Origin of the sequence: Romboutsia weinsteinii (assembly GCF_002250835.2) — a bacterium.
In the GTDB taxonomy this organism is placed as follows: Bacteria; Bacillota; Clostridia; order Peptostreptococcales; family Peptostreptococcaceae; genus Romboutsia_A; species Romboutsia_A weinsteinii.
In genome coordinates this window covers 1-40,600 of the sequence record NZ_NOJY02000028.1, presented here as the reverse complement: position 1 = coordinate 40,600, position 40,600 = coordinate 1, and the positions used below count along the sequence as shown (strand labels likewise).

At 29.7% G+C, this 40,600-nt stretch carries 37 protein-coding genes and 2 tRNA genes; 35 read left to right on the top strand and 4 right to left on the bottom strand.

All coding sequences use genetic code 11. The features are described from left to right. From CHL78_RS13790 to CHL78_RS13770, 5 genes are all read left to right on the top strand, one after another. A partial coding sequence (locus CHL78_RS13790; RefSeq protein ID WP_147295825.1) for an FtsX-like permease family protein occupies nt 1-692 on the top strand: 692 nt, incomplete at its 5' end. 10 nt (nt 693-702) lie between these two features. Continuing rightward, on the top strand, nt 703-1,380 hold the full coding sequence (locus CHL78_RS13785) for an ATP-binding cassette domain-containing protein (protein ID WP_094368836.1): 678 nt from the start codon (nt 703-705) through the stop codon (nt 1,378-1,380). A gap of 161 nt (nt 1,381-1,541) precedes the next feature. Continuing rightward, complete coding sequence (locus tag CHL78_RS13780; RefSeq protein WP_094368835.1) at nt 1,542-2,057, top strand: superoxide dismutase family protein; 516 nt, start codon at nt 1,542-1,544, stop codon at nt 2,055-2,057. 147 nt (nt 2,058-2,204) lie between these two features. After that, nucleotides 2,205-2,293: transfer RNA gene (locus tag CHL78_RS13775), tRNA-Ser, on the top strand. A gap of 3 nt (nt 2,294-2,296) precedes the next feature. After that, nucleotides 2,297-2,372, top strand: a tRNA-Phe gene (locus CHL78_RS13770). A 108-nt stretch (nt 2,373-2,480) separates the two neighbouring features. On the opposite strand, the gene CHL78_RS13765 is transcribed toward CHL78_RS13770, so the two are convergent. Then, entirely contained in the window at nt 2,481-2,807 is a 327-nt protein-coding gene (locus CHL78_RS13765) for a hypothetical protein (protein ID WP_094368834.1), read from the bottom strand. Nucleotides 2,808-3,120: 313 nt separating this feature from the next. Between CHL78_RS13765 and CHL78_RS13760 the strand changes: the two genes are divergently transcribed. The 4 genes from CHL78_RS13760 to CHL78_RS13745 all read left to right on the top strand — a co-directional run bounded on the left by CHL78_RS13760 (nt 3,121) and on the right by CHL78_RS13745 (nt 6,821). After that, on the top strand, nt 3,121-3,810 hold the full coding sequence (locus tag CHL78_RS13760) for a response regulator transcription factor (protein ID WP_094368833.1): 690 nt from the start codon (nt 3,121-3,123) through the stop codon (nt 3,808-3,810). Nucleotides 3,811-3,902: 92 nt separating this feature from the next. Beyond that, complete coding sequence (locus tag CHL78_RS13755; RefSeq protein ID WP_094368832.1) at nt 3,903-4,826, top strand: ABC transporter ATP-binding protein; 924 nt, start codon at nt 3,903-3,905, stop codon at nt 4,824-4,826. Further along, nucleotides 4,819-5,703 carry an ABC transporter permease subunit gene (locus CHL78_RS13750; protein ID WP_094368831.1) on the top strand — a complete coding sequence of 295 codons (885 nt, stop codon included), beginning with the start codon at nt 4,819-4,821 and terminating at the stop codon, nt 5,701-5,703. Before CHL78_RS13755 ends, CHL78_RS13750 begins: the two co-directional genes overlap by 8 nt. 284 nt (nt 5,704-5,987) lie before the next feature. Next, on the top strand, nt 5,988-6,821 hold the full coding sequence (locus tag CHL78_RS13745; RefSeq protein WP_094368830.1) for a sensor histidine kinase: 834 nt from the start codon (nt 5,988-5,990) through the stop codon (nt 6,819-6,821). 112 nt (nt 6,822-6,933) lie between these two features. Here CHL78_RS13745 and CHL78_RS13740 read toward each other — a convergent pair whose 3' ends face one another. Continuing rightward, nucleotides 6,934-7,584 carry a glycosyltransferase gene (locus tag CHL78_RS13740; protein WP_094368829.1) on the bottom strand — a complete coding sequence of 217 codons (651 nt, stop codon included), beginning with the start codon at nt 7,582-7,584 and terminating at the stop codon, nt 6,934-6,936. A 256-nt stretch (nt 7,585-7,840) separates the two neighbouring features. Here CHL78_RS13740 and CHL78_RS13735 point away from each other — a divergent pair, with 256 nt between their 5' ends. The 3 genes from CHL78_RS13735 to CHL78_RS13725 are packed head-to-tail and all read left to right on the top strand — an operon-like array spanning nt 7,841 to nt 11,581. Continuing rightward, nucleotides 7,841-9,928, top strand: a complete 2,088-nt coding sequence (locus CHL78_RS13735; protein ID WP_094368828.1) for a molybdopterin oxidoreductase family protein — start codon at nt 7,841-7,843, stop codon at nt 9,926-9,928. A gap of 13 nt (nt 9,929-9,941) precedes the next feature. Then, nucleotides 9,942-10,355, top strand: a complete 414-nt coding sequence (locus tag CHL78_RS13730; protein WP_094368827.1) for a 4Fe-4S dicluster domain-containing protein — start codon at nt 9,942-9,944, stop codon at nt 10,353-10,355. After that, entirely contained in the window at nt 10,355-11,581 is a 1,227-nt protein-coding gene (locus CHL78_RS13725) for an NAD(P)/FAD-dependent oxidoreductase (protein ID WP_094368826.1), read from the top strand. The genes CHL78_RS13730 and CHL78_RS13725 overlap by 1 nt, the downstream gene beginning before the upstream one ends. Before the next feature lie 27 nt (nt 11,582-11,608). Here CHL78_RS13725 and CHL78_RS13720 read toward each other — a convergent pair whose 3' ends face one another. Beyond that, nucleotides 11,609-12,586 (bottom strand): TDT family transporter, encoded by a 978-nt coding sequence (locus tag CHL78_RS13720; protein ID WP_094368825.1) that lies wholly within the window; start codon nt 12,584-12,586, stop codon nt 11,609-11,611. A 173-nt stretch (nt 12,587-12,759) separates the two neighbouring features. Between CHL78_RS13720 and mobB the strand changes: the two genes are divergently transcribed. The 12 genes from mobB to fucO all read left to right on the top strand — a co-directional run bounded on the left by mobB (nt 12,760) and on the right by fucO (nt 26,186). Then, nucleotides 12,760-13,260, top strand: a complete 501-nt coding sequence (mobB, locus tag CHL78_RS13715; RefSeq protein ID WP_094368824.1) for a molybdopterin-guanine dinucleotide biosynthesis protein B — start codon at nt 12,760-12,762, stop codon at nt 13,258-13,260. A 2-nt stretch (nt 13,261-13,262) separates the two neighbouring features. Beyond that, nucleotides 13,263-14,468: a molybdopterin molybdotransferase MoeA gene (locus CHL78_RS13710; RefSeq protein WP_094368823.1), complete on the top strand. Its 1,206-nt coding sequence runs from the start codon at nt 13,263-13,265 to the stop codon at nt 14,466-14,468. 11 nt (nt 14,469-14,479) lie between these two features. Further along, nucleotides 14,480-15,034, top strand: coding sequence for a molybdenum cofactor guanylyltransferase (mobA, locus tag CHL78_RS13705; protein ID WP_094368822.1), 555 nt, complete (start codon nt 14,480-14,482; stop codon nt 15,032-15,034). Nucleotides 15,035-15,222: 188 nt separating this feature from the next. After that, nucleotides 15,223-15,918, top strand: coding sequence for a response regulator transcription factor (locus CHL78_RS13700; RefSeq protein ID WP_094368821.1), 696 nt, complete (start codon nt 15,223-15,225; stop codon nt 15,916-15,918). A gap of 49 nt (nt 15,919-15,967) precedes the next feature. Then, nucleotides 15,968-16,933: a sensor histidine kinase gene (locus CHL78_RS13695; RefSeq protein ID WP_158540703.1), complete on the top strand. Its 966-nt coding sequence runs from the start codon at nt 15,968-15,970 to the stop codon at nt 16,931-16,933. Nucleotides 16,934-17,040: 107 nt separating this feature from the next. Then, complete coding sequence (locus CHL78_RS13690) at nt 17,041-17,727, top strand: ABC transporter ATP-binding protein (protein ID WP_094368819.1); 687 nt, start codon at nt 17,041-17,043, stop codon at nt 17,725-17,727. Beyond that, a complete protein-coding gene (locus tag CHL78_RS13685) occupies nt 17,714-20,323 on the top strand; it encodes an ABC transporter permease (RefSeq protein ID WP_158540702.1) in 2,610 nt (869 codons plus the stop codon). Before CHL78_RS13690 ends, CHL78_RS13685 begins: the two co-directional genes overlap by 14 nt. Before the next feature lie 222 nt (nt 20,324-20,545). After that, complete coding sequence (locus CHL78_RS13680; protein WP_094368817.1) at nt 20,546-20,911, top strand: GntR family transcriptional regulator; 366 nt, start codon at nt 20,546-20,548, stop codon at nt 20,909-20,911. A gap of 4 nt (nt 20,912-20,915) precedes the next feature. Then, nucleotides 20,916-21,800 carry an ATP-binding cassette domain-containing protein gene (locus CHL78_RS13675; RefSeq protein WP_094368816.1) on the top strand — a complete coding sequence of 295 codons (885 nt, stop codon included), beginning with the start codon at nt 20,916-20,918 and terminating at the stop codon, nt 21,798-21,800. Continuing rightward, nucleotides 21,793-22,596, top strand: coding sequence for a hypothetical protein (locus CHL78_RS13670; RefSeq protein ID WP_094368815.1), 804 nt, complete (start codon nt 21,793-21,795; stop codon nt 22,594-22,596). The genes CHL78_RS13675 and CHL78_RS13670 overlap by 8 nt, the downstream gene beginning before the upstream one ends. A 237-nt stretch (nt 22,597-22,833) precedes the next feature. Beyond that, nucleotides 22,834-24,750, top strand: coding sequence for a sensor histidine kinase (locus CHL78_RS13665; RefSeq protein WP_094368814.1), 1,917 nt, complete (start codon nt 22,834-22,836; stop codon nt 24,748-24,750). A 263-nt stretch (nt 24,751-25,013) separates the two neighbouring features. Continuing rightward, nucleotides 25,014-26,186, top strand: a complete 1,173-nt coding sequence (fucO, locus tag CHL78_RS13660) for a lactaldehyde reductase (RefSeq protein WP_094368813.1) — start codon at nt 25,014-25,016, stop codon at nt 26,184-26,186. A 124-nt stretch (nt 26,187-26,310) separates the two neighbouring features. Here fucO and CHL78_RS13655 read toward each other — a convergent pair whose 3' ends face one another. Further along, nucleotides 26,311-27,180 carry an AraC family transcriptional regulator gene (locus CHL78_RS13655; RefSeq protein WP_094368812.1) on the bottom strand — a complete coding sequence of 290 codons (870 nt, stop codon included), beginning with the start codon at nt 27,178-27,180 and terminating at the stop codon, nt 26,311-26,313. A 173-nt stretch (nt 27,181-27,353) separates the two neighbouring features. Between CHL78_RS13655 and CHL78_RS13650 the strand changes: the two genes are divergently transcribed. From CHL78_RS13650 to CHL78_RS13600, 11 genes are all read left to right on the top strand, one after another. Next, nucleotides 27,354-29,147, top strand: a complete 1,794-nt coding sequence (locus tag CHL78_RS13650) for an L-fucose isomerase (RefSeq protein WP_094368811.1) — start codon at nt 27,354-27,356, stop codon at nt 29,145-29,147. Nucleotides 29,148-29,161: 14 nt separating this feature from the next. Next, the gene (locus tag CHL78_RS13645; RefSeq protein ID WP_094368810.1) at nt 29,162-30,664 is read left to right on the top strand and encodes a rhamnulokinase; all 1,503 of its coding nucleotides are present in this window, start codon (nt 29,162-29,164) and stop codon (nt 30,662-30,664) included. After that, nucleotides 30,658-31,098, top strand: coding sequence for an RbsD/FucU family protein (locus tag CHL78_RS13640; protein WP_094368809.1), 441 nt, complete (start codon nt 30,658-30,660; stop codon nt 31,096-31,098). The genes CHL78_RS13645 and CHL78_RS13640 overlap by 7 nt, the downstream gene beginning before the upstream one ends. Nucleotides 31,099-31,128: 30 nt before the next feature. Beyond that, complete coding sequence (locus CHL78_RS13635) at nt 31,129-31,827, top strand: class II aldolase/adducin family protein (RefSeq protein WP_094368808.1); 699 nt, start codon at nt 31,129-31,131, stop codon at nt 31,825-31,827. Nucleotides 31,828-31,866: 39 nt separating this feature from the next. After that, the gene (gene fucP / locus CHL78_RS13630; RefSeq protein WP_094368807.1) at nt 31,867-33,210 is read left to right on the top strand and encodes an L-fucose:H+ symporter permease; all 1,344 of its coding nucleotides are present in this window, start codon (nt 31,867-31,869) and stop codon (nt 33,208-33,210) included. Between the two features lie 350 nt (nt 33,211-33,560). After that, the gene (locus CHL78_RS13625; RefSeq protein ID WP_094368806.1) at nt 33,561-34,391 is read left to right on the top strand and encodes an ABC transporter permease; all 831 of its coding nucleotides are present in this window, start codon (nt 33,561-33,563) and stop codon (nt 34,389-34,391) included. A gap of 1 nt (nt 34,392) precedes the next feature. Further along, nucleotides 34,393-35,175 (top strand): ABC transporter permease, encoded by a 783-nt coding sequence (locus CHL78_RS13620; protein ID WP_094368805.1) that lies wholly within the window; start codon nt 34,393-34,395, stop codon nt 35,173-35,175. Nucleotides 35,176-35,209: 34 nt separating this feature from the next. After that, nucleotides 35,210-36,241 (top strand): ABC transporter ATP-binding protein, encoded by a 1,032-nt coding sequence (locus tag CHL78_RS13615; protein ID WP_094368804.1) that lies wholly within the window; start codon nt 35,210-35,212, stop codon nt 36,239-36,241. Nucleotides 36,242-36,347: 106 nt separating this feature from the next. After that, the gene (locus CHL78_RS13610; RefSeq protein WP_094368803.1) at nt 36,348-37,394 is read left to right on the top strand and encodes an ABC transporter substrate-binding protein; all 1,047 of its coding nucleotides are present in this window, start codon (nt 36,348-36,350) and stop codon (nt 37,392-37,394) included. Nucleotides 37,395-37,412: 18 nt separating this feature from the next. After that, a complete protein-coding gene (locus CHL78_RS13605) occupies nt 37,413-39,134 on the top strand; it encodes an adenine deaminase C-terminal domain-containing protein (protein ID WP_094368802.1) in 1,722 nt (573 codons plus the stop codon). A gap of 66 nt (nt 39,135-39,200) precedes the next feature. Continuing rightward, complete coding sequence (locus CHL78_RS13600) at nt 39,201-40,529, top strand: amidohydrolase (protein ID WP_094368801.1); 1,329 nt, start codon at nt 39,201-39,203, stop codon at nt 40,527-40,529. Nucleotides 40,530-40,600 lie beyond the last annotated feature (71 nt).

The window sequence follows — 40,600 nt, the reverse complement described above, 5'->3', positions numbered from 1 at the left end:
CCTTAGCAGAATTTGAGAATATATCTAGATTTGACGAACCTACAATATATACAAATGCTCAATTTATATTAAGAAACTCGAAAAGTAGAGAGAAGTTTGAGAGTGAGTTAAGGAGCAAAGGGCTTAAAGATATATATAAAGTAACTATAAATGAAAGCGAATATAATAAAGTAGTATCTCCTGTGGAACAGATAACAACAATATCATTTGTTTCAATGTATGTAATTTTGATAACTGGAACAATATTATTAACTATGATTTCTATTTTATCACTTAAAGATATAAAATATGAGATAGGAGTACTTCGTGCTATTGGAATATCAAAGTTTAAAGTAGCACAAGGATATTTATATGAAGGGATTATAATTACAATAATATGTTTGATTCTAGGGATGGGAATAGCATCAGTATCGGCACAGCCTATATATAATGAAATTTTTAAAAATCAAATACAGATTACACAAAAAATAGACGAACAACCTATAGTTGAAGATATGCCACCGGGTAATTTTAGAAATGTTGATAATGATAATTCACAAAAAGAAATAAAAAGCATAAAGCTTATATTAACACAAGAGTCTATATTAAAAACTATTGTAATTTCAATTTTTTTGAGTTTGATTATAAGTATGGTTGCTATATACAATGCTATAATATATAAACCAATACAGATAATTTTTGATAGAAATTAGGTGAAATAAGATGACAGTACTTAGATTGATAGATGTAAAATATAAGTATGAGGGTAGCAATAGATATACATTAAAAGACATTAATATTGAATTTGAACTAGGAAAGGTATATTCTATTTTAGGTAGGTCAGGTTCTGGTAAAAGTACATTACTATCAATATTATCTGGATTGGATAATTGTACTACAGGTAGTATATTTTACAAGGATGAAGCATTGAGTAATATTAATAAAGATCTGTATAGAACTAATAACCTAGGTATTGTATTTAAGGAAAATAATCTTATAAACAATGCAAGTTCATTAGATAATATTATTTTAGCAATGGGGGAATTTTCTAGAGAAAATAAACATAAAAAAGAAATAATCTATGACTTGTTAAGAAGCTTTGATATTGATGAAGTAAAAATAAAAACCAAAGTAGATAAACTATCTGATTATGAGAAAAAGAAAATATCAATTGCAAGATCTTTAATAAATAATCCGGAAATAATAATAGTTGATGAACCCATAGAAGGTCTAGATGAAGAAGAAGTAAAATATATAATGGAAAAGTTATCTGATTTAGCAAGAAGTAACAATAAGTGTGTAATTATATTTTCTAGTTCTGACAAAATTACTTCGTATAGTGATGAAATATGGGGCATGGTTAATGGGAAAGTGATATTTGTAAAGGAAGCAAATGATTAGTTTGAATAAGTTATTTCATATAATATAGAGTTAATTAGTAAAAGGACTAGAGGAAAGCTAGTCCTTTTTTATGTATAAATATTTATATTTAACATTATATACAATAAAGTCATAATATATCTTATGGAATAAATATATAAATTATTAAAGGGAGGATAAAAATGGATAATTCTTGTCCTAAGTATGATATTCAAAAAATATTTTCAATGTATGACCCATCTAGAGCAACAGGATATGCAAAGCTAAAAGGTGGACCACTTGCACCTTGTATCAGAGGGGATATATTTTTATATCAATTAGAAGATGGTGTTTATATAAAAGCATATATTACAGGCATACCAAATATTAATAATCAATCTAGTTCTTTTCATGGATTTCATATCCATGAAGTTGGAGATTGTTCGGTGGGGGATAATAATAACCCATTTACAGCAGCAAAATCTCATTATAATCCTACTAATGCTGAACATCCTATGCATGCAGGAGATTTACCACCAATATTATCATCAAATGGAATAGGTATATTATCTGTATATACAAATAGATTTACTGTAGATGATGTTATAGGCAAATCTTTTATACTTCATCAAGGATATGATGATTTTACATCGCAGCCAGCGGGAAATGCAGGTGCTAGGCTTGCTTGTGGAGTAATTATTTCTTATTTAAATAGATAGTATAATTAGTAAAGATGGACTCTTATATATTGAGTTCATTTTTATTGGGATTTTTAGGCCTAATTAATAAAAAATTTATAAAATATGGTAAAAAACTGTTGAAATATAAAAGAAAAATGTGGTATATTAAATGAGTAGAAAAATTAAGGAGAGGTGTCCGAGTGGTTTAAGGAGCTGGTCTTGAAAACCAGTGATGCTTAACGGCACCGTGGGTTCGAATCCCACCCTCTCCGCCATAAGCCCAGATAGCTCAGTCGGTAGAGCAGGGGACTGAAAATCCCCGTGTCGGTGGTTCGATTCCGCCTCTGGGCACCAGTTAAACTCTTAGATTATCTAAGAGTTTTTTTATTTCAAAAATAAGATAGTCAAGGTTAGTATATAACTCCTTAGCTATCTTATTTTTTATAATTTATGAGAATATTATTAACAAACTACTCTTGTAGAAGTAAGGAAAGAGAATACAGAAGTACGATCTACACACTCACCCCATATTCTTTCATATATACTATTTATATCATTACCAATAAAGCGAGCAGCTTCATATACACCACAGATATTATTATAAGTTGCTACAACGTGAAATAAATTACAGTTACAGTTATCTTGATAAAGCTGTAGACCTAGGTAATATCCTGGATAATTTCTTAGTAAATATTCATTAAGTTCTCTTGAAAAATCTATATATGAACATTCAAAGCCTTGAACAACAACAATTTTATTTACATTATAAAATACATTATCAGCACACATATTATACACCTCTTTGATGAAGTTATTTTGTTACATATTATAATATGTAATACTTAAAATATTGTTGAATAATATAGTTGAAATTTATTATAATTTATTATAATTTGTAAAAATAGGTTAGAAATGATTAGAAGTATAAGTATTTATTCCTTATGTATGGTAATAAATGCTATGATATTCTTATAGAAGAACGTCAAAGTACACATTTTTTATTGAAGTAAATAAATAGATTTTAGATTTTAAAAATAAAAAAATATATGCTTAAGTATATTTAATATATGTTGGAATGAATACAGATAGGGGGCGTAAATATATGCAAGAATCATTTAATATATTAGTGGTGGAGGATGACTTAGATATAAATGGATTGCTGTGCAATATACTAAAAAGAAATGGATACAACGTAAGAGCAGCATATTCAGGTACAGAAGCAAAGATGTGTATGGAATATTATGACTATGATTTAGTACTACTAGATCTTATGTTGCCAGGGATTGATGGAGAAAGTATTATAGATAGAGTTAGACAAGATAAGTTTATGCCTATAATTGTTATTTCAGCTAAGACAGATTCAGAAGAAAAGATAAATGCATTAAAGTTAGGAGCAGATGACTATATAACAAAACCATTTAATATAAATGAGGTACTAGCAAGGGTAGAGGTACAACTTAGAAGATATACTAAGTTTTCATTAAATCATGAAAATGATAAGTTATGCCATAAGAATATTAGACTAAATAAAGATAGTAGGCAAGTATTCATAAATAATGAGGAAGCATTTCTAACACTAAGGGAGTTTTCGATATTAGAGTTACTAATGAGTAATAAGAATAGGGTTTTTACAAGAGAAAATTTATTTGAATCTATTTGGGAGAATGAATTTATAGGTGATTATAATACGGTTAATGTTCATGTTAGTAATTTACGATCGAAGTTAGCTAAGCTAGATAAAGAAGAATATATTCAAACAGTATGGGGGATAGGATTTAAATTGAAAGGCTAAATTTAAACTTAACACTTTCTTAATATTTTCTTTAAAGTATCTTACAATCTATTAACTACAATAGAATTATAAGATATGGGGAGGTAAATCAAATGCAAGATGTAGTACTTAAAACACATAAATTAACTAAAGTTTATGGGAAACAGATTATTAATAATGACATAAGTATAACTATAAGAAAAGGTGAAATATATGGTCTTATAGGTAAGAATGGAGCTGGTAAAACTACGCTAATTCGTATGATTACAGGACTAGCTCATAAGAGTAGTGGAGAAATAGAGTTATTTGGAAAATCTGGACATATTGAATTAGATAGAGCAAGAACTATGATTGGGAGCTTAATAGAGATGCCTGCATTTTATGGAGATATGACAGCAAGGGAAAATTTAGAGGTATCAAGATTAGTTAGAAATATAGCTGGAGAAAAATATATAGATGAGGTTCTAGAACTAGTGGGTCTTCATAATACAGGGAAGAAAAAGGTTAAAAACTTTTCGTTAGGAATGAAACAACGTTTAGGAATTGCAAATGCATTATTAGGCAATCCAAGGATTCTTATTTTAGATGAGCCTATAAATGGACTAGACCCAATGGGGATAGTAGAGATAAGGGATTTATTAATAAAGGTCAATAAAGAAAAAGATGTGACTATATTAATATCAAGTCACATCTTAGGAGAGCTTTCTGAGATAGCAACAAGCTATGGTTTTATAAATAATGGTGAATTAATAAAAGAAATAAGCGCTAAAGAACTAGAGGAAAGCTGTAAACAATATATTGAATTAGAGGCAGATGATATAACTAAAGTAGTTACTATACTTGAAAGAGAAATTAAAGATGTAAGTTACGAAGTATTACCTAATAATAAAATGAAAATATTTAATAATCTAGAAAAGGTAGGATATATAAATTATATTATTTCTACAAATGGAGTAATTGTAGAAAAAATAGGATTGAATACCAATAGCTTAGAAGGATATTTTATGGATATTATAGGGGGTACACAACATGCTTAGAATGATTAAGGCAGAAGTATATAAATTAATAAAGAGTAAAGCATTTATAATATTGTGTGGAGTTGCAGTTGGGTTAGTTATACTCATAGCTTCATTTTCATCTTTTATGACTGAGGACAGATATTTTGACACGTTAGGAGATATACCTCAGGAAGAGAAGTATAAATTAGCAGAGGAGATGAAGACATCATCACAAGATGGTCCGATCGTTGTACCAGGTCAATTAGGATTTAATACAAATGGTACAAAAGATCCTCTTAATGTTACGCCTGTAGAAGTATTCCATATATCTTTTGGAGTTGGTGTGGTAGAGATATTAATATCAGTATTAGTAGCATCTATGTTCGCAAAAGAATATTCTGCAGGCACTTTAAAAAATACTTTAGCTTATGGCAAAAAAAGAGAGCAGTTTTATATATCAAAGCTAATAGCAATACTTATAGGAGTAGCTATAATAGTGTCTATATTGGTCATAACTCCAACTATTATTACAATTTTTTCTAAAGATTGGATTGGCCAATTTAAGTTCACTCACTTAATAGAAATTATTAGAACTTTTGCAGGGGCGATGATACTGTATACAGCAATAGCATCAATACTAATGTTAATTGTAACTATGGTAAAAAGTAATGGAGCAACAATAGCTATAAGTGTTTTACTATTTATATTTGTGCCAACGTTTTTAGCGTTTAATTATGGTAGATATGATTGGTTTGATAAGTTGTATGAACTAACAATATTCTATAATACTTCATTAGCTACGGCTATAAAGGCTAGCTCTACAGATGTTCTAAGGGCTTCAGTTGTAGGAATATGTACATTATTAGTTGCTTTGTTAGCGGGAATATCAATTTTTAAAAAGCAAGATATAAAATAGATAATATTATATTTATAGTTTAAACTGCTTTGTGATTAAGGCTAGAGTCTTTAAAATGAGACTATAGCCTTAGTTTATTTATAGATACATAGTATTAACATTAGTATTTGAACTTCAAATTTATTAATTTTAACTATAATATATAGATAAAATTAAATATTAGGTGTTTAATATAAGAGAACAAGTAATTACATAAGAACAAAGATAGACAGGGGGGATGAAGTATTATAGTAAATATAGTTCTTCTAATAATAATAACTTTATTAATTTTTACAATAATATCTATGAAAAAAAAGTTAAGAAATATTGGGGAGGATATTAAGGAAAGCCGTAAAGAATATGTAAATATTCGAACAGATACTATAGACAAAGACATAGAATTTGTTGTATCGCAAATAAATTCTATATATGATGAAAACCAGCAGATAAAGATAAAAAGTAAAACTCAAGAAGAAGAACTAAAAAGAAGTATTTCAAATATATCTCATGATTTAAGGACACCACTTACATCGATTGTGGGGTATTTGCAGTTAATAAAGGATGAATCTATATCTAATGAAGAAAAATTGGAGTATATTGAAATAATACAAAGAAGAACAAAGAACTTAGAAGATTTAATATCAAATTTTTATGACTTATCTAGATTAGAAGCAAATGACTATAAGTTTAGTTTAGAAAAGGTTAATTTGAAAAGTATATTATCTGAGAATATAGTATTATTTTATGATGAATTTATTAAACAAGATATTGATCCTAATATAGATATGGAAGATGATATAGATGATATATTTACGGATAAAAGCGCCATTATGAGAGTATTTTCTAATTTAATCAACAATATGTTAAAGCATGGTCAAGGTAATGTTAAGATATCATTGAGAAATGATGTAAATATTATAGTATCAGAATTTATTAACTATGCACCCAGCTTAAAAGAAGATGATGTAGATAAAATTTTTGAAAGATTTTATATAGGAGATAAATCTAGAAGTAGCAACAGTACAGGTATCGGACTTAGTATAACAAAATCTTTAGTTAATAAGTTAGGTCATGAAATAGAATCAAGTTTAATCAATGGTAATCTGATAATAACTATAAGATGGAGAAAAGGTATATAATAGAATAAGGATATTAAATAACATACCAAATAAGTGATATTATTATTAGAAATTGAAAATACCCGAATATAAGTGATTTTATATAAAATAGCTTGTATTCGGGTATAGTTATTTATTTGAATTTTTGTGGGAATTGCTTAATTATACCATCAACAAGAATATCAGCGAACATAATCATATGATCTTCACCTTTATCATATGCATCAATATCTGCCTTCCAATCCTTATTTAACCTAGCAGTTACTTGCTCTGTAATGAAATCTAAATGTTTATATAGCATATCTTTTAAGACTTGATTAGAATAATTAGGGTTAGCAGAGCTTAAAAATGCAGCTATTTGATCCGCGTTATCATGCCACAACTTATTATATTTTTCGAGGTCACTTTTATTTCCATTTTTAGCAGCATCAACAACTTGTGCAGCAATCTGTATGTGTTCTCTTAAAAGAGTAGCTAGCTTATTTCCAGCTTCTTCACCATAATAAGGTTTAATGGAATTTCCTATATCATCTTGGTTTTTTAGAAGTCTTTCTGCTACAGAACCCTTATCTTCAAGCGAAGCTAAAGCACTAGTAATATAACTTCTAGTCCATGAAACATGATCTATCCAAAGTCTTCTTTCTGCCATTCTCAAATCACATATAGCTTTGTTACAAGATACACCCTTAAAGTATGTACTTTCTAGAGCTTGGGATTTAAATGGAATCATAACCAAAGCTAATAAAAATAATGATAATAATGAATTTTTTATTATTTTATTCATTGATATATACTCCCTTCATCATCAAAATTCGAATATAGTTTGTTCAAAGTTATACATATGTATACTGTTAATAGATAGGAACACAATATATTAAACATTAATTATAAATATTGTCATAAAATATAAATAACTTTGTTAAAAATGTGACTAAAATCACAGTGTAAAAAGCAATTACATTATAAAATATAATAAAGACAATAATGATGAAATCCCAATATATAGCATTACTAATTTACGAAGTGGAGATGTAAAACATATGAAAAAAACACAATCAACTTGTAACTTATGTGCACTAGCATGTAATCTAGATTTTTATGTAGAAAACAATGAAATAGCTAAGGTTATGCCGACTAAAGCCTATCCAGTCAACAAAGGATTTTGTTGTATAAAGGGATTAAACTTAGATAAACAGCAAACTAAAATCAAAGCAAGAAAAAGACCTCTCTTAAGAGATGAAAGTGGAAAAATGGAAGAGATATCTTGGGAAGAAGGTTGCAAAAAATTTGCTAAAAAAATGACAGATATACAAGCGCAATATGGTAAAGAAGCAGTAGCTTTTATAAGTACAGGACAAATGCCAACAGAAGATATGGCGTTATTAGGACATGTAGGAAGAAACTATATGGGAATTAATGGTGATGGAAATACAAGGCTCTGTATGGCAACATCAGTTGTTGCACATAAGCAAAGTTTTGGGTTTGATGCACCTCCATATACATTAAATGATGCTGAGCTTTCAGATACAATAATATTTATTGGATCAAATCCAGTAATAGCTCACCCAGTATTTTGGGGACGTGTTAGAGAGAATAAAAATGCAAAAATAATAACAATAGATCCAAGAAGATCTGAAACAGCTGCAAACTCGCATATATGGATAGATATAAAGCCTAAGGCAGACTTAGTTTTAATATATACATTATCTAATATTTTAATAGAAAAAGGTTGGATAGATAGAAATTATATAGAAAATAATACTGAAGGATTTGAAGAGTTTAAAGATCATGTCAAGAAGTTTACTATAGAAGATGTATATAAAAATACAGGCATATCTAAAGAAAGAGTTTTAGAATTGGCTCAAATCATACACGAAGGAAAAAGAGTGTCATTTTGGTGGACAATGGGAGTTAATCAAGGATACCAAGCAGTTAGAACTGCTCAATCTATAATAAACCTTGCTTTAATAACTGGAAATATAGGTAGACCAGGAACGGGAGCAAACTCACTTACAGGTCAATGTAATGCTATGGGATCAAGAGCATTTAGTAATACTGCAGGACTTTATGGTGGTGGAGAATATGACAATCCAGTTCGAAGAAAGGCAGTAGCTGAAGCTCTAGAGATTGATGAAAATCTGCTTCCAACTAAACCAACAATACCATATAACGCAATAATAGAAAGAATAATATCAGGAGAAATAAAAGGTCTATGGGTAATATGTACAAATCCAAGACACTCGTGGGCTAACAACCAAGAGTTTGAAGAGGCAGTTAAAAATCTCGATTTCTTTGTAGTTCAAGATATATATGAAGATACAGACAGTGCAAAACTTTGTGACTTATTTTTACCATCAGTACCAGCTATAAAAAAAGAAGGTACTATGATAAATACAGAGCGTAGAATATCAAAAGTAAATCCTGTACTTAAAAAAGATGAATATGAAAGAACTGATTATGAAATATTTTTCGATATAGGTAAGAAGCTTGGTATGGGAAATCTGTTAGATAAATGGAAGACACCAAAAGATGCATTTGAACTATTAAAAAAATGTTCTAAAGGAATGCCTTGTGATATAACTGGAGTAACTTACGAAATGTTAGAGTCTGAAGATGGAGAAGATTCAAAGGGAGTGCAATGGCCATTCAGAGAAGGTGAAGTTTTAGAAGAAGATGAAAGAAGGCTTTATGAAGACAATAAATACTATACTCCTAGTAAAAAAGCAAAAATACACTTTGAAGATATAGCTGAAAATCCAGTACAAGCAACTAAAGAATTACCATATATACTTAATACAGGAAGAGGGACTGTAGGTCAATGGCACACACAAGTTAGATCTAGAGAAATTGATATTGTAAACAGAATAAATCAAAAAGAATCTTATGTGTTTATGAATCCACAGTTAGCTGAAGAATTAAGTATAGTAGAGAATGAAAGAATTAAAATTAAATCACAAAATGGACTATGTAGTAAGTTTACTGTTATTTTGTCTGATGATGTTAAGAAAGATCAGTTATATGCACCGATTCATTATATAGAAACTAATAAATTAACACCTTCTATATATGACCCATACTCAAAAGAGCCATCATATAAGACAGTACCAGTAAATATCATTAAGAACTAGAAAGGGGGATATTATGAAGAGGATTAATATTGATAGAAGAAAGTGTGTTGGATGTTTAACTTGCACAACTGCATGTATAGTATCTCATAATAGTGAAGATACAAGAAGTAGAATAACAATTGATAGTGATTCAAAATATGCTCCTATCTTTTGCAGACACTGTGATAGACCAGAATGTGTTTATACTTGTATGACTGGCGCTATGAGTAAAGATAAAAATACCGGGTTAGTAAATTATGATAAAGATAAATGTGCTAGCTGTTATATGTGCATAATGGCATGTCCTTATGGAGTACTAAAGGCAGATAGCAAAATTCATAAGGAAATAATGAAATGTGATGGATGTAAAGATCATCCATCGGCTACACCTCAATGCGTAGAAAGATGCCCAATGAAGGCGATCACACTAGAGGAGGTAAAAAAATAATGAAATATATAGTTATAGGAGCGTCTGCTTCAGGGATAAGTGGAGCAAAAACATTAAGAGAATTAGACAAGGATGCAGAGATAACACTAGTATCTAAAGATGAATATGTTTACTCTAGATGTATATTACACCATTATATTTCAGGGCATAGGGATATAGAGAAACTTAATTTTGCTGACAAAGATTTTTTTGAAGATAATAATATAAATTGGATAAAAGGTGTATGTGTTAATTCATTAAATGATAGAGAAAAATATATAGAATTATCAAATGGAGAAACTCTATTCTATGATAAGTTACTAATATGTAGTGGCGCATCTGCATTTATACCTCCAGTTGAAGGATTAAGAGAAGCTAATAATGTAGTTGGTCTTAGAAATTTAGAAGATGCTATTTTAATAAAAGAGCAAGTCAAAAATATTAAAAATGCAGTAGTACTTGGAGCAGGTCTTGTAGGTATAGATGCATTAAGTGGATTATTAGATTATGATATAAATGTATCTTTAGTAGAGATGGGAGATAAAATCTTACCTCTTCAACTAGATGATTATACATCGAAGGTTTATCAAGATAAATTTGAGGAACTTGGGGTAGATTTAAAGTTGGGCGTAAAAGCAGAGAAACTGATTTTAGACGAAAATAATAATCCTAAGGCTTTACTAATAAATACTGGTGAAGAAATACCATGCGAGTTAGTAGTGGTAGCAACTGGAGTAAGATCTAACACTGGATTTTTAGAAAATACTAACATTGAATTTGATAAATTTGGATTAATTATAGATACAAAGGGTAGAACAAATATTGAAGACGTATATGGAGCAGGAGATGTAACTGGCAGAAATCCTATATGGCCTACAGCTGTTAAGGAGGGGATAATTGCAGCTAATAATATGATAGGTTATGATATGGAGATGACTGATTTCTTTGGAAGTAAAAATACTATGAACTTTGTTAAGATAGCTACTATGTCTCTTGGATTGACAGAGCCGAAAGATGATACTTATAATGTAGAGATAGATATCGACGGAAATAATTACAAAAAACTTATACATAGAGATGGAAAAATCTATGGAAGTATAATACAAGGGGACTTATCTTATGCAGGGGTATTAACTCAACTTATAAGAGAAAATATTGATATATCAAAGGTAAAGAAGAATATATTTGATATAGACTATTCAGATTTCTTTAATATAGAGCAAAACTTTGAATTTAGCTATAAATAGAAAAAGTAAGGGCATTGGCCCTTACTTTTAATTAATATTTAAATTAGTTTCTAGCTTTTCAGTTTTGAATATATTGATAAACATCTTAGTGAAATTGTAAACCACAAATAATATACCTGCACAAGCTATTACAACTTCAATTGCCCCAAACTCTCTAAGTATAAGAGCAAAGTTTGCTTGTCCTATACTATCCATAAAAGCAGCCATTTTAAATGTTGCTAGAGTAGATATAGCAAGTGGGAATGTTATACCAGCAAAAGTAGGTATAAATTTCATCTTAAATATCTTAGGGAATCTTGAATACATGTATATTGTCATTACAAATACTATTGAATATAAGAATAAAGTGAAATATATATTAGGATGCGCAAATAATGTTAAGTAAGCAACAATGCAAAGGCTAGGAGGTGCAGCCATTATAGCCAGCGTTGGATAAGGTGCATCAGCCACAGGTTTCGTACATAATCTATATATCATAAATGGTAGTATTATGAAATATGCACTACACGCAAAGTAGAAGATGAATTTCACTAGTGTTGGCTCGTTCATAGCTGGGCTAGTTATTACAGAAACTATAATACCAACATATGCAACCCAAAATGGTGGTAAGAACTTTCCATATTCAAATTCTTTAATTAAGTTATTATAAGTAAATATTATTACAATTAAAGCGTTTAAAAACAGAGCAAATGACCATAGTGTTTTACCTAATGTGTAGTTGTACTGAACATAGTAAGTAGCCATTAGCATCATACTCATACAGAATGTTGGATATATACTTGCGAGTGCAGTATCATTGAGTTCTGCTGTTACTTGCTTTGGATATAGTACTAGTTTTGAAAAACCTGCAATAATTAATATTACACCAAAGTTTACAGAAATATGTCTTAGAGAATTAAAACCTAAGACTGAAAATACATTAGCTAAAGTTAGCACACTTAGTAGTGTAGCCATGACACCAATTGGTAGATTCTTTACCTTTTCTTTTAAAATAGAAATAATCATTAAATGCAAAACCTCCTAAGAAAAATTATATGTTATTTTTTTATCATATATTATATAGTAATTATAAATTAAAAATCAATAAATTTATGTGACGAAAGTCTCATATTATTGTATACATGATAAATTTTAAACAAAGATATTAGTTCAAATTATATAAATAAGGATGTATGAATATGGCAAAAGTAATTAATATAGTAGGAAGCGGATCAAATGTTGGAAAAACATTTTTAATACAAGGATTAATAAAGGAGCTACGAGGTAGAGGACTAAGTGTAGCAACTATTAAGCATGATATTCATGGATTTGACATAGATCAAAAGGGAAAGGATACATACAAACATAGACAAGCTGGAGCTGAAACTGTTATAATATCCTCAAAAAATAGACTTGCAATGATTAAAGAGCTTAAAGAAGAGACAGATCTACAAGATATTATATCTATGATTAAGGATAAAGATATTATTTTAGTAGAGGGATATAAAAAAAGTGATCTGAGAAAGATAGAGGTATTTAGAAGTAGTATAAGCGATAAAATAATATCTAAAGAAGAACACTTAATTGCTATAGCAAGTGATATAGGCATGAATATAGAAAATATACCAGTAATAGATAAAGAGGATTATGGATCATTAGCTGATTTAATAGAAAGAGAAAAAGATTACAACAAGGAGTAGCTATGAAGAGTCATATAAGTTTACAAGAGGCAATAGAAATACTAAATAATAATACACACTCTTTAGAAGTAGAAGAGATAGATTTAATTAAAGGAATAAATAGAACTATAGCTACTAATATATATTCTACAATTAATAATCCTCCATTTAATAAGTCTGCTATGGATGGATATGCAATAATAGCAAAAGATACAATGGATGCTAATATTAAATTTAAAGTAATAGATAAAATTTATGCAGGGCAAGGATCAAGAAAGATAGTTACAAACAGTACTGCAATTAAAATTATGACAGGATCACCTATTCCAAATGGAGCCAACGCTGTGATAAAGCAAGAAGATGTAGTTATAGATGGTGAATATATAAAAATAAATAAGATAATAAAATCAAATGAAAATGTATGTGCTGAGGGTGAAGATATAAAAATAGGAGATACTCTAGTAAAGAAAAATAAAAAACTTAACTATGCAGATATAGGTATTATAGCAAGTTCTGGAATTAACAAGATTAAGGTTTATAAAAACCCTAGTCTAGCATTTATAAGTACTGGTGACGAGGTTCTAGATATAGATGATAATCTTACATATGGAAAAATATATAATAGCAATAAGTACAGCATTCTTGGAAGGATACAAGAGTTAGGGTACGAAGTTAATCATGTGGAACATGCAAATGATAATAGTAAAAGCATAGGAGAACTCATAAAGAGTTTAGCCAAAGATACAGACTTAATAATTACTACAGGAGGAGCTTCTGTAGGAGAAAAAGATTTAATAAAAGAGGCAATCGATAGTGCTGGTGGAGAAAAATTATTTTGGAAGGTAATGATTAAGCCAGGGTCAGCAGTATTATGCAGTAAAATTAATAATACAATAGTAATTAGCCTTTCTGGAAACCCAGCGGCAGCACTTACTACATTTGAACTGTTAGTAAGAACTACACTTGAAAAAATTAGCGGTCAGGAAAATATTGAAATAAAAAGAGAAAAGGCTATACTTTTAGGTACGCTGAACAAAGAAAATCCACAAACTAGATTCTTAAGAGGTAAAACAGTTTACGAAGATGGAAAACAATATGCAGAAATTACGCAGATAAAAAGTGGAAATGGTATGCTAAGCTCTACTATTGATTCGAATTGTTTGATAGAAGTGGAGAAAGGGAGCAAAGGAGTAGAAGAGGGATCACTAATAAATATAATTAAATTTTAAGGAGAAAACTATTGATTAATAAAACATTAGCAATTTTGGCTGGTGGTCAAAGTAGCAGAATGAATTATAATAATAAAGCATTTTTAGACTACAGAGGAAAGTCTTTTATAGAGTATTTAATAAGTTTAGGTAAGGATTATAAAGAAGTTATAATTGTTGCTAACGACCAAGAGATTTATAAAAAGTTTAATGTAAGAGTTGTAAAAGACATGTATGTAGGAAATGGTCCTCTTTCAGGTATACATTCGGCACTAAAGAATGCCACAACAGACAAGGTACTATGTATTGCTTGTGATATGCCACTTATGAATGAAGAAATTATAAAAACTCTAGGAGAGTATAAAGGAGAGTATCAAGTTTTAGTACCTAAGGTAGACAACAGATTGCAACCATTATGTTCAATATACTCAAAGAGTATTATTGGAAATATTGAAGATAGTCTAAATAGGAATGAAAACAAGCTTCAAAGGTTAATAACTTCGTTGGAATATAAGATAATAGAAGGATTTTGTGATGAGAGCTTTAAAAATGTAAATACACCTGAGGAATATAGGTCTTTAGATTAGATGAAAAATTCATATTAAAAGTAGGCTAGATTAATATCTAGTCTATTTTTAATGTGAATCTAAAAATTTACTACTACTTAGTAGATTTGTTTATGAGTTGTCGAAAAAAAATTAACAAATAAAAATTAATAAATGGATAAAATTGCTATAATATATTTAGAAAAATATATAATTAGGGGAGAATACCAGTGAAAAAAATTTTAATAGTAGAGGATGATATTACGTTAAATAAGGGGATAATGTTGACCTTGCGCCAGAATGATATAACTATAAAACAAGCATTTAGTATAGCCGAGGCAAGTAATATACTTGAGTATGAGGAAATAGATCTTATATTATTAGATATAAATTTACCAGATGGAAATGGATTTGATTTTTGTAAAATAGTTAAAGAAAAATTTGATATACCTGTAATTTTTTTAACGGCATGTGATATGGAAATAGATATAGTAACTGGATTAGAACTAGGAGCAGATGATTATATAACAAAGCCATTTAGTTTAATGGTATTAAGAGCTAGGGTAATGGTAGCTCTTAGAAGGTTAGAAAATAAGCCTAAAAGTAGTAAGATATCAATTGGAGATATGACATTTAATTTTGAAAGCATGGATTTTATAAAATCCAATACAAGAATATGTTTAAGTAGGACAGAACAAAAACTATTAAAAATGTTAGTAGATCATAAGGGACAGGTACTGACTAGAGATCAGCTGATAGATAGAATATGGAGTGACGGTGGCGAATATGTAGATGAAAATGCCCTTACAGTGAATATAAAAAGATTGAGAGATAAGATAGAAGATGATAAATCTAAGCCATCATATATAAAAACAGTATATGGTATAGGATATATATTTAATGTTGGTGATAAAAATGAAAGATAGTAATATTTTTAGTAAAGTATATATGATTTTCTTTTCTATATTTATTCTTTTGAGTACAATATTTATTTTATTTATATTAGATAGTAATAATATTAGACCTGGTTTTATTAAAAAAATAAGTATTTTATATACAGCACTTATTTTTATATTAGGTATTTTATTTGTATTTAAATTAAAGATACTATTATCAAATGTATTATATAAACTAAATGAAATGATAGATAAATCAATAAATGATGAAATAGTAGTGACCTCATATGATGAGACTATATTATCATCACTAGAACATAAATTACACAAATACACAAAGATTTCTAAGAGTAATAAAGAAGCCATAGAAGAAGAACGAAATAAGATACATGAGTTAGTAGCCGATATATCTCATCAAACTAAAACACCAATAGCAAATATAGTATTATATAGCCAATTAATTCTTGAAAATGATGATATAGATGAGTATAGCAAAGATATACTGACAGATATAAATACTCAATCTGAAAGATTGGATTTCTTAATACAATCACTTATAAAAATGTCTAGACTAGAGAATGGGATAATATCTCCGAGTAAGGGAAAGTACAAAATGTTTAATACTGTGTCACAAGCAATACAAGAGGTTTACATAAATGCTGAAAATAAAAATATTAATATAAATATTGAAGGTCAAGAGTATATAGAAGCAATTTTTGATAGCAAATGGACGAAGGAAGCAATAGTTAATATACTTGAAAATGCTATTAAATATACTTCTCAATATGGAGATATAAATATTAATATATCGTCCTATGAATTGTTTAAAAGAATAGATATAAGTGACAATGGAATAGGGATAGAAGAAAGTGAACTTAATAATATATTCAAAAGATTTTACAGATGTAAAAATGCAAATGAATATGAAGGTGTAGGTATAGGACTATACCTTACAAGAGAGATTATATCAGCACAAGGAGGCTTTATTAAGGTATCTTCTAAAATAGGAGAGGGGACGACTTTTTCAATATTTTTACCTTCTTAATAAGAATGTGTCACAAGTGTTAGATTTGAGACACTACTTTGATAGATTTGTTTTATATACTTAAAGTATAAATTGAAGAGTTGAAGTTAACTTAGGAGGTAAGAAATATGAAAATACTTGATGTTAATAATTTAGAAAAGTATTATGGAGAAAAAGAAAGTCTAGTAAAAGCTTTGGATGGCATTAACCTTTCTGTTGGTACTGGGGAATTTGTATGTATAGTAGGAACTTCGGGGAGTGGAAAGAGTACACTACTTCATATGTTAGGTGGACTTGATAGACCAACAAAAGGAAGTATAAAAATAGATAATAAAGATATATTTAGTATGAGCGATGAGGAGCTAACAATTTTTAGAAGAAGAAATATAGGATTTGTGTTTCAAAGTTACAATTTAGTTCCGATACTAAATGTTTATGAAAATATAGTGTTACCAATAGAATTAGATGGAAACAAAATTGATGAAGACTATGTAGATAATATAATAAAGATATTAGGATTAGAAGATAAAATAGATAGACTGCCAAATAATCTTTCAGGTGGACAACAGCAAAGAGTTGCTATTGCAAGGAGCTTAGCCACTAAACCTTCGATAATATTAGCAGATGAGCCTACTGGTAATCTAGATTCTAAGACAGAGCAAGAAGTATTAGGATTATTTAAGATTACAAGTAAGAAGTTTAATCAAACAATAGTTATGATAACTCACAATGAACAAATAGCTCAGATGGCTGATAGGATAATAAGAATTGAAGATGGAAAGATATTTGGAGGTAATGAAAATGCTTCAAAATAGAAACCAACACATAGTAAAGAAATTGAGTAAAAAGATACTACATGCAAATAAAATGAGAAATATATTTGCAATACTAGCAATAGCTCTAACTACATTATTAATAACTGCAACTATAACGACGGGGGTTACCTTTTATAAAACAAATAAATCATATAGTGTTATTAGCACATATGGAGTAAATGCTGATGGATACATAAATATTGACGATAAAATTCTGGATAAATTAAAAGTGAACAAAAATATAGATAAAATAGGAATAGAGCAAATAGTTAGTTCTGATATAATAAAAAATCAAAAATTACTAGGAGAAAGTGTATTTCTTGAAGTGGGTTATGATAAAGAAGTATTTGATATGATGTCTATTCTACCAATAGAGGGGACATATCCAAAAGAAGCAAATGAAGCATTTGTACCAACATGGGTGCTAGATGTGCTTGGTATTGAGAAAAAAGTAGGTCAAGATATAACTTTAGATGTGGTTATTAATGACGAAGTTAAAAGCATAGATTTTAAGTTATGTGGTTATTATGAATCTTTAGTATCGAGAGGCTCTGGACGTACAAGAATATTTACATCTAATAAATTTATAGAAAAATATAAGAAAGATATAACTAATCAAAAAAATACTAAGACAGCTTACGTAACATTTAAAAATATAAATGAACAATCCTCCTATGAAGAAGTTAAAACAGAAATAAAAGAAGTTGCAGCTCAAGTAGGTGCTACTAAATATAAGGCCCATCCAAAATATGATTCAGAGAATTTAAATATACCAGGTGATGGAATAGAACAAATAGTAGGATTTGGACTTGGAATATTATTAATGATTTTTACTGGATACTTGATAATATATAATATATTTTATATCTCTGTGAATAAGGATATAAGATTCTATGGGCTGTTAAAAACTATAGGGACAACATCAAAGCAACTCAAGAAAATTATATTGAAACAAGCTCTAACACTTTCTATCATTGGGATACCAATTGGTTTGGCTTTAGGTTATTTAGTTGCAAAAATAATAGTGCCATTAGCACTTAAGCCTACAATATTTGCTAATATTGTGGTGATCTCTGCTGAGCCATATATATTTGTTTTATCAGTATTATTTTCGATTTTTACAGTGTTCATAAGTTGTAATAAACCAGGAAAATCAGCTGGAAAAGTATCTCCTATAGAAGCTGTCAGATATGTATCATCAGATGCAAAAACATCTAAGAAGAAAAGTAAAAAAGGAGTTAATGGAGCTAAGATTTACAAAATAGCTTGGGGGAATATACTTAAGAATAAAAAGAAGGTGATACTTTCAACATTATCAATTTCTCTAAGTGCATTGATAGTAATATTTACAATAAATGCTACTTTTGGAATGGATCCAAAGGCTCATGCTGATACTCAACTTAGTTCAGATATAAGTATTAATAATAATATATCTCATTTTGCTGGAGAGGAAAAATATCAACCTATAGAGTATGAATTAGTAGAGAAGGTTAAAGAATTAGATGCAGTAAAAGAAGCAAAGCCATTATATAGAGCTATTACTCCATTTAAAGATGGAAATATATATGGGTTTGGAGTAGATATATTATTAGAGGGTAAGCTTAAAGAAGAAATTGAGAACATTCAAGGTGAAAAAAGATATATGGGTTATTCTACATATAGTACAGGGTCAGAAGATTCTGTAAATAGTGAATTACCATATATAAATGCAGAAGTAAATGCTATAAATACAGACAATCTAGAAGGTGAAGTAAGTAGACTTGATATTGCTGATGGAAAAATAGATGAAGAAGAATTCAAAAAAGGAAACTACATAATATATTATAATCGCTCAGGGGAAAATAGTTTACTAAAATCAGGAGATAATCTTCCTTTAACATTTATAATCAGAGATGAAAATGGGAATGAAAAAAATGTAACTAGGGAATATAAAATTATGGCTATAGTATCTGATCCAAGTAATGGAGAAATGGGTAGTGATTTAGGAATGCTTAATATAGAAGAGAATGATTTTAGAGAAATATTTACAAACTACGAAGATAGTATAAGTAGTATACAAGTAAATTTAAATGAAGGTGTTGATTTAAATTTAGCAGATAAGGCTATTGAGGAATTAATAAATGATTCAGGAAACTATACATTAGGATACACATCCAAGAATTTTTATATAGAAGGTATAAAAGAGATGAAAACTATTGTTATGACAATTGGTATGATTATATCATCTATTTTAGGATTAATAGGTATCCTAAATATTGTTAATACTGTATTTAGTAGTATGATATCAAGAAAAGTTGAACTTGCAATGTTAGAATCAATAGGTATGACTAAGAAGCAACTTAAAAAAATGATATTATTTGAAGGAGTGTACTATATATTATTATCAGCATTGCTTATTATACCATTAGGACTTGTAGTATCTCTTATCGCCCCAATGGTGCTTCCTATATATGGTGGATTTAACTTAAATTTATATCTAATAACAGTTGGAATTTCACTATTAACAATAACCATATTAATGCTCATAGTGCCTATTGTTGGATATAATTTTGTCAGTAAAGAAAGTATAGTTGAGAGAATTAAAGTAGTTGAATAAAAATATAGAGTTCCCCCTCATACAAGACAATTTGTTAAGTATGGGGGGATTTTAATTTGAAAAACTATTAGACAGATATGTGTAGATATCAATCATTGTGATTATATAATAACTGAATCAAATAAAAAATTAATAAAAAACGTTGCAAAAAATAAATGTATGTATATAATATAGATATACGGTTAATTAGTTGAGTAACTAACTAATTAAGGAGGTGAGAAGTTGAAGCTAATACTAAATGACAATGAGCCAATATTTATACAGATTTCAAAAGCGATTGAAGATGAAATATTAGTTGATGGAATAGTAGAAGAAAATCAAATACCATCAACAACAGAACTGTCTAAGCTTTACAAAATAAATCCAGCTACAGTTTTAAAAGGAATAAATATTCTAGTAGATAAAAATGTTTTATATAAAAAGAGAGGTATTGGTATGTTTGTTTGTAATGGAGCAAAGGAAATAATACAAAAATCAAGGAAAGAAAGTTTTGAAAAGGTGTATATAAAAGATTTAATTCAAGAGGCTAGTAAGCTAAATATACAAAAAGACGAATTACTTAATATGATAAAAAATTTTAAGGGGTGAGATTATGGAGTTAGCAATAGAAATTAAAAATGTGAGCCATAGTTTTGGTGAAGAAGTAATATGTGATAATATATCAATAGGATTTGAGACAAATAAAATATATGGATTACTTGGTAAGAATGGAACGGGTAAAACTACATTGATTAATATAATAGCCAATCAGTTATTATGTGATATGGGAGAAGTGAAGATATTTGGTAAAACACCAACTGAAGATATTAAAGTGCTTGATGGTTTATGTATAGTAAGAGAAAAAGAATTTTATGAGCAAGAATACAAAGTGAAGGATATGTTTAAATCATACTCATATTTTTATGAAAATTACGATCATAAGTTACAAGAAAAATTATGCAAGATATTTGAGATAAATCCAAAGCTAGTATATAAGAAGTTATCTAGAGGAATGAAGACACTGGTGTCAAACATTATAGGGATTTGCTCAAATGCACCTATAACAATATTTGATGAGCCAACAATAGGACTAGATGCTGTCAATAGGCAAGAATTTTATAATATATTATTAGATAGCTATGTAAATAAAAAACGAACAATAATAATATCTACGCATCTAATTGATGAAGTAGAAGAGTTATTAGAAAAAGTAGTTATAATAAAAGATGGTAGGGTAGAGGTAGACGAATATATAGACATAGTAAAAGAAAAATCTTATTACATAACAGGAAGAAGAGACGATTTAAGTAAGATATCAATATTAAAGGATAAAACACCAACTAAATCATTTGGAAGTAATTTAGTGTATTCATATTATGGAGATATTAGTGATGAAGACCTAGAACTAATAGAGGGCCTAGATATTGATTTAGATAGAATGAGTCTTCAAGATATGTTTATTAATATGAATAAAAAGGGGGAAGCTTTATATGAATAGTTACAATACATACTTTAAATTTTTAAAGGCTGATGCATTAAAGATATTATTGATTTCAATAATTTTTACAATAGGACACTTATGCATAGCAGGAATATATGAAATATTACCTTCTATTAAAAATAACTCCGACGAGTTTATAAGATATGCAAATCAAGTTATTGCCATGGTATTTTTACTATGTATTGTATACGGAGCTACAATCTCGGCTAGAACTTTTTCTGGTGCTATGAGTATAAGAGGTAATAGAGTTGGCTTTATTAAGGCATTTATATTATGGAGTATATTAATATCTATATTTACAGCTATTTTTTCTTTAACATCTGAAATGGGATTCAAGTTTATATTAGAAATGATAACTAAGAAAGACGTTTTAATTGTTGCTGATATTGTATGGTTTGATTTCGGTAATGAAGGTTTTAACATGGTTCCTGTAAATATATCATTTATATGGTTTATGAAGACTATCTTTTTTAGATTTTTAACTAATATATTAATGATTTCTATAGGATTTATGTTTGGAGCTATAGGATATAGATTAAAACTAAGAACTAATTTAATACTATTTGTATTATTGCCAATATTGTTAATTATATCTATTGTAAGCATTGGACTACGAAACCAAGACATGATAATCGATGCCGTGTATTATATAATGAACATTACGCTTTATATTGGGAAAAATCCTATAATGTTACTTATTATTGAAACAATAGGAGTTGTGATATTTACACTTGTAGGAGTTAGGTTCTTAATCAAAGCACCAATAAAAGATTATGCTCATGATTTAATATAAATAAGATATATCAAAAAGCGCTAAGTTCAGAAGTATAAAATCTGAACTTAGCGTTTTTTATGTAGTGATTAATGTTACTTTTATCATAGTTCCAATCTCTATTAGAACTACAATATTGTCGAATCATAAAAGAAAATAATTAATGAAATAAGTATATTTATATTAAAATATATTCTATTTTTTGTTATTATAAAATAATTAGTGTAGTTTTGTTAATATTTTCATAAGGGGAGAATCATGAATAAATGTGCAGATAAAATATATATTTTTATAGTGATTTTATTTTTATTAATATTGGGGAATGTATGGGAAATATATTCGTTAGAAAAGAATGATATATTATTTATAAGTTCTTATAATCCAAATTTTATTAGTTTTGATGACCAAGTTAGTGGTTTATTAGATGGAATTGAAGAAGATATTAATCTACAAGTTGAGTATATGGATTCAAAAATAATAGGTAATGATGATAATGAGGAGGATTTTTATAACTTATTGAAATATAACTTAAATAATTATAAAAAGTTTGAGGCTATTATTGTGGGTGATGATGAAGCGCTAGAGTTTGCTACGAAATATAGAGATGATTTATTTAAAGATATTCCTATTGTATTTTTTGCAGTAGAGGATGTAGAGATTATAAAAGAGGCATTTACTTACGATATGGTTTCAGGAGTAGAAGAGGTAGAGTCTTTAGAGTCTAATATAAAATTAATTACTACGCTCCATAAAAATATAAAAAATATCTCTATTATAAGTAGTAATGAGAGGGAATTAGATAACGTTTTAGAAGCACTTGATGAAAACATAAATATTAATAAAATTATAACGGAAGATATGACAATTGATGAATTTAAGAAACGATTATCTGTTCTAGATTATGATGATGCAATTCTCATATACTATCCTAGTAATTTTAAGGATGGATACTTAAGCCATCAAGAGTCAACTAGTTTAATAAAAGAGACTACAAATAATTTACCTATATATAGTACTTTAGGATATGGAATAGATCATGGCAGTATAGGTGGGAAAGTCATTAGTCATTATCACCAAGGAAAAAAAGCAGGAGAAATCGTAAAATCTATTTTATTAGGGGATAAGTCTAAAAAAGTATACGTAGGGAAAGATGAAGTAAATAAGTATATTTTTGATTATAATGAGATGAAAAAATTCAATATTAAAAGAAGTAATATACCTAAAGGATCTATAATTGTTAATGACCCATTGGATTTTATAAGTAAGCATAGGGTTTTGGTTTTCTGTATAATTGTGTTTTTTATAGGATTAATAGGGATAATTATTGCATTAATATTCTATGTTAATTATAGAATTAAATATGAAAAAATGCTTGTAAAAGCAATAAAAGAATCTAATGAAGCAAATAGATTAAAGTCATACTTTATATCAAATATAACACATGAACTAAGAACTCCTATTACAGTAATTATGTCTGTAATCCAGCTAGTAAAATCAAATCATAAAGATGAGAAATATCTATTAGACAGTAATAACTACGATCTTATAGATATCAATTGCAACCGACTGCTTAGGTTAATAAATAATGTAATTGATGTAGATAAATTTGAATCAGGAAATATGAATTTAAACTTGAGAAATATAAATATTGTGGAGTTTATAGAGAATATAGTTTCATCTGTAATACCATACGTGAAGGCAAAGGATTTAGAAATTATATTTGATACTACTGATGAAGATATTATTATGGCAGTTGATAGTGATAAAATAGAAAGAATAGTTCTTAATTTAGTGTCAAATGCCATTAAGTTTTCAAAAGATAGTGGATTAATAAATGTTAACGTATCAAGAATAAATAATAGCTTAAGGTTTACTGTATCAGACGATGGTATAGGGATCGAGGAAAAATATATTGAAAAGATATTTGATAGATTTGTCCAATTAGATAATACAATGACAAGAAAAAATGAAGGTAGCGGAATAGGATTGTCTATAGTGCAATCATTTGTAAATTTACATAATGGAAGTATAAATATAGATTCTGAAATAAATATAGGTACAACTTTTACAGTAGATATACCAATTATGATAATAGATGAAAATACAGAATCTACTAAGTTATATATAGAAGAGATTACTGAAAATACAAAAATAGCGTTCTCTGATATATATTAATATTAATAAGGAAATATTCCTACAGATAGTATACATATTCATGAGGGATATTTCTTTATTGTCATACAAAATATCAAATTTTATTTATCAGATTTCAATTATATTTAATATGAAGATTATATATAGACAGTTTAAGGAAATATAGAAACATAGGAAAAGTGAATATTGTTATATTTAATGCTACTATATTCATAGAAAAATAATCTCAATAAAACTACAATTATAAATATAATGTTATTAAGATAACAAAGGGGGAGATTATTATGGTAAATAGAATAGTGTTAAATGAAACTTCATATCACGGAGCGGGTGCAATAAAAGAAATAGCAACAGAGGTCATTACTAGAGGCTTCAAGAAAGCGTTTTTATGCTCTGATCCAGATTTAGTTAAATTTGGGGTTACAAGTAAGGTTACTTCTATATTAGAGGAAGCTGGGCTTAAATATGAGTTATATTCTAATATTAAAGCAAACCCAACTATAGAAAATGTACAGACTGGTGTAGCAGCTTATAAAGCATCTGGTGCAGATTATATAATTGCTATAGGTGGAGGATCATCTATGGATACTGCTAAAGCGGTAGGTATCATTATAAATAATCCTGAATTCGAAGATGTAAGAAGTTTAGAAGGGGTAGCTCCAACAAAAAATAAATGTGTGCCGATAATAGCTGTACCAACTACAGCAGGTACAGCAGCAGAAGTTACAATAAACTATGTCATTACAGATGTTGAGAAAAATAGAAAATTTGTATGTGTAGACACACACGATATACCTGTAGTAGCAGTGATAGATCCAGAGATGATGGCAAGTATGCCGAAAGGTCTTACGGCAGCAACTGGAATGGATGCGTTAACGCACGCGATAGAAGGTTTTACAACAGCAGCAGCTTGGGGTATGACTGATATGTTCCATTTAAAAGCTATAGAGTTAATAGCTAAGAATTTAAGAGGAGCAGTAGAAAATACTCCAGAGGGTAGAGAAGGTATGGCGTTAGGTCAATACATAGCTGGAATGGGATTCTCAAATGTAGGACTTGGTATAGTTCATTCAATGGCACATCCTTTAGGAGCAGTATACGATACACCACATGGAATAGCTAATGCAATAATACTTCCAACTGTTATGGAATACAATGCAGAACAAACTGGAGATAAGTATAAATACATAGCATCGGCAATGGGTGTTGAAGGTATAGAGAGTATGAGTGTTGAAGAATATAGAAAAGCAGCTGTTGATGCAGTTAAAAAGCTTTCTAGTGATGTTGGTATTCCAGCTGATTTAAGAGAAATAGTAAAGGAAAAAGATATTAAATTCTTATCAGAATCGGCATATGCAGATGCATGTAGAGCAGGTAATCCAAAGGAAACATGTGTTGAAGATATAGTTAAATTATATGAATCTTTAATGCAAGTAGAGTGTGAATACTCAAAATAATAAATAAGCAATAGGAGCTACAAGATAAATCTGATTAAGATTTGTTGTAGCTCTTTTTTATATCTGATTTAGTTATTACTAATAAACCTGATTTGTGAACTATTTATGATGTTGTCAATAAAATTTATTGATTTGTGTTATACAGTAAAGATTTCAGGTATTGCTTTGGTGTTATGCCCTTATGTTTTTTAAAGGTTTTGATGAAATAACTTAGATCATTAAATCCACAATTTAAAGCGATTTCAGTGACTGGTAAATCAGTTGTTATCAGTTGATCACAAGCACTTTCTATACGATAAAAGTTTAAATATTCTATAGGAGTTTTATTACTCATTTCAAAAAAGAATCTACAAAAATACTTTGGAGTCATACCTGCAGCCTTGGATAAATCTTCAAGGGAAATTGGATTAGAATATTCGGTTTCAATTAAAGAGAGCACTTTTTTAAACTGTAAGATTCTCTGTTCAGTCTTTTTAGTAAATTTTGAATTTCTTATGTACAATTCATGTTCTAATATTATGCCTAATAAATGATACAGAGAGCCTTGGGTGATAAATTCATATCCGGTTTTCTTTGATTTCATAGATTCAAATAAATAATTGCAACATACTTTTAGATCGCCAATATTAGTGGGAAGTATATGACGAATTACTTTATTTTTGTTTACGATATCTTGTATTTGTTTAGTACAGGCATGGTTTTGCTTTAGAAGTAATTTCATATCAAATACAATACACTCATAAATACAATTTTTAGGTATGCCACCATGAAAAATTCCGTCATGAATAAAGATTAAATCATTTTTTCTAGCTGTAATTTTTTCTTCATTGATTGACAATAAGAATTCTCCTTCTAAGATTCTAATAATCTCACACTCAGTGTGCCAATGGTATGGCATATTATATCTAGGGTGGCTTGGAGTAACATGATAAAATTCTATTGGAAAGTCAAATGTACCATGCTGTTTATTTTCTTTGTAATCAAAATACTTCATAATATTAAATCCCCCTTTTGGTTTATATAAAAAAGTGAATATTATTATATTTTCTGACTATTATAACACGAGAAAACGTTTATTGGAAGGTTTATAATTTAATTAGAAAGTTAAGAAATAGGAATTCAAGAAACATACATATAAAATAATAAATTTAGTAGGGGGAAATTATTATGGCAAAGAGTAGATTGATAGGAGAATATCCAGTAATAGGAATAAGACCAACAATAGATGCTAGAAGAGGAGTACTAGATGTAAGAGGATCATTAGAAGAACAAACAATGAATATGGCAAAATCAGCAGCTAAATTATTCGAAGAAAATCTAAAGTATTCCAATGGAGAACCTGTAAAAGTCGTAATAGCAGATACTACAATAGGTAGAGTACCAGAATCAGCAGCTTGTGCAGATAAGTTTAGAAGAGAAGGTGTAGATATAACACTTACTGTTACTCCTTGCTGGTGTTATGGTTCAGAAACAATGGATATGGATCCAATGACTATAAAAGGGGTATGGGGATTCAATGGAACTGAAAGACCGGGTGCAGTTTATCTTGCATCAGTTTTAGCAACTCATGCACAAAAGGGACTTCCTGCATTTGGTATATATGGACATGATGTTCAAGATGCGGATGCAACTGAAATACCAGAAGATGTTAAAGAAAAACTATTAAGATTTGGTAGATCAGCTGTAGCAGCAGCTTCTATGAGAGGTAAATCTTATTTACAAATAGGATCTATATGCATGGGAATTGGTGGTTCTATAATAGACTCAGCATTTATAGAAGAGTATTTAGGAATGAGAGTAGAATCAGTTGATGAAACAGAAGTAATAAGAAGAATGAGTGAAGAAATATATGATAAGAAAGAATTTGAAAGAGCTTTAAAATGGACTAAGGAAAAATGTATAGAAGGATTTGATACTAATCCTGAAAGTGTTCAAAAAACTAGAGATCAAAAAGATGAAGATTGGGAATTTGTTGTTAAAATGATGTGTATTATAAAAGACTTAATGAATGGAAATGAAAATTTACCAGAAGGTTGTGAAGAAGAAAGATTGGGTCATAATGCAATAGCTGCAGGTTTCCAAGGTCAAAGACAATGGACAGACTTCTACCCAAATTGTGACTACCCAGAAGCATTACTTAATACTTCGTTTGACTGGGATGGTGCTAGAGAGCCTTATATATTAGCTACTGAAAATGATGTATTAAATGGTATAAGTATGCTATTTGGAAAGCTATTAACAAATGCACCTCAAATATTCTCAGATGTTCGTACTTACTGGAGTCCAGATGCAGTTAAAAAGGCTACAGGATATGATTTAGAGGGAGTTGCAAAAGAATCTGATGGATTTATTCATCTAATAAATTCTGGGGCATCTTGTCTTGATGCTTGCGGTCAGGCTAAAGATCAAAATGGAAATAAAGTAATGAAAGCTTGGTATGATATAACTGAAGAGGACCAAGAAAATATACTTAAAGCAACTACTTGGAACCCTGCAAATAATGGGTATTTCAAAGGTGGTGGATACTCCTCAAGATTCTTAACAGAAGCTGAAATGCCTGTTACTATGATAAGATTAAATCTTGTAAAAGGATTAGGTCCAGTAGTTCAATTAGTAGAAGGTTATACTGTAAATCTTCCTGATGAAGTATCTGATAAATTATGGAAGAGAACAGATTATACTTGGCCTTGTACTTGGTTTGCACCAAGACTTACAGGAGAAGGTGCATTTAAATCTTCTTACGATGTAATGAATAACTGGGGAGCTAACCATGGTGCGATAAGTTATGGTCATATTGGAGCAGATATAATTACTTTATGCTCTATGTTAAGAATACCTGTAAGTATGCACAATGTAGAAGAGGAAAACGTATTTAGACCAGCTGCTTGGAATGCTTTTGGTATGGACAAAGAAGGTCAAGATTACAGAGCTTGTGAAGCTTATGGTCCAATGTACAAATAACAGTAGGTGATATTATGAATATAAATAAAATAGATAAAAAAGTTTTGGCTTTTGACTTTGGAGCATCTAGTGGAAGAGCGATGCTTGGTACTTTCAATGGCGATACAATACATATCGAGGAAATACATAGATTTTCCAATGATCCAGTTATTTTAGGTGGAACAATGTATTGGGATGTACTTAGACTATTCTTTGAGATTAAGCAAAGTTTAATAAAGTCAAAGCCTTATGGAAAAATTGATAGTATAGGTATCGATACATGGGGTGTTGATTTTGCTCTTTTAGATGAATATGGTCAGTTACTTGAAAATCCTATTCATTATAGAGATGGAAGAACATCAGGAATGATAGAAAAGAGTTTTGAAAAAATATCTAAGGATGAGTTTTATGATATAACTGGTAATCAGTTTATGGAGATAAATACTGCATTTCAGTTATTATCATTAAAAGAGAAGAGGCCATATCTGCTTGAAAGAGCAGATGTGATGCTTCTAATGCCGGATTTATTTAATTACTTTTTAACTGGAAGAAAAGTAACTGAAAAATCTATAGCATCTACAAGTCAGTTATTCGATGCAAAAAACAGAACTTGGTCTAATAAAGTAATTGAATTGCTTGATTTACCCAAAAATCTATTTACAGAAATAGTACCAAGTGGAACTATAATTGGAAAAATATCAGAAGATATAAGCGAAGAGCTTAAAATAGATATGTGTGATGTTATAGCTGTATCAGGTCATGATACACAAAGTGCGCTTGTTTCTGTACCTACACAAGATGATGATTTTGTATTTTTAAGTTGTGGAACATGGTCATTACTTGGGACTGAACTTAATGAACCAATTATTAATGAAAAATCGAGTAATTACAATATTACCAATGAGGGATCCTATGATGACAAATCATCATTTTTAAAAAATATTATTGGATTATGGCTAATACAAGAGAGTAGAAGGCAGTGGATAAGAGAAGGTATAGATTATAGCTTTGGGGAACTAGAAGGAATGGCTCAAAATGCACAACCTTTCCAATCTTTTATAGATCCAGATGATCCAGTATTTGTACCAGCAGGTAATATACCTAAAAGGATTCAAGAATACTGCTTAAAAACTGGCCAAAAAGTACCAGCAAATAAAGCAGAAATTGTTAGGTGTATTAATGAAAGTTTAGCAATGAAGTATCGTTATTCTTTAGAAGAGATAAAAGATTGCACAGGAAAAACGTATGACAAGATGTATATGCTTGGCGGTGGAATACAAAGCAAATTACTTTGCCAAATGACAGCAAATGCATGTCAGATTGAGGTATCTGCTGGTCCTATAGAAGCTACGGTATTAGGTAATATTGCAATCCAATTAATGGCCACAAATGAAATTAAAAGTCTGAAAGAAGCTCGTAAGATTATTGAGAACTCTCAAGATATATATATGTATTCTCCAAAAGATACAGTACTTTGGGAAGATGCGTACGAAAGATTTAAGGATTTAATTAAATCTAGGGAGGTAGTAACATGCTAAAAGGAATACCACAAATATTATCACCTGAATTATTAAAGGTGTTATGCGAAATGGGACATAGTGATCAAATAGTATTATCGGATGGAAACTTTCCAGCTGAAAGTATGGGAAAAGATTGTATTGTGATTCGTTGTGATGGACATGGAGTTCCAGAATTATTAGATGCAATATTAACTATATTCCCGCTAGATACTTACGTAGAAAAATCAGTGAATTTAATGGAAGTAGTACCAGGAGACACAGTAGAAACACCTATATGGGACACATATAAAGAAATCGTAAGTAAGTATGATAGCCGCGGTGGCGCTACAGTAGCAAATATAGAACGTTTTGATTTTTATGATGAGGCAAAAAAAGCATATGCAATAGTAGCAACAGGTGAAAAGGCATTATATGCAAATGTGATACTACAAAAAGGTGTAGTGGTTGAATAAGAAATTTAACAATTTGGGAGGTAGAAGACTATGGAATGTACAAAAACTTTAGAATATATGGAAGTAAGAGAACAAATATGTGATGTTTGTCACAAAATGTGGCAATTAGGATGGGTTGCAGCAAATGATGGTAATGTAAGTGTAAAGCTAGAAGATGGGACATTTTTAGCAACACCTACAGGTATTAGTAAGAGCTTTATTACACCAGAAAAATTAGTACATATTAATGCAGATGGAGATATACTTGATGGACCAGATGGTGCAAAACCTTCATCAGAAATAAAGATGCATCTAAGATGTTACCAAGAAAGGGATGATGTAGGGGCAGTTGTTCATGCACATCCACCAACAGCTACGGGATATGCTGTAGCTCAATTAGATCTAGATAGATACACTATGATTGAGACAGTAGTAGCAATAGGATCGATACCAGTAACACCATATGGAACGCCATCTACATATGAGGTTCCAGATTCAATAGCACCATACTTAAAGGAGCATGATGTACTATTATTAGCAAATCATGGAGCGCTAACAGTAGGATCTGATTTAATAACGGCTTACTATAGAATGGAAACATTAGAATTATATGCAAAAATAAGTTTAACAGCACATTTATTAGGCGGGGAAAAAGAAATATCAAGAGATAATATAGATAGATTAGTGGGAATGAGAAAAGGATATGGAGTAACAGGAAGGCACCCAGGATTTAAGCGTTATAGAAAATAAAAATAAGATTTACCATTTATATTTTAAGGGGGATTAAACATGCAAGGAAAAATAGATGGTGCTATTGGGAGTAAATCAAAGAGCAGTGCTAAAGCTCCTATTGTACCAAAACAATATATGATACATTTTGTGATGCTTATATCATGCTTTGTACTTTGGGGTCTTTTAAATAACATGACTGATAATCTAGTACCAGCATTCGGAAGAATATTTATGCTAGAAGCTGCAGATGCCTCTCTGACTCAGGTTGCTTTTTATGGATCATATGCAGTACTTGCCTTACCTGCAGCAATACTAATTAAAAAATATTCTTATAGACATGGTGTATTAGTAGGGCTTGGATTGTATATAGTTGGAGCTATGGGATATATTCCAGCTGCTATGCTACAAAATTTCAATTTATTCCTAGTATCAGTATTCGTATTAGCAGGTGGTCTATCTATACTTGAGACAACTTGTAATCCATATGTAATATCACTAGGGGATGAAGAGACTAGTGTTCGTCGTCTTAATTTAGCTCAAGCATTTAACCCTATAGGTTCTTTATCTGGTATTATTCTTGCAAAATACTTAATATTAAGTAATTTAAATCCTGCAACTTATGAAGAGCGTATAGCAATGAGTCCAGAGGCTCTAAGTTCAATACGTAGTAATGAATTATTGTGGGTATGTGTACCATATGTAGGATTAGTTATTATAGCTATAATAATTTGGTCTTTCTTTAAAAAGAGTAAAGGGTCTGAGAAAGATAATTCAGGAGATCTTAATATAGTTCAATCTATTAGTAAACTTGTTAAAATACCACGTTATGCATTTGGAGTTATTGCACAGTTTTTCTATGTAGGTGTTCAAATAGCTGTGTGGACGTGGACTATACAATATGTAATGACGACACTTGGATTAAACGAAGCAGCGGCGGCTCAATATTATCTTATAGCGATAGTTTCATTCATAGTATGCCGTTGGATATGTACTGCACTTATGAAATATATAGATCCAGCTATAATGATGGCTGTATTTGCAGTAGGTGGAATCGCATGTAGTTTAGGAACAATATTCTTACCAACAGCTCAATCAATCTGGTGTTTAGTTGGAATATCAGCTTGTATGTCACTTATGTTCCCTACTATTTATGGTATTGCACTTAAGGACTTAGGAGAAGAAGTGAAGGTTGGAGCTGCAGGACTTATAATGGCAATACTTGGTGGAGCAGTAATCACACCACTTATGGGTAAGTTTATAGATAATGGTACATTATCAAGTATTGTACCGTCTTTCCAAGGAGCAGAAGCAGCTATCCGTTCGTCGTTTGTTATACCAGTAATATGCTTTGCTGTAGTACTTCTTTACTCTTTATGCTTTAGAAGTAAAAAAGAGGCATAAATAATATAAAAAATCATAATATAAAACCACGATAATAATGTCGTGGTTTTTTATTATGACTTTTTACCTATATAATTTTTATGTAGTTTGGATACTATTAAGGAGAATATCTCATATAGAAATAATATTTATTGCTATTAGTATTATGAATGTACGGAATTTACTATATTATGATATTAAAAAGTAAATTATTTAAGAAAATTATAATTGAAAATTAACTTATATACGAAAAATAATTTAAAAAAAATTGACATTGTTTGTATAAGGAAGTAAAATAACCTTATGAAATAAAAAGAATATCGATAAAGGTTCGATTTAATACATATTATTTATAGGGAGGATGGAGAATAATGAAGAAAAAAAGTTATTATATATTATTTATACCATGTTTGGTATTAGTAGCCTATTTTATGATAATTCCATTAGCAGGTACGATAATTCCTACATTCACAAATACAACAGAGGGAATGTTTAGTGCATATATAGATTTCTTTAAGGATGAATATATGATGGGAATATTTATTAGGACTATAAAGATATCACTGATAGCATCTTTAATCTGCATGGTTATAGGGGTGCCGGTGGCATATTATATTTCAAGAACATCTAAAAAATTAAGAGGATTATTTATTGCATTAACAGTGTTTCCTATACTGACAAACTCAGTTGTTCGTTCATTTGCATGGATGAGTATATTAGGAAAAAATGGGGTTATAAATAGTATGCTTATGAAATTAAGTATTATATCAGAACCACTATCGCTTTTATATACAGAGGGAGCAATTATAGTAGGTACGGTGTATATATTCCTGCCTTTGATGATTATTTCTCTTGTTGGGGTTATGGAAAATGTAGAAAATGATTTATTAGAAGCTGCTGAAAGTTTAGGCGCAAATAAATTAAAGGCATTTTTCAAGGTTATATTCCCGCTTAGTTTGCCAGGATTAATAGTTGGAACAGTTTTAGTATTCACAGGTTCTTTAACTGCATATACTACTCCGCAATTATTAGGTGGAAATAAAAACACAGTATTAGCTACATTAATCTACCAAAAGACAATGACACTTGGTGATTGGCAAGGAGCTGCTGTAGTAGCAACTATAATGATAGTAGTAACATTAATAGTTATTAAGGGAATTAACTTCCTAGCATCAAAACTAGATAAGAGAGGTGTTTCATAAGATGAAAAAGAACAAGTTTTTAACAGCATTTGTTGTATTAGTATATATATTCTTATTTGCACCATTAGCTATTATTGCTATGACAAGTATCGGAACAGAAAATTATATAGCATTTCCTCCAAAAGGATTTAGCTTACAATGGTTTGCAACAGTATTTAAATCAGAAGCTTTCGTAAGTAGTATGGTTACAAGTTTAGTTATATCTGGAGTAGCTACATTAGTAGCACTAATAATAGGTATGCCGGCAGCTTATGGATTAAGTAGATATGACTTTAAGGGAAAGGGAGCAATTAAAAGTTTCTTCTTCTCACCACTTATAATACCTGGTATAGTAGTTGGATTTTCATTATTCCAATTCCTATTAGTGAGATTAAATCTTTCAGTATATATGAGTTTATTTATTGGACATACATTAGTAATTATCCCTTATATAATAAGAGTAATTGGGTCAAGCTTAGAGGTATTTGACTATTCAATAGAAGAAGCAGCTATGAGTTTAGGATGTAAGAAATCTAAAACATTCTTTAAAGTAGTGTTACCAAACATAACATCAGGAGTAATGGCAGCATTTATGTTAGCTTTTATAAATTCATTTAATAATGTTCCAGTATCAATGTTTTTAACTGGTCCAGGGGTAAGTACATTACCTATAACAATGATGAACTATGTTGAGTATAATTATGACCCAACAGTATCAGCATTATCGGTAATATTAATGATATTAACTGTTGGTATCATGTATATATTAGAAAAGACATTAGGTCTTAACAATTTTGCAGCGTAAAGTTATAACTAACAAAGACTTGGAGGATAATAAAATGGATTTAATTAATCTACAAAACATAAATGTTTCATATGATAAAAAAAATAATATATTAGAAAACTTAAATCTAAAGGTTAAAAAAGGAGAGTTAGTATCACTTCTAGGACCTAGTGGATGTGGAAAGACAACTACGCTAAGAGTTGTAGCAGGGTTTATAGAACCAACAGCAGGTAAGTTTTTATTAGGGGAAGAAGACTACACAAAGATACCTGTTCATAATAGAAACTTTGGATTAGTGTTCCAAAGTTATGCATTGTTCCCACATTTGACTGTTGAAGAAAATGTTGCATTTGGATTAAATATGAAGAAAGTTCCAAAGGACGAAATTAAGGCTAAAGTTGCTGAAATATTAGAAACTGTAGACATGTCTCACTTAGCGAAGAGATATCCTAAAGAATTATCTGGAGGACAAAGACAAAGAGTTGCTATAGCAAGAGCTTTAGTTGTAGAACCAAGTCTTTTACTTTTAGATGAGCCATTAAGTAATCTTGATGCAAAATTAAGACTTAAGATGAGAGTCGAGATAAGAAAGCTTCAACAAAAATTGGGAATAACAACGCTATTCGTTACTCATGACCAAGAAGAGTGCTTCTCAATCTCAGACAGAGTAGCAGTTCTTAATAAAGGGGTAATAGAGCAATTTGATACTCCTGAAAATATATATTCAAATCCAGCAACAGAATTTGTTGCAAGATTCGTAGGATTTGAAAACTTTATTGATATAAAGCAAGTATCAAAAGATACTTATGCTAGTGAATCAGGAGTTAAATTTAAGGTAGATAGAGTAAAAGATAAAGAAACTCCAAAAGCTACAATAAGACCAGATGATATAAAAATAGTTGCTGAAGATTTAGAAAATACAATAGAAGGTACAGTAGAAATAAGAACTTTCTTAGGTAAGGCATATCAATATGATGTAAAAACATCTATAGGTAGCATAATAGTAAATAGTGAAAACAGCGTTGTATATGAAAAAGGAGATAAAGTAAAACTTCAACTACCATCAAATAAAATAGTTATACTATAAACAATGTAAGAGCGCAGCAATTGTGTCTATTATTTGGAATTAATATATCCATTTGAATAATGTGTCGACGAAGCATTTAATATGAGAGATGATAAGGAGAATATCGATGAATAAGAAAATTATGGCATTATTATTAACAGGAGTAATATCAGCAACAGCTTTAGTAGGATGTGGAAAATCAGGAGACTCAGCATCAAGTAATAAGCTTATAGTTTCAACTTGGGGTTTAAATGAAGATGTATTAAAAGAAACAGTATTTGAGCCATTTGCTAAAGAGCATGGTGTAGAGATAGTTTTAGAAGTTGGAAACAACTCTGAAAGATTAACTAAAATGAAAAATAACCCAAATTCAAATATAGATATAACTTACTTAGCAGAATCGTTTGCTGAGCAAGGAATAGAAGCAGGCATATTTGAGAAGTTAGATTACTCTAAAATACCAAATGCAGAAAATATAAATGAAAAAGCAAAACATACTGTAGAGGCAGGATACGGTCCAGCTTATACACAAAATAGTATAGGAATAGTAGTAGATCCATTGGCAGGAATAGAGATAAATTCATGGGAAGATTTATGGAAGCCAGAATTAAAAGGAAAAATAGCTATACCAGATATAACAACTACTAATGGAGCAGCAATAGTAAGTATAGCAGCAGAAAAAGCAGGCGTTGATCTTAACAGTGATAAAGGTGAAGCAGCCTTTAAGCAATTAGAATCATTAAAGCCGAACGTTGTTAAAACTTATAGTAAATCATCAGATTTAGCAAACATGTTCTCAAGTGGGGAAATAGTAGCAGCTGTAGCATCAGATTTTGCATTTGAAACAATAGCAAAAGCTAAACCAGAAGTAAAAAATGTAATACCAGCATCAGGAACTTATTTAAACTTTAACACAATAAACATAAACAAAAACTCTAAGAATAAAGAATTAGCTTATGAATTTATAAATTATGCATTAAGTCCAGAAGTTCAAGAAAGAGCAGCTAAGGCTTTAAATGAAGCACCAGTTAACACTGGAGTTAAGTTAAACGAAGAAGATTCTAAGAACTTAGCATACGGACCAATAGTTGAAAATGCTAAGACAGTAGACTTCAAATTTGTAAATACATTAATGAATGATTGGATTAATACTTGGAATAGAATAATGAACTAGTATTAAATAGGTGAGAGAATGGAAGTACAATTAATTATAAAAAACCTAAATGTATACAACAGTTACTTTAAAAAATTTATACAAGGTGATGTCGTAATATATGATGGTAAGTTTGTTCACATTGGTAATGATTATGAGGATAGATTTACATGTAACAATATTATAGATGGTAATAATAAGTACATGATTCCAGGTTTGATAGATATTCATATGCATATTGAAAGCTCGATGACAATTCCTAGTGAATTTTCTAAGGCTGTTATAAAACATGGGGTCACTACAGTTGTAGCTGACCCTCATGAAATTGCAAATGTTTTTGGAATTGAAGGAATAAAAGAGTACATGGAATCTGACGAAAAGGTAGACATATTTTATGGAATACCAAGTTCAGTACCTTCAACTTCAAGGGAACTAGAGACTACTGGAGGAGAAATTAAGGTTAGGGAAGTGGAAGAATTATTAGATTATGATAAAATTCTTTGCCTTGGAGAGGTAATGAATTTTAAAGATCTGATAGAAGACGGAAATTCAACAATTAACAAAATAATTAACAGAAGTAGAGAAAAGAAAAGAAACTTTCCATTAGAAGGGCATTGCCCTAAAATCGATGGAGTTGACTTATCTTTATACATTTATAGAGGTGTGGATGGGGATCATACTCAACAAACTGTGTCATCGTTAGAAGAAAAAATAAAAAATGGTATGTTTATTGAGATGCAACACAAATCTATGACTAAAGAAAATATAGATTTCTTAGTACAAAATAATCTATATGAGCATTTCTGCTTAGCAACAGATGATGTAATGGCAGACAAATTAGCAAAAGGACATCTTAACTTATTAGTAAAAGAAGCTGTTAAATTAGGAATGTCATTAGAACATGCTATATATGTAGCAACATATACTCCAGCTAAGAGGATGGGACTTCTTGATAGAGGTATAATAGCTCCTGGTAAAATTTCTGACTTTGTCTTAGTCAATGACTTAGAGAAATTTGAAATAGAATTTGTTTATAAAGATGGAGAAGAAGTATTTAGTACTTTAAAAGGAGTTAAGGAAGAATATTTTACAAACAAGAGTATTTTTAGTGAAAAGTTATATAATAGCATAAACTTAAAAACTATTACGAAAGAAGATTTATTAGTAAACGTACCTGAATCATATAAAAATAATGTTACATGTAGAACAATTATTGTATCAGAGAAAACGACCTTTACAGAAGAAGGCGAAATTACTTTAAGTATAAAAGGCAATAATCTAAATTGGGAAGATAGCAATTGTGCGTTGATTGCTGTATTTGAAAGATATGGAAAAAATAATAATGTAGCCTTTGGACTAGTACAAGGTGAAATTATAAAAGAAGGTGCAATAGCAACTACTTGGGCTCATGATCATCATAATCTTATGGTAATGGGAAGAAGTATGGATGATATGATTTTAGCAGTAAATAAAGTAATATCATCTAAAGGGGGATATGTTGTTGCAAATAAAGGTAATATACTAGCAGAACTAAAACTTCCAATAGGTGGAATTGTAAGTGATGAACCTATTGAGGTCTTAGGAGAAAATCTAGGAAAAGTAAGAAAAGCTATGAAGGATTTAGGGTATAATCATATGAATGAGATAATGTCATTTAGTACATTATCATTACCAGTAAGTCCAGCACTTAAAATTACTGATAAAGGATTGATTGATGTAAGGAATCAGAAGATAGTTTCTTTATTTAAGATCAATAACTAAATAGAAAAAATTATTAGACTATGTGTACACATAGTCTAATTTAATATAGAATAGGAGAACACTAGCATGAATAATAAAATAACTATATTTAAAAATGTAACAGTAATTACAATGAATGAAAATAAAGATGTTATAGAAAATGGATATGTAGCTTACAAAGGAAATAAGATAATTTATGTTGGAACTAACAATATAGAAGAGGCGTTATTAGCTGACAATGAAGTGGAGATTATAGATGGAGAAGAAAGCATATTAATGCCTGGCATGGTAAATTGTCATACTCATGCTTCAATGGTTCCTTTTAGAAGTTTAGCAGATGATTATAAAGATAGATTAAAAAGATATCTATTCCCATTAGAGCAAAGATTAGTTGATGAAAAATTAACTTATGTAGGTGCTAAATATGCTATAGCAGAGATGCTATTAGGTGGAGTAACTACTTTTTGTGATATGTATTATTTTGAAGATGAAGTAGCAAAAGCATCTAAAGAATTAAATATTAGAGGTGTGTTATGTGAAACTATACTAAATTTCTCAGCACCAGATGCAAAAGAGCCTTTTGGAGGGCTAGATTACTCGAGAGTATTTATTGAAAGATGGAAAAATGATTCTTTAATAACGCCAGGAATAGCTCCACATGCACCATATACTAATACAGATGAATCATTAAAAGAAGCATATGAAATAAGTAAAAAATATCAGGTTCCACTTACAATGCACGTAGCAGAAATGGATTATGAATTAAGTGAATATAAAGAAAAATATAATCTAACTCCAGTTCAATATTTAGATGAATTAGGTATATTAGACTCTAATTTTATATCAGCTCATACTGTTTTAGTGAATGATAACGATATAGACATACTTAAGAAAAGAGGAGTTGGAGTATCTCACAATATAGGAGCTAATGCTAAAGGGGCAAAAGGAGTTGCACCTATAATTAAGATGAGAGAAGAGGGTATAAACATAGGCCTTGGAACTGATGGTCCTATGAGTGGAAATACTTTAGACATAATTACTCAAATGTCTCAAGTTGGTAAAATACACAAATTATTCAATAGTAATAGAACTTTACTACCATCAGAGGAGTTGGTAGAGATGGCGACTATAGGCGGAGCTAAAGTGCTTGGAATGGGTAATAAGATAGGATCTATAGAAATAGGAAAAGTAGCGGATTTAACTTTAATTGAGACCCAATCTGTAAATATGCAACCTATATATGACTACTACGCATCTATAGTTTACTCAGCAAACCCAAGTAATGTAGATACAGTTGTAGTAGATGGTAGAATCGTTGTAAAGAATAAGAAATTATTAAGTGGAGACTTTACGGAAATTAGAAGAGAACTTGTAGACCTAAAAGAAATGATAAGTGAAGTGGCTAAATCATTATAAGTTTGCAATATAAAAACAAATTAAAAAGGATGGTTGTTTATTATAATAAACAACCATCCTTTTTAATTTGT

Excerpts from the sequence above, each read along its gene's own strand:
- CHL78_RS13620 (WP_094368805.1), top strand. The coding sequence starts at position 34,393 with ATGAAAAAGAACAAGTTTTTAACAGCATTTGTTGTATTAGTATATATA.
- CHL78_RS13745 (WP_094368830.1), top strand. The coding sequence starts at position 5,988 with ATGAAAAAAAAGTTAAGAAATATTGGGGAGGATATTAAGGAAAGCCGT.
- CHL78_RS13610 (WP_094368803.1), top strand. The coding sequence starts at position 36,348 with ATGAATAAGAAAATTATGGCATTATTATTAACAGGAGTAATATCAGCA.
- CHL78_RS13740 (WP_094368829.1), bottom strand. The coding sequence starts at position 7,584 with ATGAATAAAATAATAAAAAATTCATTATTATCATTATTTTTATTAGCT.
- CHL78_RS13755 (WP_094368832.1), top strand. The coding sequence starts at position 3,903 with ATGCAAGATGTAGTACTTAAAACACATAAATTAACTAAAGTTTATGGG.
- CHL78_RS13655 (WP_094368812.1), bottom strand. The coding sequence starts at position 27,180 with ATGAAGTATTTTGATTACAAAGAAAATAAACAGCATGGTACATTTGAC.
- CHL78_RS13735 (WP_094368828.1), top strand. The coding sequence starts at position 7,841 with ATGAAAAAAACACAATCAACTTGTAACTTATGTGCACTAGCATGTAAT.
- CHL78_RS13760 (WP_094368833.1), top strand. The coding sequence starts at position 3,121 with ATGCAAGAATCATTTAATATATTAGTGGTGGAGGATGACTTAGATATA.
- mobB (WP_094368824.1), top strand. The coding sequence starts at position 12,760 with ATGGCAAAAGTAATTAATATAGTAGGAAGCGGATCAAATGTTGGAAAA.
- CHL78_RS13710 (WP_094368823.1), top strand. The coding sequence starts at position 13,263 with ATGAAGAGTCATATAAGTTTACAAGAGGCAATAGAAATACTAAATAAT.
- CHL78_RS13685 (WP_158540702.1), top strand. The coding sequence starts at position 17,714 with ATGCTTCAAAATAGAAACCAACACATAGTAAAGAAATTGAGTAAAAAG.
- CHL78_RS13750 (WP_094368831.1), top strand. The coding sequence starts at position 4,819 with ATGCTTAGAATGATTAAGGCAGAAGTATATAAATTAATAAAGAGTAAA.
- CHL78_RS13785 (WP_094368836.1), top strand. The coding sequence starts at position 703 with ATGACAGTACTTAGATTGATAGATGTAAAATATAAGTATGAGGGTAGC.
- CHL78_RS13640 (WP_094368809.1), top strand. The coding sequence starts at position 30,658 with ATGCTAAAAGGAATACCACAAATATTATCACCTGAATTATTAAAGGTG.
- CHL78_RS13670 (WP_094368815.1), top strand. The coding sequence starts at position 21,793 with ATGAATAGTTACAATACATACTTTAAATTTTTAAAGGCTGATGCATTA.
- CHL78_RS13690 (WP_094368819.1), top strand. The coding sequence starts at position 17,041 with ATGAAAATACTTGATGTTAATAATTTAGAAAAGTATTATGGAGAAAAA.
- fucP (WP_094368807.1), top strand. The coding sequence starts at position 31,867 with ATGCAAGGAAAAATAGATGGTGCTATTGGGAGTAAATCAAAGAGCAGT.
- CHL78_RS13650 (WP_094368811.1), top strand. The coding sequence starts at position 27,354 with ATGGCAAAGAGTAGATTGATAGGAGAATATCCAGTAATAGGAATAAGA.
- fucO (WP_094368813.1), top strand. The coding sequence starts at position 25,014 with ATGGTAAATAGAATAGTGTTAAATGAAACTTCATATCACGGAGCGGGT.
- CHL78_RS13780 (WP_094368835.1), top strand. The coding sequence starts at position 1,542 with ATGGATAATTCTTGTCCTAAGTATGATATTCAAAAAATATTTTCAATG.
- CHL78_RS13665 (WP_094368814.1), top strand. The coding sequence starts at position 22,834 with ATGAATAAATGTGCAGATAAAATATATATTTTTATAGTGATTTTATTT.
- CHL78_RS13605 (WP_094368802.1), top strand. The coding sequence starts at position 37,413 with ATGGAAGTACAATTAATTATAAAAAACCTAAATGTATACAACAGTTAC.
- CHL78_RS13720 (WP_094368825.1), bottom strand. The coding sequence starts at position 12,586 with ATGATTATTTCTATTTTAAAAGAAAAGGTAAAGAATCTACCAATTGGT.
- CHL78_RS13725 (WP_094368826.1), top strand. The coding sequence starts at position 10,355 with ATGAAATATATAGTTATAGGAGCGTCTGCTTCAGGGATAAGTGGAGCA.
- CHL78_RS13600 (WP_094368801.1), top strand. The coding sequence starts at position 39,201 with ATGAATAATAAAATAACTATATTTAAAAATGTAACAGTAATTACAATG.
- CHL78_RS13730 (WP_094368827.1), top strand. The coding sequence starts at position 9,942 with ATGAAGAGGATTAATATTGATAGAAGAAAGTGTGTTGGATGTTTAACT.
- CHL78_RS13675 (WP_094368816.1), top strand. The coding sequence starts at position 20,916 with ATGGAGTTAGCAATAGAAATTAAAAATGTGAGCCATAGTTTTGGTGAA.
- CHL78_RS13625 (WP_094368806.1), top strand. The coding sequence starts at position 33,561 with ATGAAGAAAAAAAGTTATTATATATTATTTATACCATGTTTGGTATTA.
- CHL78_RS13765 (WP_094368834.1), bottom strand. The coding sequence starts at position 2,807 with ATGTGTGCTGATAATGTATTTTATAATGTAAATAAAATTGTTGTTGTT.
- CHL78_RS13635 (WP_094368808.1), top strand. The coding sequence starts at position 31,129 with ATGGAATGTACAAAAACTTTAGAATATATGGAAGTAAGAGAACAAATA.
- CHL78_RS13645 (WP_094368810.1), top strand. The coding sequence starts at position 29,162 with ATGAATATAAATAAAATAGATAAAAAAGTTTTGGCTTTTGACTTTGGA.
- CHL78_RS13615 (WP_094368804.1), top strand. The coding sequence starts at position 35,210 with ATGGATTTAATTAATCTACAAAACATAAATGTTTCATATGATAAAAAA.